Origin of the sequence: Streptomyces sp. NPDC017520 (genome assembly GCF_044329855.1) — a bacterium.
GTDB lineage: Bacteria > Actinomycetota > Actinomycetes > Streptomycetales > Streptomycetaceae > Streptomyces.
On the sequence record NZ_JBIRKB010000007.1, the window covers coordinates 56713 to 101335 of the forward strand.

Sequence of the window (44623 nt, forward strand, 5' to 3'; positions counted from 1 at the left end):
GTAGAAGCCGACATGACTCAGGTCGGTACGCATGATGATGAGGTCACCCGGTTTGAGAGCACCGAGGGAATTGATCCGCGTGCCGGCGTTCGCCTGGGCCTGCGATGTGCGAGGGATGGAGACACCCGCCTGCTGGAACGCCCAGGAGGTCAGACCGGAGCAGTCGAAGGAGTTCGGCCCGGCCGCAGCCCACACGTACGGCATGCCGACCCTGCTCTTGGCCGCAGCGAAGGCCGCAGCACCACGCTGGGACGCGCTTGCCTCATTGCCGAGGTCGACCCGCTCACTGGACCGGTTGGCCCGATCTTCTTCAGCGGTGATCTTGGCCCGCTCTTCGGCCGTCAGGGTATTGAGGAGCTCCCGGGCCTTTGCGAGCTTGCCCTGGATCTCCTTCTTCTTGCTCCCGATTTCCTTGCGGGCGCTGTCAAGCTCCTTGAGCTTGGCCGTCGCCTCACTGCGCTTCTGGTGAAGGTCCCGCTGCTTCGACTGCCACTCCTGGACCGCGCTGACCTGTTGGGCGCTCAGGCGGTCAAGACTGGACGCCTTGTCAAGATACTCATCGGGGTCGGAGGAGAGGAGCAGTTGTACCGACGGGTCGACGCCGCCGCTGCGGTACTGCGCTCTGGCCATCGATCCCAACCCTTGGCGAAGGGAGTTGAGCTCTTCCTGGCCGCTGGCGACCGTGTCCTGCAGATCCTCGACCTGCTTCTGCAGCGTCTTCCGCTTCTCGTCCGCGCCGTTGTACTTCTCCGTGGCCTGTGTGGCCTCCTCGTAGAGACGGTCGACCTGTGCCTTTACCCCCTTCTTGCGGGGGTCCGGCAGCGGATCGGCCGACGCGGTCTGCGTGGAGAGGGCCACGGCGGCGGCAGCGGTCGCCGTGAGCACGGTCACGTACGAGTGGTTCGGCTGCTTGGGACGACGGTGGGACGCCACTGGGGCGAGCTCCTTCTTCCTCAGCCGCCTGCCGGGAGTGTGTGAAAACTCCTCGGCTCCGCGTGGACGTTGCGGATTCGGCGGTACCTTCGCCGCCACCCCTGTCGGGTGATCGACCGGGCGAAGGTTCGACTGTGCATACTAACCATCTTAGTGACTTCGTTCCAAGATGGGTGCGCGGCGCCCCTTCCCGCACGGGCAGCCTTGCCGTAGCGGCCCTCTACCTAGCCCGGAGAGTTTGACGGCCGGAGATGCTGCCACATTCGGCCGCGCTCGACCGCCACCTTGTTCAGCAATCCGCTTATTGATTCGAAACGGTTTGGGTTCTGGGTCGTTGGTGGTGTGTGAGCGATCTGGTGGGGGACGCGCGGCATCTGTCGCCGTCGGCGCAGGAGGCCCTGCGGCTGCGGGCGGTGGCCGCGTTGGTAGCGGGGCGGGACCGTGAGGACGTAGCGGCCTTGTTCGGGGTGTCGCTGAAGGCCGTCGACGGGTGGTGGGCGAAGTGGCAGGCCGGCGGCCGGGAGTCGCTGGTCATGCGCCCGCGCGGTAAGCCGGTCGGGGTGCACCAGGTGCTCGGGGAGGCCGAACAGGCCGCCGTGCGGCAGGCGGTCCTCGATCGCCGGCCCTGTGACGTCGGGCTGAGTGGACAACTGTGGACGCGGCGGCTGATCGGCGACCTGATCGCGAAGCTGTACCGGGTACAGCTGACCGAGGTGGGGGTGGGCAAGTATCTGAAGCGGTGGGGCCTGTCCTTCCAGCGCCCGGACAAACGGGCCGTCGAACAGGACCCCGAGGCCGTGCGCCGCTGGCACCAGGAGACCTGGCCGGAGATCCGCGCGAAGGCGAAGGCCGAAGGCGGCGAGATCCTCTTCGCCGACCAGGTCGGCATCCGATCCGACCAGGTCACCGGCCGCACCTGGGGCGAGAAAGGGAAGACCCCCGTCGTGCGGCGGACCGGCAACCGGTTCTCGGTGAACGCGATGTCGGCGATCAGCACCAAGGGCCGGATGCACTTCATGGTCTTCACCGAGAGCTTCACGGCCGAGGTGATGTGCCGCTTCCTGGACCGGCTCGCCGGCCACTTCGACCACAAGGTCCACCTCGTCGTCGACGGTCACTCCGCCCACCGTTCCAAGAAGGTCCGCGACTGGCTCGCCGCCCACCCCGACGACGTCGAGCTGCATTTCCTGCCCCCGTACTCGCCAGAGCTGAACCCCGACGAGCTGGTCAACGCCGACCTCAAGCACAGCCTGCCCAAACAGCACCGAGCCCGGAACCGGGCCGAACTCGCCGCCGAGACCCGCCGCTTCTTCCGCAGACGCCAGCGTCAGCCGCACATCGTCCGCGGCTACTTCGGCGGCCCGCACGTCCGCTACGTCCTGGACGAGAACCCCATGAGTTTCTGATCAATATGAAGACGATCGAGACCGGAAGCGACCAAGGCGACACACGCACGCCGGCTGATCGCTGGGACGGTTGCATGCTTAGGATGAAAACGTGACCCGTTTCGAGCACGTCGTAAAACCGCGGCCCTCGCCGCGGCTGCGAGCGCTGCTCGTCCTCGGGCTGCTGGCAGGCTTGCTCGGAATGCACGCACTGACGCCTGGCGCCCTGCCGGTGCCGGAGCGCCCGGCCGCTGCCGCGATGGTCGGCGGGCATGGGAACCAGACCGCGTCCGCGCATGACGAGTGCCGTTCCGATCCGCACGGCAGATGCCACGACGGCGGCGCCGACCACTCGGAAGCCACCTGTTCGTCAGGTGCGGTGGGCGGGGGCCCCGCTCTCCCTGGACTGACTCCTTCGCCGGAGTGCCTGCTTGCAGGAGTGGAAGCGTTCCCCACCGCGCTGAACGGAGCGCCCGAGGGAGCCCGCGCTCCTCCGACCTTGGCCGAACTCCAACTCCTGCGGATATAGAGCACGCCCCTGTGGTGCCGCGTGACCTGAACCGGGTCCGGCATCGCCAGCAGGCGTACTCACTCACCGCAATTTCCAGGAGTTCAGTCATGAAGTCGAACCGTTCACTGATCCGCCGCACCGCGCTCGTCGCGGCGACCGCGAGCGCCGCTCTGGTGCTGGCCGCCTGCGGGGGCAGCGACGAAGGCCACGACATGGGATCGATGAAGTCCGAGTCCCCGTCGTCGGCAGCCGCTTCCGCTCAGGCCGGCGCCCACAACAAGGCGGACACCGCCTTCGCGCAGGAGATGATCCCGCATCACCGCCAGGCAGTCGAGATGGCCGACCTGGCTCCCACCCGTGCGTCTTCCACCGAGGTGAAGGACCTCGCCACGAAGATCAAGGGCGCACAGGACCCAGAGATCGAGACCATGTCCGGCTGGCTCACCGCGTGGGGCGAGAAGGTGCCCGAGGAGATGCCGGGCATGGACCACTCCGCGGACATGCCGGGAATGATGAGCGCACAGGACATGGAGAAGCTGGAGAAGGCATCCGGTGCCGCGTTCGACACCATGTTCCTCGAGATGATGGTCAAGCATCACGAAGGGGCAGTCGCGATGGCCACGACCGAGAAGACCGAGGGCGAGTACCCGCCGGCCAAGAAACTGGCCGACGAGATCATCAAGGGCCAGACCGCCGAGATCGAGCAGATGAACAAGCTGCTGGGCAAGGACTGAGCTGACGTAGGGCGGACGGCGCATACAGCACCGTCCGCCCCACACACTTGCGCCAGCGCCGACCGATTCCGTGGGGACCGCCGCACCAGCAGATGTTGTCAGCCCAGGGTCTGGCTCAGCCCTGCCCAACAGGTTCCGCGAGACTCCCCTGTTCGGACGCGTTCAAGCGCACATCACGCAGTCAAGTAGTGCTCTAACGAAAGGTGATGCGGCTCGGCCGTGAGGGGGGCGGGGCGGCTTCACCCCCGCCGCCCCGTCCGCAGGCCGAAAGGAGCAGGGTGCCGACTGCCATGGCCGCGGCGCCTTTTAGCGGAAGGTGTCGATTCGACTGTCGATGGTGCACCAGTGTTTCCTTCCAGATGGCCAGCCATCTGGATAGATGCTTGCCGATGTAAACGCCGCGGAGACAACGCAGCGGAGAACGTCAGCTGACGGAACACGACTGGATGGATGGCCTGCGCGTGACAAGCACGCGCCGCGAGGAAGGCCCCGCGCAGCGCCTCGACTTGGCAGGACGCGGCATGAGGTCAGCCTCGCGCGCTTCATCACCGCGCGGGAGGCTCTCCCGAAAATCGTGGTCGAACTCGTTCCGCCGGGACCCTCAGACGGCTGCCGGCGTCTTTTCGGGCTCCGCGACCGCTTCGGCGTCGGTGAGGGCCGCGAGGTAGCGCTCGGCGTCCAGGGCGGCCGCGCAGCCGGAGCCCGCGGCGGTGATCGCCTGGCGGTAGGTGTGGTCGACCACGTCTCCCGCACCGAACACGCCGGGGACGTTCGTGCGGGTCGAGGGGGCCTCGACCTTCAGATACCCCTCGTCGTCCAGGTCCAGCTGACCGGCGAAGAGCTCCGTGCGCGGGTCGTGGCCGATCGCGACGAACAGGCCGGTGGCATCGAGGTCGCGCGTCCGGCCGCTGAACGTGTCGCGCAGGACGAGGCCGGACAGCGCGCCGCCCTCCTCCTTGATCTCCGCGATCTCACTGTCGAAAGCGAAGGAGATCTTGTCGTCGGCGAACGCGCGGCTCTGCATGACCTGGGAGGCCCGCAGCGCGCTACGGCGGTGGACGACCGTGACGGAACGGGCGAACCGGGTGAGGAAGGTGGCCTCCTCCATCGCGGTGTCGCCGCCGCCGACGACCACGATGTCGCGGTCCCGGAAGAAGAACCCGTCACAGGTCGCGCAGTACGAGACCCCGCGTCCCGACAGTTCGTCCTCGCGCTCCAGGTTCAGCTTGCGGTGCTGCGATCCGGTGGTCACGATCACGGCGCGGGCCTTGTGGACTCCGCCGCCGCTGTCCGTGACCGTCTTGATGTCGCCCGTGAGGTCGACGGCGACGATGTCGTCCGGGACCAGCTCGGCGCCGAACCGTGTCGCCTGGGCCCGCATGTTGTCCATGAGGTCCGGGCCGACGATGCCCTCGGGGAAGCCGGGGAAGTTCTCGACCTCCGTGGTGTTCATGAGCGCGCCGCCCGCGGTCACGGAGCCTTCGAAGACCAGCGGCTTGAGGTCGGCACGCGCCGTGTAGAGGGCGGCGGTGTATCCGGCGGGGCCGGAGCCGATGACGATGACATTGCGGATGTCCGTGTCGGCGCTCACTTGGACGTCTCCGGCGCGATCTCCTTGATCAGGCCCTCGACCATGGCCTTGATCTCGTCGCGGATCGGGCGAACCGCTGCCACGCCCTGGCCGGCCGGGTCTTCGAGCTTCCAGTCGAGGTAACGCTTGCCGGGGAAGACGGGGCAGGTGTCGCCGCAGCCCATGGTGATGCAGACGTCCGACTCCTTGACCGCGTCGACCGTGAGGATCTTCGGGGTCTCGGCGGAAATGTCGATGCCGACCTCTGCCATCGCCTCGACAGCGGCCGGGTTCACGGCATCACCCGGGTTGGACCCGGCGGAGCGGACCTCGACGCGGTCCCCGGCGAGGTGGGTGAGCCAGGCGGCGGCCATCTGGGAGCGGCCGGCGTTGTGGACACAAACGAACAGAACAGAGGGCTTCTCGGGCATCAGGAGGTCTCTCTCGTCACACGGTCGAATCAGGCACCCATGACATCAGCACCCGGTGGCATCAGCAGCCACTGATGTGAGAGTATCAGCCCATGATGACGTCAGTCGACACTGAACTGATCCGGGTGCTGGGCGATCCGCTCCGGCTCCGGATCGTGACCCTGCTCGCCCGCGAGACGCTGTGCACCAGCCACCTGGTGGAGGAGACCGGTGCGAAGCAGACCAACCTTTCCAACCATCTGAAGGTCCTGCGCGAGGCCGGGGTCGTGGAGACCGAACCGTGCGGCCGCTTCACGTACTACAAGCTCCGCCCGGACGTCATCGCCCAGCTCGCCGGCCAGTTCGCCGACCTGGCCGAGTCCGCCCGTACCGCCGCCGAGAACAAGAGGGCCTGTCCGTGACCCCCACGCAAGCACCCGCGACGACGACCGAGGACTCCTCCGTCGTCCAGAAGCTGTCCACCCTGGACCGCTTCCTCGCCGTCTGGATCCTCCTGGCCATGGCCCTCGGCCTCGGCCTCGGCCGCATGATCCCCGGCCTGAACGACGCACTGGCGAAGGTGGAGATCGGCGGCATCTCCCTGCCCATCGCCGTCGGCCTGCTGATCATGATGTACCCGGTCCTGGCCAAGGTCCGCTACGACAAGCTCGACGCGGTCACCGGGGACCGCAAGCTGCTGGTCTCCTCGCTGGTCATCAACTGGATCATCGGCCCGGCCGTCATGTTCGCGCTGGCCTGGATCTTCCTGCCGGACCTGCCCGAGTACCGCACCGGCCTGATCATCGTCGGCCTGGCCCGCTGCATCGCCATGGTCATCATCTGGAACGACCTGGCCTGCGGCGACCGCGAGGCCGCCGCCGTCCTCGTAGCCCTGAACTCCGTGTTCCAGGTCATCGCCTTCGGCCTGCTCGGCTGGCTCTACCTCGACCTCCTGCCGGGCTGGCTCGGCCTGGGCGAAGGCGAGACGCTCGACATCTCCATGTGGAAGATCGCCCTGAACGTCGTCATCTTCCTCGGCGTGCCCCTGCTCGCCGGCTTCCTCACCCGCCGCCTGGGCGAGAAGAAGATGGGCCGCGAGTCCTACGAGGCGAAGTTCCTGCCGAAGATCGGCCCCTGGGCCCTCTACGGCCTGCTCTTCACGATCATCATTCTCTTCGCCCTCCAGGGGAAGACGATCACTTCGCAGCCGCTGGACGTTGTCCGCATCGCACTCCCGCTCCTCGTGTACTTCGCGATCATGTTCTTCGGCAGCTTCCTGATCGGCAAGGCCATCGGCCTGGCATACGACCGCACCACGACTCTCGCCTTCACCGCCGCCGGGAACAACTTCGAGCTCGCAATCGCCGTGGCCATCGCCACCTTCGGCGTCACCTCCGGGCAGGCCCTCTCCGGCGTCGTCGGCCCGCTCATCGAGGTCCCCGTCCTGATCGCCCTGGTGTACGTGGCCCTGGCCTGGCGCAAGAAGTTCGCCCCGTCCGCGATCACCACCAGCACCTTGCAGCACTGATGCACCACCTCGGTTCCCGCCCGCATGCCGCCCTCCGCGCCCCGGCTCGCCTCACCGTCCGGCCGGCGGCGGAAGCTGCGCCGCGCAGGGGTGGGGCGGGAGCCGGGACGCCCGACGTTGCTCCGGGGGTGACCTGGTGACACGCGCGGTGGATGTGGATGTGGTGGTGATCGGTGGCGGCCAAGCGGGACTCGCCACCGGCTACTACCTGCGCCGCCAGAACCTCGACTTCGTCATCCTCGACGCCCAGCCCGCGCCGGGCGGCGCGTGGCAGCACCCATGGGACTCACTCCGCCTGTTCTCCCCGGCCGCCTACTCCTCCCTGCCGGGCTGGCTGATGCCCGCCCAAGACGGGGCGGAGTACCCGGACGCGCATCACGTCGTCCAGTACCTGACCGCGTACGAGGAGCGCTACGCCCTTCCCGTCGAGCGACCGGTCCAGGCCAAGGCCGTACGCCGTGACGGTGAGCGGCTGCGGGTGGAGACGGACGCAGGTGTCTGGTCCGCCCGTGCGGTCGTCTCGGCGACCGGAACATGGTGGCGGCCCTTTCTCCCTGCCGTACCCGGCCGCGAGACCTTCACCGGCCGTCAGCTGCACACCGTGCAGTACCGCACCCCTGACGAGTTCGCGGGCCGGCGGGTCATCGTGGTCGGAGGAGGCAACTCCGGGGCCCAGATCGCCGCCGACCTCGCGCCGCACACCGACCTGACCTGGGTCACCCAACGGCCCGCACGTTTCCTGGCCGACGACATCGACGGCCGCGCCCTCTTCGACGCCGCCACCGCCCGCCGCAGAGCGTTGGACACCGGGGACACCGACACGGGAGGCGTCGCCTCGCTCGGCGACATCGTCGCCGTCGCGCCGGTCCGCGCCGCACGGGACGCCGGCCTCCTCAAAGCCCAGCCGATGTTCGCCCGCCTCAACGAGAACGGGGCGGAGTGGGCGGACGGAACCAGAGCGGAAGCCGCAGCAATCATCTGGTGCACCGGCTTCCGCCCCGCGCTGTCCCACCTCGCCCCGCTGGGCCTGCGCGGCGAACGCGGCCACATCCCCACCCACAGCACCCGGGCCGTCGACGAACCGCGCCTGCACCTCCTCGGCTACGGCGACTGGACGGGACCCGCCTCGGCCACCCTGATCGGCGTCGGCCGCCCCGCACGAGACGCCGTCCGCGAGATCGCCGCCCTGCTGCGCTGACGCCTCCCCGGTCGGGCTCAGGGTGCGTCGAGGGCTGCACTGTCCACCCAGCGTGCCAAGACGCTGAAAGCCGCGAGCTGCTCCAGGGCCTCGTGCTCCGGCAGCTCCGGCAGCCCGTCCTCGTGGCTGTTGGGGTTCCGGATGCCCGCGAAACAGCCCTCGGCGAAGGACATCGCGCCCCGGTGCACACTGCGGAAGGTGTCGCTGTTGTCGTCCGCCATCAGACGAAGGCGAGGCTGACCGGGCTTCGCCACGTCCTTGGAGAACACGCTCTGGAACAGAGCGGTCTCGCTCACATCGCGTCGGGAGACCTTGTTCTGGGTCTCGGCGTTCACCTTCCGCGCGGCAGCCGTGACCGCCTCACGGAAATGCCCACTGCCCCACAGGGACCTGGCCCCGTCCCACACCCACCGATGCATGGCCGCAGCACTGAGCTGCGGCGCATCATCCCCGAGCCGCTCACGAACCTCCGCATCCCGCAACAGGACAGCGTCAACACGCTGTACGGCTTCGCGGTGCTGGCACCATCGGTTGACTCGCTTGTTGCGATCGTCCGGGACCTCCGTACGCCACCGCGGCAGGACCCGGTCCAGAATCTGCTCCACAACCTGGGCGCTGGCCACAATTTCCCGTTCTCCGCCGCGGTTGGACAAGCGGCTGCTGGCCGAGAATAGGCCAGGGGGTGAGTACAGCTCGGTCAGCTTCAGGAAGCTGGCGAGCTCGGCGCGGGCCCAGGCGATATCGATACTCATCGGAGCATCATCCCCGCGGCCACTGACAGGGCATACCTCTCTGCCGACAGCACCGTGGCTCACCCGTGGCCACGGCCGTCGACTTGCAGTTGCCTGCTCGCGTCCACCGGATGGGATCACTCGTCCCGCGGTCGGCTCCGCGAACAGTCGCTGAACGCCGCCCCGTTGTGCCACGGAAACTGGCCTGGGCGATTGAGTGCACGGGTCTCGATGCTGGTATCAGGGCCTATATCGGTGATGGTTTGAGGATCGTGCAGATGTCGTCTGCGCCGCAGGCGGCGGGGTCGGCGGTTGCTGCGCGGGCGGCGAGGCCGCGAAGTGCTGCGCGGGTGGCGGCGAGCTCGGCCATACGTCGGTCGAGGTCGTCCAGGTGCTCGTGGATGAGGTCGGTGACGTGGGTGCACGGTGCTTGGCCGTCGTCGCGCAGGGCGAGGATCGAGCGGATCTCGGCGAGGGTGAGGCCGGCCCGCTGGGCGTCCCGGATGAACGCGAGTCGGTTCACCGCGTGATCGGGGTAGTCCCGGTAGCCGCCCGAGGTGCGGGGCGGTGCGGGCAGCAGCCCGCTGTCCTCGTAGAAGCGGAGGGTCTTGGTCGTCAGCCCCGTGTGGGCGGCGAGCTCGCCGATGCGCATGTCTCCAGGCTAGCCCTTGACCTTCCAGCACACTGGAAGGTCTACCTTCGGGCCAGACGACGGACGAGGTCCCGGAAGGACAGGCGGATGCGCATCACAGTGCTGACGGTGGCGGATTGTCCGAACGCGCGGCCCGCGCTGGAGCGGGTGACCGCCGCGCTGGACGGACGGCAGGCCCAGGTGGAGGTGGTCGAGGTTGTCGATGAGGGTGATGCCGCCCGGTTAGGCATGTCCGGGTCGCCGACGATCCTGATCGACGGCACCGACCCCTTCGCGCCACCCGGGGCTACACCAAGCATCTCGTGCCGCCTCTACAGGGACGCGGCCGGCACCGTGTCGGGTGTGCCCGACGAGTCCGCCCTTCGGCGGGCACTCGCCGGGGCGGCCCCGCAAGCCCGTGAAGCGGGGACCCCGGACTGCTGCCCCCCGCAGCCGCTGGACGTGGTGGGCCGGGGCGGCCGCGGGCGCCGTGCGCCCGCCGAGAACGGCCTGCGCGCGGTGCACCAGCAGATCCTGCGGCATTTCGCCGCCACGGGAGCCGCTCCCGATGCGCAGACGCTTCAGCCGGTGGCGGCCGTGGCCGGGAGGACCGCTGCGGAGGTGCTGACCGAGCTGGCCGACGAGGACTTCCTCACCCTGGACGAGACCGGGAACATCCGCGCCGCCTACCCGTTCTCCGCCGTACCCACCCGCCACACGGTCCGGCTCGACAGCGGAGTGGAGGTCTGGTCGATGTGCGCCATCGACGCCCTGGGCATCCCGGCCATGCTCGGACAGGACGGCGCGATCTCCTCCGCCGACCCGGTCACCGGCGACCCCATCACCGTCACCTCGACCACCGGCAAAGTGCGGTGGGACCCGCCCACAGCTGTGGTCTTCGTCGGGCAGCGCCCCGGAGGCGGGCCCGCCGCCTCAGCCTGCTGCGACGCGCTGAACTTCTTCACCGACACCGAGAACGCCCGCACGTGGACAAGCCAGCACCCCGAGGTCCCCGGACAGACAGTCGACCAGCCGACCGCCGAGCACATCAGCCAGCAGACGTTCGGCTCCCTGCTGGCCCCTTGAGAGCCCCGCGGCATACGTCGTGAGGATGCTGAACCCCGGCCACCGCACCTCCGGCCGGAGAATCGAGTCCGAGGAACAGCACTCCAGCGTCAGCGGCCTGGCGCTGACAGGCGGTCAAGGAGCCAGGCGGCGTCACGGCCCACTCCACGCAGGGTCTTCGACGAGAAGCTCCGCTGGAACTCCATGCCGACGAAGCCGAGCCCCTTCGCCGTGGTGGACAAGCCGCCGCGGTGAACCGGCGCTCCCACGGCATCGAGGGCTCCCGAGCCGGTCAGGTAGCCGAACACGGGGCGGTAGCCGGTGGCGAAGACGACCGCGTCGACGTCCTCCTTGGTCCCGTCGGCCCACAGGACGCCGCCGGTGGTGAACCTGCTGAACATGTCGCGGCGGTCGACGCCGTGCCTGTCGAGTGCGGTGCGGTAGCGGCCGTCGTCGATCACGGACACGGGAACCTTAGCGAGCAGACGGCGGATCGGTGCGATGTCGAGCCTGGTGTGCTTGAGCCACCAGTGCAGATCCCGGCCCAGCGGTCGCTGCGGTGTCCAGCCGACCGGGCGGCGGGTGGCGAGGGTGGTGTCGGCGACCGGGCCGAGTTCGGCGGCGATCTGGATCGCGGAGTTTCCTCCGCCGACCACGATCACCCGCTGCCCGGCAAACAGGTCGGGGCTGCGGTAGTCGGCGGCGTGCAGGACACGGCCGCCGAACCCCGCGCTGCCGGGGATATCGGGGAGGAACGGTGTTCCGTAGTCGCCGGTCGCGGCGATCACCGCATGGGCGGTGAACTCCCGCCCGTCCTGGGACCGCACCCTCCACACGCCGTCCTGGCGGGTCACGGAGGCGACGGACGTCGAGGTGCGGATCGAGGCGGGCAGGCGCTCGGCGTAGGCGCGCAGGTAGTCCACGACTTCGTCGCGGCGCGGGTAGCGGTCCGGGTCGCCGGAAAACCGCATGCCGGGCAGGGAGGAGTACCGGGCGGGGGAGAAGAGGGTGAGGCTGTCGTAGTAGCGCGGCCAGGCCCCGCCCGGCTCCTCGGCGCTCTCCAGGACCAGCACGCGGGCGAAGCCGTGGCGCGGGGCGAGGGCGGCTGTGGCGAGCCCGGACTGTCCGGCGCCGATGACGATGAGATCAGCGTGTTCCATGAGAACGTGGACCTTTCACAATGAGTCGTTGTTTCGGGAAGTGACGAAATGTTGGGCGTGGGGCGTTGACCGAGAACAGGGATGAGGCGGCCGTGCTCGATCCGGCGACGGCCGACTTCCTCAAGGCGCTGGCGAGCGAGACCCGCCAGCGGGTGATGTTCCAGTTCGCCGGTGGTGCCGAGCTGACAGTCGGCGAGGTCGCGGAACGGTGCGCATTGAAGCCGTCCACCGCCTCGGAGCACCTGAGCCTGCTGCGCCGAGGAGGGCTGGTCGTCGCCCGCAAGGAAGGCCGACAGGTGTTCTACCAGGCCGACGGCTCGGCTATGGCCGCGCGACTCTCCGCCCTTCAGGCGTACTTGGCGGTCTGCTGCCCGCCCGGAACCGGCTGCTGACGCCGGACGGGGGCAGGGCCGGAGTTCAACTGCGGGCGGCGACCGGGCGCAGGTCGAGCATGGCTGACATGGCGGCGACGACGGAGAGTGCGACCTGGTAGTAGACCCAGGTCCCGCGCCGCTCCGAGGTCAGGAGGCCGGCCTCGCGGAGCTTCTTGAGGTGGTGGGAGACGGTCGGCTGGGAGACGCCGACGTCCTGGATGTCGCATACGCACGCCTCTCCTCCCGGATGCGAGGCGACCTTCGAGAACAGCCGTAGCCGCACCGGGTCGGAGAGCGCCTTGAACATCGCGGCCATCCGCTCCGCGTCCGGCACGGACAGCTCCCCGGCGGTGATGGGCGGGCAGCACGGCACGACCGCTTCCGGGCCCAGGACCGACAGCTCGACAACCTCAGACTTCGACATGCGTCTATGTTGACACTCGTCGATGCGGGTGGCAAGCTCCGGACATAGACAGCAATCGAAACAGCGGCCGGACATGCCGCCTCTTCCCGGAGGACACCACCGCCATGACCACCACCACCGAGGGCCTGCCGGTCGTCGTGATCGGCGCAGGCCCGGCCGGGCTCGCCGCCGCCCACCTCACCGAGCGCGGCCTCCTCCCGCTCGTCCTGGAAGCCGGCCCCGCCGCCGCGAGCGCCGTCCGGGACTGGGCGCACGTACGCCTCTTCTCCACCTGGAGTGAGCTGGTCGACCCGGCCGCCGAGAAGCTGCTGGCTCCCACCGGCTGGACCCGCCCCGACCCGGACACGTATCCCTCTGGCGGCGACTGGGCCGAGCAGTACCTGCAGCCGCTCGCCGAAGCGCTCGGCGACCAAGTCCGCCTCGGCGCCCGGGTCACCGGCGTCTCCCGCGCCGGCCGCGACCGGATCGTGGACGCCGACCGCGACCAGCAGCCGTTCGTCGTCCACATCACCACGCCGACGGCCGCGAGGAGCGGGCCTTCGCCCGCGCCGTCATCGACGCCTCCGGCACCTGGACCACCCCGTCCCCCGCAGGCGCCTCCGGCCTGCCCGCCCTCGGCGAGAAGGCCGCCGCCGACCGCATCACCTACCGCGTCCCCGACCTCAAGGACCCGGCCGTCCGCGCCCGTTACGCGGGGCGCCGCACCGCCGTCATCGGCTCCGGGGCCTCCGCCTTCACCGCCCTCGCCTCCCTCTCCGACCTCGCCAACTCCGACGACGGCGCGGGCGCGAAGGGGGTCTGGGTCCTGCGCCGGGGCATCTCCGGCTCCACCTTCGGCGGCGGCAGCGCCGACCAGTTGCCCGCCCGCGGCGCACTGGGCCTGGCGGCGAAGGCTGCCGTCGACGACGGGCACGCCGATGCCGTCACCGGCTTCCGCACGGAAGTCATCGAACGCGGTGACAACGACCGTCTGATCCTGGTGGCTGAGGACGGACGCCGCCTCGACCCGGTGGACGAGGTCATTGTCCTGACCGGCCTGCGCCCCGACCTGTCTTTCCTGTCCGAGCTCCGCCTCGGCCTGGACGAGCGCCTTCAGGCCCCCACCCAACTGGCCCCGCTCATCGACCCGAACCAGCACTCCTGCGGCACGGTCTACCCGCACGGCCACCAAGAGCTCTCCCACCCGGAGACCGGTATCTACCTGGTGGGCATGAAGTCCTACGGCCGTGCCCCCACCTTCCTCGCCATGACCGGCTACGAGCAGGTCCGCTCCGTGGCTGCCGCTCTCGCCGGAGACCTGGAAGCTGCCGACCGCGTCGAACTCACCCTCCCCGAGACCGGAGTCTGCGGCGGCGCCGGACTCTTCGACGCCCCTGCCACGACAGAGACGGACCGCGGAGGCTGCTGCGCCCCTGAGCCCTCCGTGGTCCAGATCGGTGCTGCCGCGGCCGCCGGGGAGCCCGCGCCGGCCGGTGGCTGCTGCGCGTGACCGAGACCGACGCCCGCGGGGCCGCGACCGGAACAGGGGACCGGTCGCGGCCCCGCGCCGTACTCCCAGCCCTGTGTGCCACGCAGATCACCAGCTGGGGCATCGTCTTCTACGCTTTTCCCGTCCTCAACCCGCAGATCACCGAGGACACCGGCTGGTCGACCGGGGCGACCACGGCCGCGTTCTCCCTTGCTCTGCTCGTCTCCGCGTTCGCCGGAATCCGCGTGGGCCGGATCATCGATCACCGCGGTCCCCGCACCGTCATGACGGCCGGCTCCGTCCTCGGCGTGCTGAGTATCCTCATCGTCGCCGCCGCCCCGAACCTGCCGCTGTTCTTCGCCGGTTGGGTGCTGGCGGGCTTCGCCATGGCGGCCACCTTCTACCAGCCCGCGTTCGCCGCCATCACCCGCTGGTGGGCCCCCGACCATGTACGCGCGCTGACCATCGTGACGCTCGCGGGCGGACTTGCGTCGACCTTCTTCGCACCTCTCACCGCAGCGCTGGCCGACCACCTGTCGTGGCGGATGACCTACACGGTGCTCGCCGCCGTCCTCGCCGCCGTCACGATTCCCGCCCACGCGCTGGCACTCAGAGCCCCCTGGCCTCCAGCACCATCGCCCTCGACGGCCGACGTCGGCCAGTCCGCGAAGACGGCGGCTCGCAGCCGTCCCTTCCGCATGCTCGCGGTGGCACTCACGCTCTCCGCGTTCACCGTCTCGGCCGCGGTCGTCGCCCTTGTTCCTCTCCTGCTGGAACGCGGCTACTCCACCAGCCAGGCAGCATGGGCACTCGGTCTGGGCGGCGCCGGGCAGACCCTGGGACGCACCCTGTACGCGGCCATCGCCCGCCGCACCGAAGTCACCGCGCGCACGACCACTCTGATCGCACTCGGCGGCCTCACCACCGCGGCACTCGCGCTCGCCCCCGGCCCGTACCCGCTCCTGGTCGCTCTGTCGATCGTCGCCGGGATGGTCCGCGGCAACCTCACACTGCTCCAGGCCACCGCGATCACCGACCGATGGGGCACCACCCACTACGGCCGCCTGTCCGGCCTCCTCGCGGCACCGACCACCACCGCCGCCGCCCTCGCCCCCTTCGCAGGAGCCGCACTGGCGATACCACTGGGCGGCTACCCACAACTGTTCGGAGTGCTGGCGGCTGTTTCCGTGCTTGCTTCCGTAACCGCGCTCCGCGCAGCTACGGAAAGCCCTGTCCCCGTCCGATAACAGGGACGCCGGACCAGGGGGTCGAGAGCGGAGCCGCTTCCCGGCAGAAGACGCTGCAGGCCCGGCGGCCGGAGAACAAGCCACACGGAGGGGCAAATCCCGATGAGGTGGCGCAGGGCGGAGCATCCCGCTCGGCTGCCGTGGGACCTGATGCCACGGTGTTCGCTTTCAAAGGAGCCAGCCGAAGAATGCATTTGCTACTGACAATCATGGTGAGCGAACGAGGACAGCCTGGCGTAGGCGCGCTGCAACACGCGCGGCCGATCAAGTACGCGAGCACCTTGGGACCTGCCGGTCACTCTTCGTGATGAAAAACCAACCGAAAGCGGCCTACCCGCTCATTGCGGCAACCGCTCGACACTCCGCGAGCGAGACGGTCCATGTGCATGGAGCCAACCACTTTGCCCTAGTAGATACCGACTCAGCATCTGGTTTTGACCGCGAAATATGTCACATCAGCCACAAGATCACCTACACGACTGACGTATTGACATGCGCACTATCGGCATAAATGCGCACGTCAGAGCTTGATCAATAAGCGATGAGTGCGCTATGCCCATTTTTGCGTAGATATTTTGACGTTAAGTCAATACAGACCGCCGATCAGCTTTTGGACCGAGTGCGTCAGGCCCTTCGCGTACTGTCCAGTACTGGTTCCCGACACCTGCTCGAAGCGATCAGGTCAGCACGTTGCTCATTCGCTACAGCGACGCCGCCGTAGATGCGGCATTCCGCATATCGACTACCGGCCCTTCGCTGGCCAGGCGAATCAGAGGCGTTCCGGCCCTATCGGCCAGGTGAAGGGGACCCAAACGTCAGTGCGGGCGCGAAGTCGTCCGGCTCGGGGGGAGCCACAAGTAGGAGGGTTATCCATGTGGTCTGAACAGATCGATCACGAGCCTGCAATTCCGACTCAAGGGGGCGGAGGTCGTGGTCGGCCAGGTCGCCGCTGGCGTACGGCCGGCATGCGAACAGTGGAGAGGGATCTGCACCGCCTCATCCGCCGGGAGCTGCAAGCCCTTGGAGTCCACCCCCCGCTCGACGTCGAGCAACTGTGCACGGCACTCAGCCGACGGCGTAGGCGCATGCTGTACCTGCGTGAAGCGCCCCTTCCCAAGCCGGGCCCATCGGGCATGTGGGTGGAGTACGACACCTACGACGTGATCCTTTACCAGCAGGAGACAACCCGCCTTCACCAGGAGCACATCATCCTGCACGAGGTCGGGCACATCCTCGTGGCGGAGAACGAGGAGGCCGCCGAGAGTCCCTCGGGCAAGGCGGAGACGGGCACGCAGGTCACTGATACTGATGAAGAGGCGGCGGCCGTCGACGTGGAGGGTTGGGCCACTCTGCTGCCGGTCTTCGGCACCGAGTCGATCAAGCGTGTCGCCCAGCGCTGCTCGTACGACGACGGCGAGGAGTGCTCCGTCGAGCTCGTGGCCACGATCATCATGGAGTGGTCGGCCCTGCTTGCCGGCTCCACCCCTCCGGCTGACGACCCTGCTCTCCGACGAGTTGAGGCGGCTCTCGGTGACCGGCGAGGATGGCTGTAAACCGTGGAACTCCTGCTCCTGGGGCTCCTGGCCGCTCTGGCCTGGAAGCTCTATCAGCTGAAGCGAAGCCCTCATGATGCGCCTCTGCGCTCTGTCACCCTCTGCCTGTTCTGTGCCGCGATCTCGTACCCCGTGGCCATGCCCGGCGGCGCGTCCGGCGTAGACACAGTCGCCGGCCACGGGACGGCGAAGCTGGTCCAGAACGTACTGCTGCTCCTCGCGGTGTACTTCCTGATGTGCTTCTACCTCTACTCCGCCGCCGATGAAGAAGCAGGCCAACGCCGGGCCCGGAAGGAAGCCGTCGTTGTCGGGATCGTCGCGGTGGCGATCACCGTGGCCGCTCTGTCGGTACCGCACGAGGTCTTCGCCGGCTCCTTCAGCACGGCCGACATGACGACTCCGCAGATCGCGTTCTTCTATGGCGGCGCCGGCCTGTATCTCATGTACGCCCTCGCCATGGCGTGTCGGTGGACCCGGCGCTATGCCCGGATGTCCCGGCGTCCGCACTCCACCGGGCTCTGGATGGCCGCCGTCGGTCTGGGAGCGATGGCGGTAGCCTGCGCGGTCCGCGCCGTCATCGTTGCTGTACGCGCGGCTGGCATAGATGTTCCTGGACCGCTGATGGCCGCTGTCGCATTCCTCCTGGTGGCGTCCATCCTGCTGTTCGCCGCAGGCATTACGTACTCCGGAGCCCGTGCGCGCATCTCCTCCCTGCGGCTCTGGCTTCAACACCGACGTGATCACCGTCGCCTCTCGCCCCTGTGGGAGTTGCTGGCGGAGGCGTATCCGGACAACATCCTGAGGCCGGCGTCCCCTGCTCCCCTGGACCGCTGGCGGGCCCGTGGCGTGCACCGGCGCTACCACCGCCGCATCGTGGAGTGCCGCGACGGCCTGGTGGACATTAGCCCGTATCTGCTGGACGAGGGTGACGACAGCACAGTCCTCAACATCGACTCCGCCGAGCTCGCCGCCAGGCTTCGCCGAGCCTCTGCTCGGATCGAGAAGGGGGTTCCCGCGCCCCGCCCCACGGTCCCGCTCGCGATGGCGCTGGGGAGCGACCGTGAGTCGGATGTGAAACAACTGATTGCGGTATCCGACGAACTGCGCGCAGCCGCATGACCTCGCAAGATCAAGGAGTCACGATGCTGATTACCGGTGGACGAGTGCTCGTCGACTCGGGGACCTACCTGGAAGACGGTGCCGTTCTCATCGAGGGTGAGTCGATCTCTGCCGTCGGACCGCGCAGGGAGATCGAGGAGCGGGCCGGGGCCGACGTGCCTCGATTCGAGTTCGGCGGAACCGTGCTGCCGGGGCTCATCGACGCTCACGTTCACCTGGCCTTCGATGGCGGACCTGATCCGGTGTCCACCCTCCAGCGCTCGACGGATGAAGCCCTGTTCGAGGACATGCGGCGCCGCAGTGAGCAGCTCCTGGGCAGTGGCGTTACCACCGTCCGCGATCTCGGGGACCGCAGCGGACTGGCACTTCGTCTGGCTGCGGAAATCAGCGATCGGCGTACACCCGGCCCGAGGATCGTCTCCGCGGGCACCCCGGCGACCACCGTGGGCGGACACTGCCACTTCCTCGGCGGCGAAGTCTCCGGCGAGACCGAGATCCGCGAGCTCGTACGGCGTAACCTCGCGGCCGGGGCAGGCGTCATCAAGGCGATGGTCACCGGCGGAGGCCTCACGAAGGACGGCCCCAGGAGCCACCAGTCTCAGTTCACGGGGGAGGAACTGGCCGCCCTTGTGGAAGAAGCCCACAAAGCGGGCGTTCCTGTCGCGGCCCATGCGCACGGTGCCGACGGCATCGCCTCAGCCGTAGAGGCCGGCGTCGACACCATCGAGCACTGCACCTGGATGTCGAGCGATGGCCTGGATTTCCGGCCCGCCGTGGTTCAGCAGATTATCGCGAAGGACATCACCGTCTGCCCGGCCGTAAGCCCGCACTGGCAGATGCTCCCGCGCTTCTTCGGCGAGGAGCGCGCCAACGCGATGTTCGACCTGGTCCGACAGATGGCCGACGCGGGAGTCCGCCTGATCGCGGGAACAGATGCAGGCGTGCAGCGTGCCGGCTTCGACGGACTTGCTCAGGCCCTGTCGTTCTACTCGCAGCTGGGTCTGTCGAACGCCTCGATCATCGACATGGCGACGTCGCAAGCGGCTGCTGCCCTGGGCCTGGGCGAGATCACAGGGAAGGTCGCTCCCGGCTACCGCGCAGATCTCCTCTTGGTGGACGGTGACCCGCTCGGTGACCTCTCCGCGCTGAGCGGAGTCCAGGCCGTTTTCGCCTCGGGCCTGCGGCACGAGCCGAACGGCACAAGGCAGTAGGAACCTCGCACTGATGCCCTGTCTACCGGCCCACGCGGGTCCTGGGCAGGGCATCAGTCGTTGGTGCCTGGATCGGCCTTCTTGTCCAGCACGCTGGCTAGGTCGTTCAGGATCGAGAGGACGTCAGCCGACAGGCCCTCACCACCCATCCCGCGGGCTCGGACCCGGCCCACCTTGCCCTTCTTAGCTGCCGACATGAGGCGGAGCCCTTCGTAAACCTGTCGCGCGACGGACTCGTTCGGCTCGAAATACAGCCTGGAGACGTCGAAGAAGTTGGCCAGACCTTCGAGGACCACGGGCACTGGTGCGTCGCTTCCACCGGTCCGCAGGGCCTCAATGTGCTCGGCCGATGTGACCTGGGAGCCCGCGTAGGCATTCACCGAGTCCGCGATCTCCTGATCCCCCGGAGCGGTTCTGCCCGGGTAGGAACGCTCCAGCAGGAGGGTGATCTTCTCAGCCAGCGTCTCCGGCACCTTCTCGGCCTCGGCGGCGTCCTCGTCAGCCTCTCCGAAAGACCGGTCCTGGGCACGCTTCAGCTCGTCCTCGGTCACCCCATACGCAGCCACAAGGAGAGGGACGTACCGCTCCTTGAGCCGTCGGACGCCCTGCTCAGCTCCAGCCACCGGCCCATCGCTCTTGGTTCCGATGACCGCCCGCGTCTCGTACCGGTAAAGGCCGGCGTCGCACCGTAGGTCGGTCAGATCGGGCAAGCCGTCGCGCGGGAACAGGTCGTCCAGATCCCGGTTCAGCACCCTGGCGAGAGCAGGCAGCTTCTCTTGATCGGGTGTCGTCGCTCCCGACTCCCACCCCGCCACGGTCGAGTCCGCAGCACCGAGGGCGGACGCCACGTCGGCCTGCGAGACGTCCGCGGCTCGACGTACCGCACGCACACGTTCTCTGTCGAAACGGCGAGCTGGCATCGGACCTCGTTTTTGGGGTGATCCGAGGAATCCTCGGACTGTTGACTTTTGATGCGAACCAAGATAGCTTCATCTTAGCGAAAAACGAGGAGGTTCGCACCCCTCTCAGCCTTCGCACACCTGCGGTTCGCATCGTGGACCGACTTGGTGGAGAGGAGCTACCGCGCATCACTCGGGTGCGCTCCCTCCCCTCAAAACGCCATCGGCGTCCGAGAGTTCGCACCTCTCGGACGCCAGACAGCTCGTGATCCGCGGCCCCCGACAAGGGCACGGGTCACTCGCACGGCCACTCCGTGTCCTTTCGCACGGCACGACGGAGCGGCGTACCACATAAAGGAGTGTCGCATGTCCCCTACTACGGACTGCAACCCGAAGGTGGAGATCCCTTCGGGCCCGGCCGAACGACTGGCGGCGCAACTGGCGTCCATGCTGCCGGAAGCCGCTGTCGTACAGGTGCGTCTCCAGGGCCCCCGGACCCTGTGGCCCCACCTTGGACTCACCGCCGTGAACGACCGCGGACGCGCCCTTCGCGTTCCTCGAGCGAAGGCGCTCACCATCGCCCGGTGGATCATCCGCTCGTTCCCTCATGCCGGATGGGCGGCATCCGGTGGGCACGCCTTCGACCTGCGGACCGCTGAACTGTGCGGGCTGGAAGCGTGATGGCGGCGGTGGCACCGGCGAATGCGGGCCCGGCCGTGGACTTGCAGGGACTCGCGACCGTGGTCGGCCTCTTGGCTCAGACCGGCGGTCTGGACGCCCTGTTGGGCAGTCAGGCTACGGATTCCCGCGACAAGCGACTGCACATCGGTTACAGCGAAGCCGCTGAACGGCTGAACATTCCGGAAAAGTGGCTCCGTGAGCGCATATCAACGCTCCCGCACCGGAAGTTCGGGAAGTTCGTTCAGTTCACGGAGGACGATCTCCACGCGATTTCCGACATGCATTTCGTTAGCCCCGGCGCAAAGACCCAACGGGATGACGAGTCGGCACTGATGGCGCTTCAGCCTTCCATGCGCTCTCGTAAGCGTTCCTGATCTCCTATCGCGCCCGGTTGCAACATTTCGCGGCGCTGCGAACATCGCGAGACACAAATGAGCACTGACATATTCAGCCTCATCGAGGCTGCGCGCCAGGGAAACTGGCTGCCCCTCATGGAGGAGTCGAAGAAGGCTCCGGGTAAGCACTGGGCCGAATCTGCCCGATGCGGGAATCAGGACATCAACATTTTCGTCCCTCTCACAGACGGCCCGAGAGAAGATCCCGCATTGGTGAAGGCCAAGTTGGGAATCTCCCTGAACCGTCCTCGTAATCTCTGCGCGTCATGCCCATTGGCCGTCGCTGCCAGGTGTCTGGTGGAATCCCTCAAGGATGACGACGAGTACGGAATCCGGGGCGGCCTTCTGGCTTCGGAGCGTTCAGAGCTGCGGCTTGCATGGCAAGACCGGGACATCGAAAAAGCCGTAGAAGCTGCGCTTCGAGGGTGCACCGCTGCCTTGACCAAGCCCGCCCGGTACGCCGTAATTGCGCGCTTCGCCACTGATTCCTCACTGGACGCTGCCGCAGTCGCTCGCGGCCTCGGGGTCACGCACGACTACCTGCTGAAGCTCGCCCGTCGCTACCGAAAGTCGCAGGCCGGGCAGGGCACGCCCTCGGTCCACGTCGTCCCAGACGCGGCCTGACGCTCCCCCCGAGGAAACGATTCTTCCGCACGGCGGACCTTGCGTTCACGGGAGTTCTCCCATGCTTCAGAACAGCCCCTCCGGATTTCGGCGCACAAATATCAGCGCCGCGATCCGTGAGATTGCACCTACAGCCGCACTCGTGCGGGTCTACCCCGAGCGCCGGTCTGTTACCCACCTCTTCGAATCGGACTTCTACCGCATGCTTATCGACCGCAGGACCGAAGAAGAAGTGGCGCGCATGGTCAGGCGCGGATTCGGCAAGGTCGCAGACTGGCGTGTTGCCCACGATTTCTACCTTCCTACCGAAACGCTGTACCTCACGCCAGAGCCGCACCAGCACGGCTACGTCCCGGAGGACGACCACTCTTTCGGTCTTTCCTCCCACCGCCGCATAGCAATAGTTGGCGGTGAGCACTGATGAGCGACATAGCAACCGAACTGATCTGGTCGCACTCAAAGTCGTGCAGGGGTTCACGCCTCGTCATGCTGGCCCTGGCCCGAGAGGCGGACGACGACGGCAAAGCCACGCTGACCTTGGACGAAATATCCACGCTGACCCGTCTTACGCCTCGCTCGATAACGAAGTGCCTCGGAGAGCTGGCAAAACTCGGGGAACTCAGCCACGAGCGGGGAGGGGGAGCGTCCAACCCGAACACCTACTCAATACTGCTGTGCAGCAGTGGCGTCGGCCGTGTCGGTTCAGAGGAAGAACTTCCTACTCCCAACCCTGAAGATTCAGACGAGGGAACTAGGTTCCAGGAACTTCCCTCCCAGAACTCCGCTCCTGAAGCCGGAAGTGGGAAGTTTCAGCACACAGACTTGGAAGTTTCTTCCTCGCGCGTGCATGGTGGTAATACTCCCTACGGGAGTATTACCACCACCAAAGAGCAAGCTAGCTTGCTGGGATCACATCGAGAGAACACCACCGCCAAGCGGGACTCGGTGAAGGTTCCGGACGGAGCCAAGGACCTGGTAACAGCCATAACAAGCGCTGGAATGCTCGTCGGCTGGCGACTGACCGAATCGGAATGGGATCGGGTAACAGCTCTCGCAGCACGTTGGGGAAATGAACGGCTGGTCGAGATGGTGGCGCGGCGATGGAACGCCGACCGCCCACCAAAGTCCGCCCGCTATCTGCTGCGTATCTGGGCTGATCTGCCCTCGCACGCTCCCGCAGCAGCCTCCCCGGGGAATGTCGTGCCGTTGCGTCGGCAGTCCGGAGGCTGGATTCCCTTTCAGAACACCGCCGCCCCCAGCGCTTACCAGAACGGATTTTGATCATGGCAGAGCCGGAACGCGCGGGCAGCGCCAGGTCGATGCGCGCAATGGAACGAATACTCGCTGCGAAAGGACTTCAGGCCGTGCCGGATGTCAACCCCGCCGACGAGGCACCGGAGGAGAACCCGGGAGACCGCGAGTGGCACTGCCGGGCTCGGGCCGACTACGCCGTGAGCCGCTGGCAGCGGGCAACCCCTCCCCGCTTCCGTGATGCTGAGGCCACGCTGCCGGAGGTCATCGGCTGGGCCGACCGGGCACTCACGGACAACGCTGCCGCTGGCGCTCTGCTCCTCACCGGTCTCACGGGGACGGGCAAGACGCACCAGGCGTACGGGGCCTTGCGGAGGATCGCGGTCGGCGGACCGGACCGGTTCGAGCTGATCGCCGTGAACTCAGCGGACATGTACGGCAACCTGCGCCCGTCACATGTCGTGGGGGCAGCAGAACACGAACTGCAACGGCTCAGCCGGGTTCAGTACCTGCTCCTCGATGACCTCGGCACGGCGAAGACCTCGGAATGGACCGAAGAGGTCACGTACCGGCTGATCAACTTCAGGTACAACCACTGCTTGCCGACGATCATCACGTCCAACCTTCCGGCCCGCGATGAGAACGGCCCGGACCTGAGCGACTTCGTCGGGGCCCGCGTGGCGAGCCGTTTGGCCGAGATGGTCACGACCCTCGTGCCGATGATCGGCGCCGATCGGCGCCGTGGTGGGAGGGCGGCGTAGTGCCCGTCCGCCTCCGCGGAGCGTCCCGCGACGCCGCAGCGCTATCCATAGCCTGTGCATACGTCGGCCCTCGCAGCCGGTACGCGAACCCGTTCACAGCGGGGGTTCGGTCCCCGCTCGGGCCCCCCATGGACGCCGCGGAGTCGGTAGACCTCTTCGCAGCCACACTCCGGGGCCCGGTCGGACGACACTACGCAGCTCGCTTCTCCCGAGTCCTGCGCGGGCTCGACCTGATGTGCACATGTCCCCTCGACGCTCCATGCCACGCGGACGTTCTCCTCCGCCTCGCCAACGAGCCCGGCGACGGCACCGCACCCCGCACCATCGATCACCTGGAAGGCCCCTGATGAGTCACCCGATCATGTTCGCTGCGGCCAAGCACCTCACCACCGCAGAGGAGCGGCGCAAGACCGCTCGGGAGGCCGCCTTCCGCACCTGGGGTCCCAGGTCGATCACCGCAGCAACCAAGTACGCGCGCACGCTCCTCGGGGACGCCGCAGTCACGCTCGACTGGGAGGTGCTGGGACTTCTCAGCTTCGAGGAACACCTGCAAGCCTTCGCGTCGCTCGACACGGCCGGAGGCCAGCACCTGGAGCTGTACTACGCCGATCAGGGCGGCACAGAACGAATCTCGCTGCGGGTGTCGTGCGTGAGCTGCCCGAGTCAGCACGTGCACGAGGTCACGTCCTTGGAACAGCTCGGACAGCTCCTCTCGCAGACCCCGGCCTGGCAGGACATCAACCCGCGCGACGGGGGCAACCTCTGATGTCACACACGCACATAGACACGGCGGCGAGAACCGAACAGCAGGAGAGCTACAGCCTGCGCGGAATGACGGCCTGGGACCGCAGTGCGATCATCCTGCTCGGCGCGGCCGGCTTCGCCTTCTCGTACGACGCACTGCGTCAGATCGCCCTTGCGATCCACGCCAGCGAGACCTTGTCCTACCTCTTCCCGGTGTTCATCGACGGGTTCATTGCCTACGGCGTGCGGGCGATTGTGCTCCTTCGGCACCAGCGGTTCGCCGCACGGCTATACGCCTGGTTCTTGTTCCTCGCGGCGACCGGGGCGAGCCTCGGCGCGAACGCTCTGCACGCCATCACGTTGAACGGTTCTCCTCAGGCCGGACGGTCCGCGCTGCACCTTACGGACAGCGTCGTCGGTGTGCTGTCGATGCTCGCGCCGCTCGCACTGGCCGGATCGGTCCACCTCTACATCCTGATGGCGCGGACGGCTGAGCGGGCGGTCCCGGACCGGGCTGACGCTGGTCCCGGACCGGTCCGCGAGGAGTCTCCGACGCTCGAACGCGTCACGCTCCAGCAGGCTCCTCGTCCGCTGGAAGCACCAGCGTCGATGACTCCACGGCGCTTGACGAGCGGTCCGTCCGCGCCGCAGGATGCCGCCGCCGTAACCGTTGACCTGCGGAAAGCCGAGCCCCTGCCCGAAGTGGGACCACGTACGGAGGACGCTGCGGCTCACCCGTCCGCGGGAGCGGACGGAGAGGAGGCGGAGGGTAGGAGCGCGGACGGACCGGGCGGCGGACCTGCGGACCACGCGCCGACCACAGCACTGCCGGAGACCACGAAATCCTCCGGGCCCACGGCGGTCCAGACCCCTACGGACGGCGAAAGGCCCTCCGTCCCGGACGACTGCCCACAGGACCGGGAGGCGGACGATGACTGGTTGGCAGAGTTGCTGCCGATCGCGAGGGCCGCTACCGAGCGGGCCGGACGGACCAGTCGTGAGGTTGTAGGGGACGCCGTCCGGAAGCACCAGGCGATCAGCAACGACCGTCTTGGCGTGCTGCTGGCCCGGCTGAAGGAAGAGGACGACGAGGCGCCGAGGACACCCGCGACTGCCTCCACCGCCCTCTGGTGATCTCATCTCATGACGGGCCCGGGGCCTGCGTGGCTCGCGCCGTGCAGGCCCCGGCCGGTCAGCTTGATCAGGAAGGAACGACGATGTGGTCTCGCCGACGCGACCGGGCGGAGGACGCCGTCCGCGCCGATGCCGTACAGGCAGCGTCCGCCCTCACGGTTCACCTCCAGGGCGGCGGCAGTCTTGTGCCGGTCCAAGCGGACGGCCTTGCACTTGTGGCCGGTGAAGTCGCCTTCGCGGACGTGGCGTGCTCCGCCGCCCGCTTCTACGGGACAGAGGTCGACTACCCGACCTCGGCCAGCGGGTATTTCGAGGATCACCCAACCTTCGGCCGGCGGTGGGTGAGCAACGGTCGACTCGACGCCCGTCGGCGCCAGGAAGCGGAGGATGCCGCTCTTCCGCAGTGGCGCGATCACACCGCCGCCCGAGTGGTGCTCACCTCAACCGGGGTACGGCTCCTGCCGCTGAGGGCTCGTGAGTGGATGCCGTTCGACCACGCCCTTCTGACCGGGGTCGCTGCTGAGCCGTCCGCCGTCCTCCTCTCGTACAGCACGTGCGCACCTCTGCTCCTTTCCGGCCAGGCCGCGCCGTGGCTCGGCGTGGCGATCGAGCACCTGCGCTACGGGGCCGCATAGGGCCCGCAAAGCCTCCCCCCGAGCGAAAGCCGGAACTTAATTCCTGGAATTAAGTTCCGGCTTTTTTCGTGATTCGAGTTGTCCGCGAACCCCTGCAAGGATTCAGGCACGGCCAACGCCACAAGGCGTTTTCCGGCCGTAGAGATCTGCTCACGATCTCGCCCGAATCACGGAAGGGGCTGATGGCCTTGATATGAGTAACGCGCCCACCAGCTCAACCGTCTCGCAGATGCGAAACAAGATCGACCTCTTCCGCAGATGAGACCCCGCAGATGAGACAGGCAGATAGAGCTATACGCTCCGGCCTGCTTTGCGATTTCCCCGGCATTCGCCGGTAAAGCCCGCAGAAGGAATCCACCTCCTTCCTGCGAAGGAGCGGCGCGGCCCCCGGCCCTCGCGGGACCGCGCCGCTCGCACTTCCGAAATCTCTTGCACCAAGGTTGTGGTCCCCGCATGCCTCGATTCACCCGTTTCATACCCATATCCGCCGCAATAGGTATGGCTGGTTCCCTGGCCCTTCTGTCGACCGGCTGCTCCAGTTCGACCAACGACGCTTCTGCGGCCTCGACCGTGTCCGCGCAGCCGCACTCCGTCTCTGCGGGCATACCCGACACGGCCACGCCGCACAGCAGCGCTACCGCCTCCTCGTCAACCACCGGGCTCCCAGATGACGTTGAGCGGACGGCGCGGGCCTTCGCTACGGCCTACGCAGAACACGACGCCCGCGACGGTGCCGACAGCTCGTACGCGGATGCCGGCGCTCGGGCAGCGCGGCTCGCCTCGGGGGAACTCGCTGGCGTGCTCGCCCAGAAGCGGCAGGGTCAAGACGCCGCCTGGGCCGCCCTGCGGGCCGAGAAGGCACATCAGACGGCCAAAATCACGTCAGCAACCGTCCCCGACGGCGCACCTGCGGCAACGCCCTCCTCCGCTCTCGTCCGCGTGAGCTACACCCTCACGACCACCCCGAAGTCCGGTCACACGCGCAGCAGTAGCGAACAGCTCGCGCTCCGCCTGGAGCACACCTCCAAGGGCTGGCGCGTCACCGCCTTGCCCTGGGCGTGACGGGGCCGCGATGAACAAGGGCACGCAAGCTGGCCTGGGACTCGTCACGGCCGGGCTCATCACCGGTGTCGCCATGCTGACTACGTTCGGAGGGGCCGACAGCGCCTCCGCGCAGGAAGCCGGTCCGGGTGGCGGCATCACGACGGACGCTCCCGTGCCGGGCTGGGTCCGTGAGCTGATCAACAAGCACGCGGGCGAGTGCCCGCAGGTCACAGCCTCGCTCCTGGCGGCTCAGCTCTACACGGAAAGCCACTTCAGCTCCGGCGCGACGTCACCCGTCGGCGCTCTCGGGATCGCCCAGTTCATGCCGGGGACCTGGGCCCAGCACGGCAAGGACGGCGATGGCGACGGAGTCAAGGACGTCCGCAACCCCGCCGACGCCATCGCCGCGCAAGCCGCGTACGACTGCACCTTGGCCGACGAGGTCAAGAAGGTGCCGGGCGACTCGACGGACAACATGCTGGCCGCGTACAACGCGGGCGGCGGCGCGGTGATCAAGTACGGCGGTATCCCCCCGTACCCCGAGACCCGCAACTACGTGCGCAGCATCCGCGCTCTGGCCTCGAAATGGGCCGACGCCGTAAGCCCGGACGCACCGGCCGGCAAGGGCGCCGCCCGCGCGATCTCGGCCGCGAAGACGGCTCTGGGCACTTGGTACCGGTGGGGCGGCAGTTGCGTCATGCCGTACGAGGGTGTGGGCGGCTGTGACTGCTCCTCGCTTACCAAGATGGCCTGGTCAGCGGCGGGAGTGAACCTGCCGCGAACCACGTACGACCAGGTCCACGCCGGGACCGCCGTCAAGGCCGTCTCCCAACTCGTCCCGGGCGACCTGCTGTTCAGCGTCCCCGGCAGCGCCGGCCCTGAGCACGTCGGCATGTACATCGGCGGCGGCCAGGTCATCGACGCACCGCACACCGGGGCTCAGGTGCGGATCAAGCCGCTCAGCTACTGGAAACCGCAGATCATCGCGATGCGGCACGTCGGCTAATCACGCCAAAACATCCCAAACCATTTCTTACAGCACCAAGGGGCTGAACTGTGCACAACCTCCTTTCTGCCGCTGCCGATCCCTCCCTGCACACGACCCTCGCCGCCGGAGCCGATGTCGTGTCCGGCGTGAAGCCGGACTGGGGCCCCTTCGGGAAGCTCGGCGGCACGGCGAAGGTCATCCTGGGTGTCATCGCCGCCGTCGTCCTCGTCGTCGGCGCCGGTGCCTTCCTCGCCGGTGTCGGCAAGTCGAAGGGGTGGTTCGGCGAGGGCCACTCCACGATGGACAGCTCGCGCGGCAAGGGCATGATGGTCGGCGGCCTGACCTGCGTCTTCCTCGTAGCCAGCTTCGGCACCATCTTCGCCATCACGTACGGCATGGGTGTGTGACCCATGCCTATCCGATCCCGGAGGAACGTTTCCTCCTCGAAAGCCAGCGGAGCGCGCCGCTCGTCGGCCAAGCTCTGGGGCATCGCGGCCGGCGGCGCGGCCGTGGTCACCGCGGCCGGGGTGGTCGTCAGCATGACGACCGGCACCCCTCCGGCCACGGCCCCCTCCGCGTCGGCACCCGCCCACTCCGCTCCGCAGGCGAGCGGGGAAGGCGTGCGGGAGCTGCACGGCGTCCCCGTCGGCTACCCGCACACTCGATCCGGCGCCAAGGCGGCAGCGGCCAACTACACGACGGTCAGCGGGAGCTCGCAGTTCCTCACGGACAAGGACGCGCGGCACCGTGCGGTGGCAGTTATGGCGGCCAAGGGCTCGGCTGATGCGGCGGTGAAGAAGGCCGACCACGCTGCCGAGGACGCGGTCGGCTCCCTGCGGGGCGACACCTCCAAGGTCTCCGTCAAGAAAACCGTCGCGCGTACCGGTGTCCTCTCGGCGCATGTCCTGGGCTTCGACGCCCACGGGGCGATGGTGCGGCTGTGGACGACGACGGTTCGCGGCAGCACGGCCGGGCACGCGACACCAAAGACGGGTTTCCAGTCGGTGACGGTCACCCTCACCTGGGAGTCCGATGACTGGAAGCTGAAGGACAGTTCGGCCTCGACGGGACTGGTCGCTCCGATCGACGTGCGGCAGGCATCCAACGTACCGGGCGACTTCTCGGACTACGTTCCGGCCGCTGCAGAAGACCCCGTGCTGAGCGGCGCCGAAGACCGAAGTGGATTCCCGGCACCGTACGGACACAACGAGCGCGGCGCTCGTGCCGCTGCCGTCAGCGCCACCATGCTCTACGGCGACCCTCGGTTCTTCACCGATGAGGACTGGCGGCACCGGATGCTGTCGACCACGGCCGCGTCGAGCGTGCTGCACTCGGTCACCTCGGACACCGACGCGACGGCTCGTCTGGTCATGGAGAACCGGGGTGTCGGTGCGGACGGGACGACCGCCGACGGCAGCGAGCTGATCACGCGGACTGCGGCGCTCGCCACCCGCTCGATCTCCTACTCCGACCAGGCCGCGAGCATGGAGCTGTGGACGGCGTCGGTGGGGGGCGTCGCCGGGAAGGACGAGACGCAGCGCCCGCAGGTCGCCTTCCTGCGGATGACCGTGGATCTGGTCTGGGAGAACGGCACCTGGAAGACGACGGCCGTCACGCCGTCCGAACCGCTCGTGCCGTCTCCGCCGGCCATGCAGGAGGCGGCCCCGGCCGACAGTTTCGCGGACGTGGGGGGTGCCAGCAATGCGCCTGCGACTGCGTGACGACGCCCCCGGCCTGCTGACCATCGAGCGGGGAGCGCCGGGTCGCTGGCGCCGCCGCCTCCAGGCGGTGGCGATGGTCATCGTGAACATCGGGTTCGTGTTTGTGCCCTCGGCGGTGGCGAACCCCTTCTGCTACATCCCGATGGTGTGTGAGGCGAAGACGGCCATTGACTTCGTCAAGGACCCGCTGGGGTTCCTGCTCCAGAAGCTCACCGAGGCGAACATCTGGTTCCTGCGCAAGATGCTGGAGCTGATCCAGAACACCACGAAAATCGACCTGACGAGCCCCGGCTTCCTGAAGCAGTACGCGATCATCTTCGCGGCCTCCAGCCTGCTCACCGTGGCCCTCTGGTTGATCGCTGTGGCCAAGCGGGCGGTCCGCGGAGTCGCCCTGACCACCGCCGTCTCCGAGGCGATCGGCTTCCTGCTCCTCCAGTTCGTGGTCAACGCCATGACGCCGGGCGCAATCGCGCTGCTGATGAAGGCCATTGACGAAGTCACGGCCGTCTTCGAGCCATACGCGACGAGCAACTTCAAGCCGTTCCTGGAGAACATCCTCAAGGTCATGGCAGCCAACCCCACGGAGGGCGTGGGACAGCTGCTGGTCGTCAACCTCATCATGATGTGCGGCGCCCTGCTGATGTGGATCGAGCTGCTGATCCGCAGCGCGGCCATCTACGTGGCCGTCGCGCTCGGGCCGATCGTCAACGCCGGGCTGGTCGATCGCGACCTGTGGGGCAAGTCGAAGAAGTGGTTCGGCGCCATCTTCGCCATCGGCCTGAGTAAACCGATCTTGTTCGCCCTGCTGGGCCTGGGCGGCGCGATCCTCAGCGACACATCGGGGAGCATGTCCGACGCGGTCTCCAAGACCTTGGTCGGCGCGTTGATCCTCCTGCTCGCCGTCTTCGCGTCCGCCACGCTCTACAAGTGGGTGCCCGCCTTCGGCGACGAGATGGCCAGCCTCCACCACGACCGCAAGAGTGCACAGTCCTCCGGCCCGGCCGCCGCGATCGACGGCCCCGCCCAGCACACCAACAGGGCGATGGGTGCTCGTGTCCAGGACTCTTTGGTCGGCGGCTCCAAGACCGCTGGCGCCAAGACCGCTGGCGCGAAGATGGGCGGCGGAACTGCTGTGGCCGGACCGGTCGCGGCCGGGGCCGCCATTGCGAAGGCCGGCGTCGACATGGCGAAGAACAAGGCCACCAGCTCCCCGGGCGCGCAGGGCACCGACGCCGCAGGCGGCGGCAAGCCCGAACAGCCCGAAAGCCAGCAGGGCGGCGAGGACACCGCCGGTGCTTCCGGTGCACCGGCCGCCGCTCGTCCCCAGGGAGCGACCTCCGACCCGGTCGTCAGCTCTTCTCCGGACTGGTCCTCGGCCGGTGGCCACGCCTCGGCCGGACGCGCACCGGAAGCCAACGGGGCACCGAGCACAGCACAGCCGCCCTCCCCGCCGTCAACCGGCGCGGGAACCCCGGGCCCGACAGCGCCCGCCTCCCCCTCCTCCGCATCAGGAACCGCCTCGGGCTCCGGGCCCTCCGTCACGCCCCCGCCGCCGTCGCGGCCCTCGGGCGGCCAGGCACCCGGACGACCGAATCCCAGCAAGGATCAGTGACCTTCCATGTCGACTCGTACGTATCAGTTCGGAAAGCACCGCCCTACGGGGCTGGTGGGCCGCCGCGACCTCGGCGAACAGGTCGTCCTCGGCGTCGGAGCCGTCACCGGCATCCTCCTCGGCTACCTCTTCAACGGCGTGACGGCCATCGCCGCAACGTGCCTGGTCCTGCCGATCCTGCTCGCCCTGGTCATCGTCTATGCCCCGTACCGGCCCAAGGGCACGTCCCAGCGGCGCACCCTCTACCGCTGGTGGCGGATCAACCGCTACCACCGCAAGGCGCTCCGCCGTACCGGTGGCGTGTGGGTGTCCCCGGCTGTCGAGGCCGGCGTGCGTACCAATGGCACGCCCCCGGGCGCCGCTCTTGTGGAGCCGGAGGGCGTCACGGGCATGACGTGGGTGCCGGTCACGGTCCGCGGTCAGCAGGCCGTCGTGGTCCTCCAGCCGGAGGCCGGGTGCGTCACAGCCACTCTGGAGATCGCTTCGCCCGGCCTCGGCGGCAAGGAAGTCGGTGAGCAGATCGTGGCCCTGGAGCGCTGGGGCGAACTCCTCGACGCCTTCGGGAACGTCGAAGAACACCCGGTGAAGCGCATCCAGGTCCTGGCCCGGCAGATGAAGTCGGACCCCTACGCCCACCAGCGTTACATCGCGCAGCGCGACGAGTCGGCCGCGACGACGGACGCCCCGCAGTGGCTGAAGGACTCGTACGACGTACTGGCCAACGCCGTCTCCACCAGCGCCGAGGAACACCGCTACTACATCACCATCCACGCCCGGTTCACCCGCGACCTGGCGGCCGAGGGCGCCGCCCGCGGCACTGGGGACGAAGGGATCGCCGCGGCCATGGCCGCGTACCTGGATGAGCTGTGGTCCCGCGCGGAGGACGCCGACCTCTCCGTGATCGCACCCCTGGACGAAGGCCGGATGACCGCGTTCATCCGCAACTCCTACGACCCTGACCACGCCATCTGGGACACCGACCTCCGCCAGGCGCACGCCTTCCCCCGCAACGTCGACGTCCGCGACGGTGCCCACGTTGCCACCCGCGCGGCAGGCTCCACGGACAGCTGGTACCACGCCACGGCCGCCGTCGTCGGATGGCCCACGACCCCCGTCGGCCCCGACTTCCTCTCGCCGATGCTGATCGGGATGCCCGACGTCATCCGCACCATCTCGATCACGCAGCAGCTCGAACCCAACGACAAGGCCGTGGAGCGGATGCTCGCGGAGGACACGAACAACCAGGCCGAGATCGACCGCGACCGGAAGCGCGGCAAGAACATCGACCCGCGCGACCAGATCGCCGCCAGCGCCACCGGATCACGCGGCATGACCCTGGCCTCCTCCGGCGCGGCCGGCTCCGCCGTCGTCGGCTACATCACCATCTCCTCGCGCAGCGCCGAAGAGCTGGAGCGCACCAAGCGCACCACCGCCTCCCGCGCCCGCAACGCGCACCTGCGGATCGAATGGCTCGACCTCGAACACGCCCGTGCCTTCGCCACGACCCTGCCCCTCGCCGGAGGCATCAAGTGACCGACCTGCTCGACCTCGCCCCGCTGTCGCCGATGCACGAGACGGTGCGCCGTCCCCTCTACACCGAGACGACCACCAGCCAGGCCCTGTACCTGCCGATCGCACCGCCGACCCTCGGCACGGCGGGCGCGATCATCGGCCGGGAGCTGTACTCGGGCAAGGCGTTCATCTACTGCCCGTTCTCGGCGTTCGGTGACGGCCTGCCCGGCGGGAACATGATCGTCATGGGGGACACGGGCCGGGGTAAGTCGGCCCTGACCAAGACGTACGCGGCCCGGCAGATCCGCCTCGGGCGTCAGGTCGTCGTCCTTGACACCAAGGAGCAGAAGGAGCGCGAGGAGGGTGAGTGGGCCGCGCTCGGCCGCTCGCTGACCGGCAAGGCCCCGGTGAAGTTCGCGCCCGGTGGCGTCCGTGGTGCCTCGTGCATCAACCCGATGGACCCGGCCATCGCGGGCAAGCGGCAAGTAGAGCTGGTGCGCACGATCGTTGAACTGGGTCTCGGCAAGGCCCTGGACGAGTTCGCAGGCTCTGCCCTGCGGATCGCGATCCGCAGGGCCCACCAGCGGGCGGGAGAACTCGGCCGCACCCCGGTCCTGGCCGACGTCGCCGCCGCGCTGCGGTCCCCGGAGGAGTCCGACGCGACGGCCAAGAAGCGTACGCGGGACGAACTTCTCGGTGACGGCCTGGAGGCGTCCTACGTCCTGGACCGGCTGTGCGGCAGCGAACAGGACGCGACCGGCGACCTGACTGGCATGCTCGACGGCCCGACCAGCCTGGGCGTGGATCTCGACGCCGACATGATCGTTTTCGACCTGACCAAGGTCCCGTCCGGCGGCGTCGCCATGACCATCCTCGTCGCCGTGATCTCGGTCTTCCTCGAAGAGGTGTGGTTGCGTCCTCTGTGCGAGTGCGGGACGGAGCCTGGGCAGCACAACCGCGTCGTGGTCGACGCGAACTCCGGGGCCTGGGAGCTGGGGCCGAACCCCGGCTCCGGCTGCCGCCGCTACACGCAGCGCAAGCGCATCCTCGTCTGCGAGGAAGCCTGGCACATCCTCGGAACTCCCCAACTCGCATCGCTACTTGAGAAGTTCCTGAAATTCGCGCGGGGATACGGGCTGAGCTGCATCTTCATCGTCCATCACCTGTCCGACATTGACGACAGCGCGGAGACCCAAGCGGCGCTGAAGATGGCCGACACCATCGTGATCTACAGCCAGAAGAAGGCGGAGGCGGAAGCGACGGTGGCTCGGCTGGGTCTGCCGTCCTGGACGGCCGAGCACATCATGCGCCTGCGCCGCGGGATCGCGCTGTGGAAGGTCGGCGAGGTGATCTACCCCGGCGTCCAGCACCTCTTGGTGGAGGCAGAGCAGCACCTGTGCTTCTCCTCCGGCTCGATGACCGACCTGACCAGCACCTCCCCGGACGCTGAATGAGCGGGCACCGCCTCCTCTCGACCGCCGACCCCTTCCACAAAGATCCGGAACGAGCCCTCGCCATGACCGTCACCACCGACCACACCACGCTTCCCGCCGACGAGCGCACGGTGCGACAGGACATCGACCAGTTGCACGCCGAAACGCTCGACCTCACCCGGCGCATGAAAGAACTGGCCCTCGTGCTGGACCACGGCGACTACTCCGCCGCTGGAGGACGTGTACGTACGGCCGTCGCCCACATCTGGCGAGCCGCCGAGGACCTGCACAGCGCCTTCCACACCGCGCCCCCGCGCTGTGCAGGGCCCGACGCGTCGATGTCGCGGCTGTGCGGCCGGCGGATGCGCTACCTGGCGGCCCGCGTCGCCCGCAGGGCCGAGTAATGGACATCATGCCCGGCGGAATCTCCCTGGCCCTGTACGCCGTGACGGCCGTGTGCGCGGTCGCCCTGGTGACGCTCTGGTTCCTGCTGAACCGCGGACGGCGCAACGCCGGATTCGCGAGCAAGGCACAGCTCAAGCGCCAGATGTCGGCCAAAGCAGTCCTGAAGGCCACCGAGATCCGGCCCTCCCTCACCAGCAACGACGGCCACCCCAGCCGCGCAGCCGCGGTGAGCTTCGCGAATGGCCGCTCCGCCGCTCGCTGACCTTCTCTCTCCTCGTCGCCCACCTCTCCCGGAGTACGTCATGCACCACCCCCTCGATCCTCACGATTTCGGCTACTCGCTGGGCACCTCGCAGCGCCCGAAGGGCGTCGATCTCTGGTCCCGCGCCGACAAGGCATGCCGGGTTATCGGCCCGATGGGCAGCGGAAAGACGATGAGGTTCTTCGCCCCGCTCGTCCGCAACTGGGCAGGGCCGGTCCTGGCCACCTCGACCAAGCCCGATCTTGTCGAACTGACCCTCGACGCGCGGCAGCGGGACGGCCGCCCCGTCGCGGTCTTCGACCCGCAGAACATCGCTCCGAGCCTCCCGCGCTTCCGGTGGACGCCGATCAACGGCGCAGCCGACACGGAGGTGGCGATGATGCGCGGGAAGGCGTTCGTCGCGGGCTCGCGCACCCCCAACGGCGCGGCACAATCCAGCGAGGGCAGCGCCTTCTACAAGGGGCAGGCTTCCAAGATCCTCGCTGCCTTCTTCCACGCCGCCGCCCTCGACGGCGCCTCCCTCGACTGGGTGCTGCGGTGGGCCCGCAAGCTGACCGACCCGGCACCCCTCGGCATCCTCAACGCTCACCCGGGCGCCGGCCCCGGCTGGGCGGACATGCTCCGCACGGCCACCACCGGCGACAGCCGCACCGTCGGCAACACCGCCTCGACCCTCGACGCGGCTCTCGAACCCTTCATGCACCAATCGGTGATCAACGCCCTCCAGGGAGACCGAGAGGACCCCACGGATTTCGGCGCTTTCCTCGACGCCGGGGGCACCCTCTACCTGCTCGGCAAGGACTCGGAGGTGAACAGCGTCGCGCCGCTGACCACCGCGATAGCCGAAGACCTTCTGGATCTCGCGGAGGCGCACGCCCTCGCCTCCCCGGCCGGGCGGCTCGACCCCGCTCTCCTCGCGGCCCTGGACGAGGCGCCGAACATCGCGCCGATCCCCTCCCTGCGCCAACGCGTCGCCGATGGCCGGGGCCGTGGCATCACGGTCGTCTACGGCCTCCAGGCGTGGGCGTCTGCGCGGGCCCGCTTCGGCGAGGACACCGCCAAGGAGCTAGCGGCCTTCACCAACAACGTCATCGTCCTGCCCGGGGACAAGGACCCCGACTTCCTGAAGGACATGTCCGACCTGTGCGGTCAGGTCGAGCGAGAGCGCACGACGAAGACCACGTCCGGCGGGGACCGCGGCGGCCACTCGACGGCCACGCACATGGCGCTCGAACCCGTCCTTCGAGGAGACGAGATCAGGGGCTTGCCCGCGGGGCACGCACTGGTCCTCGCGGACAACCTCCCGCCGATCGTCACCCGGCTCGACGGCATGTGGACCTGGGATTCCTGGTCCGAGATCGAGGGTCACGTCCGTGACCTTCGAGCCGCCAACGAAGCCGAGCGGACCCGGCGGGCCACCGAGAAGAAGAACCAGGCCAAGGTCCACGCGGCGGCGTGGGCCGGCCGTGAAGGAACGGCTGCCGCATGACCGAGACCCTGACCCGCTTCGAGCCCTTTCCCGAGCCGCCCGCGCTGATTCTGGAGTACATCGCGGAGCGGAGCACGGAGGAGTCCGTGGCCGCCGACGGTCCCGTTCCGTGGGACATCGGCGCCCTGTCAGCGGAACTGACCGAGCCGATGCCTGCGTGGCTCGATTCCGTGTGCCGCTGGCTGAACAGGACGTACGCCTGGCAGCCACAGGACGTCATCCCGCCCTGCTGGGCGAAGCACGAGGGCCTGGCATACGAGATCGCGGCCCTGGCCTTCGCCAGGGGAGACGCGTACGCGGAGGCGGGCTCGTCCGTGATCTGGCACGAGCAGTACGACCGCTTCCTCACCCGAATGAACAAGTCGTTGGGCAAGGCAGGCGACGAATGCCGCGTCGGCAAGCACGACGACCGTCCGGCGCGTTTCCAGCTCGCGGCCTGGCCCACGACAAAGGGCGAGGAGACGGGATCTGCGGGACGAGTCGAGGAGATGGCCGGATGATGACGGACCCGAACATGGTCTTCTCGACAGACCCTCGTCACGGACTGGTGGCGCGAAGCGGCTGGGAGCAGGAGGAAGCCCGAACCGTGCTTCGTGATCTCGGTTGGGAGTGGGCGGAGGAACTGCACGCCCTCGTCCCACCGGACGACGTACCGGAGGTCGACGCCGGCCTTCAGGCAGTGGAGGAACTGCACCTGCACGGGCACCGAACCGGGTACGCCGTGGGGCCTTACGGCACGATGCGGTTGACCCTGGATCGCGCAGAGCAGGTGTTCACGAAGGTCACCGCGCCGGAGCGTGGTGAGGTCACCCCCGAGGCGGGCGCGAAAAGTGATCAGCCTGCAAGAGCGGAGACCAGGCGGCCTACGTACGGGGGCGTATCCGCTTCAGAAGGGCCGGGTGAACCCGACGGGCCCGAGTCCCCAGCAATCTAGAACACCCATCAGAAAGAGCCCATACCTGTCCTTCAGCGTTCGAGGAGCCCTACCGGTTCCTCGAACGCTGCTGCCGTTCGTTGGCCGGCGTGACGTCCCCGGCGAGCTGTTTCGCTCTGTTCGTTCAGGCGGGAGCGGGGTCGAGGAGAAGCGAATCGAGGATGGCAGCTGTGCCGGTGGGGTCGGTCGTGTGGTGCACGGTGCGGATGCCCAGGGTCTCGGCGGGCGGCAGGTTCTCCGCGTGGTCATCAACGAAGACGCACTCAGGGCCGGTCAGGTCCAGGGCGTTAAGCGCGCGCTGATAGATGAGCGGCGACGGCTTCCGCACGCCCTCCAGCTCCGACAAGATCACGGCATCGAAGAAGTCCGTCCACATGCCCTTGTCCTCGTACGGGTTGTAGGGCTCGATCCCGAACGAGTTGCTGAGCATGGCCACCTTGATCCCTGCCGCACGAGCGCGCTTCGCTGCGGCGACGATCTGAGGCTCCGGGTGGAGGTTGGCCAGAGCGCGCCGCATCAGGTCGGTGGAGTCGATACCGAGGATGCCGCCGATGACACGGTTCCAGTCCTCCTGGGTTGCCTCACCGACCTCCAGCGCTGCGTAGATCGCGACGCCGTCGGGATGCTCATTCAGCGCCGCGAAATACGCGCCTGGAGTCAATCCCTCCGTCCTCTCGAACGCCTGCCCGTTCAGTCGCATCCGAGTGGTGAGCACACCACCGAAGTCGAGAATCAGGCCACGGTATGGGGCTGGCAAAGCGGCCTCCTTGCCGATCTTTCCTACGTGTACGCGGTCCCCCGGCCGCAGGGCGACAGGGGGACCGTTGAGTGCCCTCCCCAGAGGGAGAGACCCCCAGTATCGCCCCTCCCCGAAGCACCTGGGCCTACGCTTGACACGAGTGCCCTGTCCACTACGGCGAACGGTCAACCCATGGTGTATGACGGAGAGTTGTTCAGTATCGGCCAGCGGATCAAGTGGTGGCGTGAGCGCCGGGGCTTGTCCCAAAGGATGCTGGGAGACCTAATCGGCAGGTCAGAGAACTGGGTCTACAAGATTGAGAATGACCGGATGCCCTTGGACCGGCTTCCAATCCTGATCGCCCTGAGTAAGCAGCTGCGATGCAGCCTGGAGGACCTGACGGGCGGCTACGTGTCCGGAATCGTTACGGCGGGCACGGAGCACGAGCACGTTCCGCTCATCCGACAGGCCCTGTCGCTGCCCGCCTCCCTCCTTCCGCAACGGATCGGGGCGGTCACCGCCGACGACTTCGAGTCCTCGGTTACGGACGCCTGGAAGGTCTACGAGACGCAGGCTGACGACCGGTACCGCGACGTCGGCGAGCGGCTGCCCACCCTGCTGCGGCAGGGACACGCCGCTCTGCGCGACGCCTCACCTGAGCAGGAGAGCACCGTCCTCCGGCAGCTCATCAGCCTCTACGGCCTGCACCAGATCTGGCTTCGCCGCGTCGGTGAACCGACCCTCGCCCGCATCGCGGCCGACCGCGGCCTCTCCCTCGCGGACAACGCCGGTGACCCGGCCCTCCTCGCAGCTGCGGCCTGGAACATGGCCTGCGTTCTCACTTCCGCTGGAGACGTGGAAGACAGCTACGAACTTGCCCGGCAGACCATCGCCCAGTGCCGGCCGCACGACGACTCCAACGCGGAACACTGGTCCGCGTACGGCGCACTACACCTGCAAGGTGCCGTCGCCGCCGTACGCGCCACAAAGGGCCCGAGGGCGTGGGACTTGTACAACGGCGCGCAGCAGGCCGTAGACCGGGTCGGCGCAGACCTCAACCACTGGCACACGTGTTTCGGGCCGACCAACTTCCGCATGCACGAGGTACACCTGAAAGCGGAGGAGGGCGACACCAGCGAAGCACTCCGCGCCGCTGATCACGTCCAAGTCAACGAAGAGGTCCCGCTCGAACGTCGGACCCGGTACCTGATCGAGGTCATGAACCTCAACCGCATCCAGCGAGACGACTACGCGACGGTGCACATTCTCGGCAAGCTGCTGAAGCAGTCTCCGGAGGAAATCGTCTTCTCCCCCCTGGTCAGGGAGGCGGTGGCCGACCTGCTGAAGCGCGAGAAGCCGATGTGGCGCGACGACCTTCGTGCAGTAGCGAAGCACATCGGGCTCGCCGCATAGGCATATGCCAACCCTGAGCGTTACTCAGCCCTGATTTTTTCTCAGGGATGGTGTCTCGAAGTGGCCCTACGTTTACGGGTCATGACGACAAGTCACGCTCAGACGGAAGCTGGCGCGGCGCCCTTACCGCCCGCCAAGCGCCACCTCCGCCTTGCTCGTGAGGCCGAGGTCGCGCACACGGAGGCCGGTCGCTTCGCGGTCCCCCTCGACCTGCACGAGGGGGCCGCGGAGCCCGCGACCATTCCGCTGGTCCTGACGGCCGATGAAGCGGTTGCTCTGCACGGCAGGCTCGGTGCCCTCTTCCCGTTCACGGAAGGGGACAACCGATGACTGCACGAACTCCCGCAGATCGCCAGCGCCGCCGCAACCTCGCGGACGCTGCGAACACACCGTTGCCCGCTTTCGCCGGACTGCTCCGGCACGTCCCGGGCCAGCAGCGCCGGACGGGCCCGCTCGCTTCCCTCGACGACCGAGCCGCCCCGGAGAACGGGGCCTCACAGATCGGGACGGAGCGGTGATCGGCCCGGCGTCGCAGCGCCCGACCGCAACTCGTACCGGCGGCCTGGTGGAGGAACGCTTTTCCATCACCAAGCACTCCCCGGGCGAGCGCCCCCCTCCCGTAGACGAGTCCCGCGTCCGCGCCATGAGGCTCGTGACCCGCGAACGTCTCACCTCCCGCGGTCTGACCTGCGTCGCCGACGACGCGACACTCGTTGTCTCCGAGCTGATCACTAACGCCATCGTGCACAGCGGTGGCAGGCAAATCCGGCTGACCCTTGATGTGCGCGATGACGTCCTGCGCATCCGTGTCCATGACGGCGTGCCCGGACCTCGCCCCACAGCTCAGTGCCCCGAGGACGACGACGAGCACGGTCGCGGCCTGGTGCTCGTGCGGGAGATTACCCGAAGCAGACAGGGCGCCTGGGGTGTCAGCGACAACGGCGCCACCACGTGGTGCGAGCTGAGTTTGGTGGCGTGCTGATGACGAACACCGCATTACGCAACGAGACGACGAGCCCGGAGACCATGCCGGTCCGCGTCAAGGACCCGACGGTCCCGACGAACCCCTGGTCGCCGCCGCTCGGCAGGCTGGGTCTCCATGACCTGTTGAGCGCTGTGCGCAATTGGGAGCCTGTGGACTGGGACGCGGTCTATGACGGCCTGGACACCGTTCTGAACGAGGAAGTCAGCCACCACGCGGCCGGTGCAAGCGGCAGTAGCCGGCCGGGGGCCGCTGGCCCCGGGTACGACGAAGCCGAAGAAATCGCCCAGCGCTTCCGCGGCGCGCTCATGCAGCTCGTGAACCGAGGTCTGCGTGACGACGCCAACAAGAAGCATCCGGACATCGCCGACCTGATCGAACAAGCACGTTCGTTGCGTTCCGAAAAACTGCCCGGCGACGAGCACGAGGCCCTGACGTTCCTGCGGAAGCTGGGCCGGGTCACCTTGGAACTCGCGGAGCACCTGGAAGAAGCCGGCATCGTGAAGGGGCTGGTCGAATGCTGACCGCCGCCACGACGCTGACGCACCCTCCCACCATCTCCCTTCGCCCGGCTGTGGAAGCGTACGACTACGAGTACTTCCGCAGCCGTCTCGCCGAGCCCGCTCTTCTCGCTGACGCCGTAGCAGTCCGTGTCTTTCGGGCGCCCCTCCTCGCCGTTCCCGTCGGTGGGCCGCGCCGCGGGGGATACATGTCCTTCGACCTGCTGACTCTGGCGACGGCGACGCGCTGCCTCCTCATGGATCAACCCGGTTTCCCGGACCTGCGGGTTCGCTGGTCGCCGTACCGCGACACCTGCCACACGGTCGAGTGGGGGGATGCCGCTCCCGAGTGGTGGGAGGACGACGCGGTCTTCGGCCGCTTCTACGGCTACAGCGAGTCCGCCATCACCTCGTTCGTACGTGAACGCCCACAGACACCCTCTTCGGCAACCTCCACTCCGTGTTCCCCCACGGCTTCGTAGTCGCCGAAGAGGGCCCGACTTCCCCAGACTGCCTTGAGAGGACGACGAGTACGATGTGCCAGCACACCCCGCCGTGTCCCACGGCCGAGGCTTCCGACCGAGAGGCCGCCCGCCCCACGGTGGCCCGCCCTGAACAGGGCTGGAGCCTGCTGTGCAACGGGGTGCTGCTCTTCGAGGACACCGGCGAGCTGTTGCCGGACGGCCAGATCGTCGCCCCGCACCGGCCGGTCGCGCTTGCCGCCGGGAGCACCGCGTGACCACCGCTCCCGAGATCGTCGTGCCCTACATCACCGCCCGGGAGGGCGAAGAGGCCGACTCATTCCTCAATCTGCGCATGGGCCGCGGGCCGGACGGCCGGCCACGTCTCCGTTACGTGGATGAGGCGCCGCCGGACCGGGACCTCAAGGGCGTGCTCTGGGCCCGCTACTCCATGTCGCTCGACACCTTCGGGCAGCCCTGCGGGACACCGCGCTGGCGGATGGTTCACCCGCACCGTCAACGCGTGACGATGGCGCTGCTGCGGTGCCAGGTATGCACCGTCCAGTTGAAGCGCACCGACGGCATCCTCTTTCTGGAAACGGCTGGTGAAGAGGGCTACGACGGTCCAGTGAAGACCGCGCAGCCGCCGGTCTGTCTGGAGCACGCCCGGATGGCGGCAGGCCGGTGCCCACGGCTCAGGGCAAGGGGCCACGTAGCGCTTCTTGCCACCCGTTTCCCGATGTACGGCGTGATCGGCCACGCGTACCAGTGGAGCGCGAACGGCCTACAGGCCCTCTCGGACATGGACTCCCCCATCCCTTACCGCCATCCCCAGATCGGCATGTTCCTGGCCTCCCAGCTCGTACGGGAACTGCGGGAGTACAAGGTCGTCAACCTGGACGATCTTGTGTCCGCCGCCTAGACGGCCGCCCGGCTCTCCTGAGTGGTACAGACAGGACCGCCGGGCGGCTCACCACCGGCGCCGGACCTTCGCGCGCCGTCCAGCACGAACCCGCCAACCTTCGGCGGTCCGACGAGAACGGAGAGCTTTCGCCGATAGCCTCCCGGCCCCCGGCACGCGTGCCGGCCCACCCGCCCCCCGAACACGAACGACCGAAGGAAGTTCATGACGAACACGACCGTCGAGCCCGACGAGGCGACCCGCCTGCGGAACAAGGTGGTGGACGAGCTCTGCGCGGACGGCAACATCTCCTCCCCGGAGATCGAAGCGGTGATGCGCAAGGTGCCCCGGCACGAGTTCACCCCCGCCGACACGCCGCTGGACAAGGCGTACGACACGTACGCCGCCGTGATCACCAAGACGGACGAGCACGGCGTGCAGCTCAGCTCCGTCTCCGCGCCGCAGATCCAGGCCATGATGCTGGAGCAGGCCCAGGTGAAGCCCGGGATGCGGGTCCTGGAGATCGGCTCGGGCGGGCTGAACGCGGCCTACCTCGCCGAACTCGTCGGCGAGGACGGTGAAGTCGTCACCGTGGACATCGACCCCGTCGTCACCGATCTCGCGCGCCAGCTCCTGAACGAGCACGGCTACGGCCGAGTCCACGTCGTCACCGCCGACGCCGCCGAGCCCATCCCGGACCTCGGTGAGGTCGACGTCGTGATGGTGACCGCCGGGGCCTGGGACATCTCCCCGGCGTGGACCGCGCAGCTCAAGCAGGGCGGCCGGCTCGTCGTCCCGCTGCGGATGCGCGGCCTGACCCGGTCGGTCGCCTTCATCCAGGTCACGGGCGAGCACGGTCCCTACCTGGAGAGCGAGTCGGCGCGGATCTGCGGCTTCGTCCCGATGCAGGGCTCGACCGCCCACCGGGAAGAACTCCTCCTGGTCAACGGCACCCCGGAGATCGGGCTCAAGTTCGATGACGGCCTGCCGGCCGACCCGCACCGGCTCGACAACGCCGTCACGTTTCCCCGCCACGAACTGTGGACCGGCGTCACTGTTCGCGTCCAGGAACTCATCGACACCCTTCAGATGGCGATGGCGATCTCTCTGCCGGGCTTCTGCACGATGGCCGTCGATGAGAACTCGGACTCGGGGCTGGTCGCCCCCGTGAACAAGCGGTTCGCCCTCGCGGCCGTCGAGGACGGCACCTTCGCCTACCTCGTCACCCGCCGCACCGAGGACAACAAGCACCTGGAGTACGGCGTGCACGCCCTTGGCCCGCACGCGGAGCAGTTCGCCGACAAGATCGCCGACGTGCTCCGCGACTGGGAGGCCAACCGGCGCGGCGGCCCCAGCCCGGTCATCCGGGTCTATCCGGCCAGCACCCCCGATGACCAGATCCCGGCCGACCGGGTCATCAACAAGGTGCACAGCCGGGTCTCGCTCTCCTGGCCCTCGGCGTAACACCGGGAGCCAGGTAATCCCGCACCACCCCAACCAGAAGAAGGGCACATCATGACGAGCGCCACTCTCGCCCCGCCCCCGGTCGCGCCCGCACCGTCGGCGGACCTGGACGACGACTTCGCGCCCCTGGACGTGAAGGTCGTCATCGCCGAGCACTCGTACGGCCACCTCATGTGCTCCACGGGCGACGGCTGCGGCACCACCTGCGCGACCGGTGCCTCCGCCTGCGGTTCCTTCACGGAGGACCCGGCCTGATCCAGGCCGACCCCTGACCTGTGGGCCGGGCGAAGCGCGTCGCCCCGCCCCCAGGCCCCACTCCCCCACCCCCCGCCGCCCCAAGGAAGGGCCGCCTGGCTTACCGAGCCGCCCCCCGGAACCACTGGCACG

General features: G+C 68.1%; 52 protein-coding genes and 1 pseudogene (1 of these 53 cut by a window edge). 44 read left to right on the plus strand and 9 right to left on the minus strand.

Going from position 1 to position 44623, the window contains the following annotated elements; all coding sequences use genetic code 11:
- On the minus strand, nucleotides 1–933 hold the 5' portion of the coding sequence (locus tag ACH4KB_RS18230) for an NlpC/P60 family protein (protein WP_359266711.1). 108 nt of this gene lie to the left of the window's left edge; 933 of the gene's 1041 nt are visible here — the first part of the coding sequence; it begins with the start codon at nucleotides 931–933; its stop codon lies off the left edge, out of view.
- A gap of 404 nt (nucleotides 934–1337) precedes the next feature.
- On the opposite strand from ACH4KB_RS18230, the gene ACH4KB_RS18235 reads away from it, so the two are divergent.
- The 3 genes from ACH4KB_RS18235 (at nucleotide 1338) to ACH4KB_RS18245 (ending at nucleotide 3563) form a co-directional block, all read left to right on the plus strand.
- Nucleotides 1338–2339, plus strand: coding sequence for an IS630 family transposase (locus tag ACH4KB_RS18235; RefSeq protein ID WP_398067213.1), 1002 nt, complete (start codon nucleotides 1338–1340; stop codon nucleotides 2337–2339).
- Between the two features lie 91 nt (nucleotides 2340–2430).
- Nucleotides 2431–2847, plus strand: a complete 417-nt coding sequence (locus tag ACH4KB_RS18240; RefSeq protein WP_351051739.1) for a DUF6153 family protein — start codon at nucleotides 2431–2433, stop codon at nucleotides 2845–2847.
- An 89-nt stretch (nucleotides 2848–2936) separates the two neighbouring features.
- Nucleotides 2937–3563, plus strand: coding sequence for a DUF305 domain-containing protein (locus ACH4KB_RS18245; RefSeq protein WP_359266713.1), 627 nt, complete (start codon nucleotides 2937–2939; stop codon nucleotides 3561–3563).
- 601 nt (nucleotides 3564–4164) lie between these two features.
- Here the strand turns inward: ACH4KB_RS18245 and trxB are convergent.
- The gene (gene trxB, locus ACH4KB_RS18250; RefSeq protein WP_339151633.1) at nucleotides 4165–5154 is read right to left on the minus strand and encodes a thioredoxin-disulfide reductase; all 990 of its coding nucleotides are present in this window, start codon (nucleotides 5152–5154) and stop codon (nucleotides 4165–4167) included.
- The gene (locus ACH4KB_RS18255; RefSeq protein WP_351051735.1) at nucleotides 5151–5564 is read right to left on the minus strand and encodes an arsenate reductase ArsC; all 414 of its coding nucleotides are present in this window, start codon (nucleotides 5562–5564) and stop codon (nucleotides 5151–5153) included. Before ACH4KB_RS18255 ends, trxB begins: the two co-directional genes overlap by 4 nt.
- Nucleotides 5565–5656: 92 nt before the next feature.
- On the opposite strand from ACH4KB_RS18255, the gene ACH4KB_RS18260 reads away from it, so the two are divergent.
- The 3 genes from ACH4KB_RS18260 to ACH4KB_RS18270 all read left to right on the plus strand — a co-directional run bounded on the left by ACH4KB_RS18260 (nucleotide 5657) and on the right by ACH4KB_RS18270 (nucleotide 8269).
- Nucleotides 5657–5965, plus strand: coding sequence for a helix-turn-helix transcriptional regulator (locus ACH4KB_RS18260; protein ID WP_103533668.1), 309 nt, complete (start codon nucleotides 5657–5659; stop codon nucleotides 5963–5965).
- On the plus strand, nucleotides 5962–7071 hold the full coding sequence (gene arsB / locus ACH4KB_RS18265; protein WP_398066936.1) for an ACR3 family arsenite efflux transporter: 1110 nt from the start codon (nucleotides 5962–5964) through the stop codon (nucleotides 7069–7071). The genes ACH4KB_RS18260 and arsB overlap by 4 nt, the downstream gene beginning before the upstream one ends.
- 136 nt (nucleotides 7072–7207) lie before the next feature.
- Nucleotides 7208–8269: an ArsO family NAD(P)H-dependent flavin-containing monooxygenase gene (locus ACH4KB_RS18270; RefSeq protein ID WP_398066937.1), complete on the plus strand. Its 1062-nt coding sequence runs from the start codon at nucleotides 7208–7210 to the stop codon at nucleotides 8267–8269.
- A 17-nt stretch (nucleotides 8270–8286) separates the two neighbouring features.
- Here the strand turns inward: ACH4KB_RS18270 and ACH4KB_RS18275 are convergent, their stop codons facing one another.
- Together ACH4KB_RS18275 and ACH4KB_RS18280 are read right to left on the minus strand one after the other, a co-directional pair.
- On the minus strand, nucleotides 8287–9021 hold the full coding sequence (locus ACH4KB_RS18275) for a TIGR02391 family protein (RefSeq protein WP_351051726.1): 735 nt from the start codon (nucleotides 9019–9021) through the stop codon (nucleotides 8287–8289).
- 226 nt (nucleotides 9022–9247) lie between these two features.
- Nucleotides 9248–9652: a heavy metal-responsive transcriptional regulator gene (locus tag ACH4KB_RS18280; RefSeq protein WP_339151638.1), complete on the minus strand. Its 405-nt coding sequence runs from the start codon at nucleotides 9650–9652 to the stop codon at nucleotides 9248–9250.
- A gap of 87 nt (nucleotides 9653–9739) precedes the next feature.
- Here ACH4KB_RS18280 and ACH4KB_RS18285 point away from each other — a divergent pair, with 87 nt between their 5' ends.
- Nucleotides 9740–10717, plus strand: coding sequence for an alkylmercury lyase family protein (locus ACH4KB_RS18285; RefSeq protein WP_398066938.1), 978 nt, complete (start codon nucleotides 9740–9742; stop codon nucleotides 10715–10717).
- 89 nt (nucleotides 10718–10806) lie between these two features.
- On the opposite strand, the gene ACH4KB_RS18290 is transcribed toward ACH4KB_RS18285, so the two are convergent.
- Nucleotides 10807–11856 (minus strand): NAD(P)-binding domain-containing protein, encoded by a 1050-nt coding sequence (locus ACH4KB_RS18290; RefSeq protein WP_339151640.1) that lies wholly within the window; start codon nucleotides 11854–11856, stop codon nucleotides 10807–10809.
- Nucleotides 11857–11921: 65 nt separating this feature from the next.
- On the opposite strand from ACH4KB_RS18290, the gene ACH4KB_RS18295 reads away from it, so the two are divergent.
- Nucleotides 11922–12248 (plus strand): metalloregulator ArsR/SmtB family transcription factor, encoded by a 327-nt coding sequence (locus tag ACH4KB_RS18295; RefSeq protein ID WP_339151641.1) that lies wholly within the window; start codon nucleotides 11922–11924, stop codon nucleotides 12246–12248.
- Nucleotides 12249–12273: 25 nt separating this feature from the next.
- On the opposite strand, the gene ACH4KB_RS18300 is transcribed toward ACH4KB_RS18295, so the two are convergent.
- Nucleotides 12274–12654 (minus strand): metalloregulator ArsR/SmtB family transcription factor, encoded by a 381-nt coding sequence (locus tag ACH4KB_RS18300; RefSeq protein ID WP_339151642.1) that lies wholly within the window; start codon nucleotides 12652–12654, stop codon nucleotides 12274–12276.
- A 104-nt stretch (nucleotides 12655–12758) separates the two neighbouring features.
- Here ACH4KB_RS18300 and ACH4KB_RS18305 point away from each other — a divergent pair.
- The 5 genes and pseudogenes from ACH4KB_RS18305 to ACH4KB_RS18325 all read left to right on the plus strand — a co-directional run bounded on the left by ACH4KB_RS18305 (nucleotide 12759) and on the right by ACH4KB_RS18325 (nucleotide 19252).
- Nucleotides 12759–14143: pseudogene (locus ACH4KB_RS18305) on the plus strand (NAD(P)-binding domain-containing protein).
- Complete coding sequence (locus tag ACH4KB_RS18310) at nucleotides 14140–15369, plus strand: MFS transporter (RefSeq protein ID WP_339151644.1); 1230 nt, start codon at nucleotides 14140–14142, stop codon at nucleotides 15367–15369. The pseudogene ACH4KB_RS18305 and the gene ACH4KB_RS18310 overlap by 4 nt, the downstream one beginning before the upstream one ends.
- 1085 nt (nucleotides 15370–16454) lie before the next feature.
- Nucleotides 16455–16922, plus strand: a complete 468-nt coding sequence (locus ACH4KB_RS18315; RefSeq protein WP_351051706.1) for a hypothetical protein — start codon at nucleotides 16455–16457, stop codon at nucleotides 16920–16922.
- A 3-nt stretch (nucleotides 16923–16925) separates the two neighbouring features.
- Nucleotides 16926–18041 carry an MAB_1171c family putative transporter gene (locus ACH4KB_RS18320; protein ID WP_398066939.1) on the plus strand — a complete coding sequence of 372 codons (1116 nt, stop codon included), beginning with the start codon at nucleotides 16926–16928 and terminating at the stop codon, nucleotides 18039–18041.
- A 23-nt stretch (nucleotides 18042–18064) separates the two neighbouring features.
- The gene (locus ACH4KB_RS18325) at nucleotides 18065–19252 is read left to right on the plus strand and encodes an amidohydrolase family protein (protein WP_339151647.1); all 1188 of its coding nucleotides are present in this window, start codon (nucleotides 18065–18067) and stop codon (nucleotides 19250–19252) included.
- A 53-nt stretch (nucleotides 19253–19305) separates the two neighbouring features.
- Here the strand turns inward: ACH4KB_RS18325 and ACH4KB_RS18330 are convergent, their stop codons facing one another.
- A complete protein-coding gene (locus ACH4KB_RS18330) occupies nucleotides 19306–20142 on the minus strand; it encodes a helix-turn-helix transcriptional regulator (RefSeq protein WP_339151648.1) in 837 nt (278 codons plus the stop codon).
- A gap of 375 nt (nucleotides 20143–20517) precedes the next feature.
- Here ACH4KB_RS18330 and ACH4KB_RS18335 point away from each other — a divergent pair, with 375 nt between their 5' ends.
- From ACH4KB_RS18335 to ACH4KB_RS18435, 21 genes are all read left to right on the plus strand, one after another.
- The gene (locus ACH4KB_RS18335) at nucleotides 20518–20832 is read left to right on the plus strand and encodes a transcriptional regulator (protein WP_351051697.1); all 315 of its coding nucleotides are present in this window, start codon (nucleotides 20518–20520) and stop codon (nucleotides 20830–20832) included.
- Nucleotides 20832–21206 (plus strand): hypothetical protein, encoded by a 375-nt coding sequence (locus ACH4KB_RS18340; RefSeq protein ID WP_351051694.1) that lies wholly within the window; start codon nucleotides 20832–20834, stop codon nucleotides 21204–21206. The genes ACH4KB_RS18335 and ACH4KB_RS18340 overlap by 1 nt, the downstream gene beginning before the upstream one ends.
- A gap of 57 nt (nucleotides 21207–21263) precedes the next feature.
- Nucleotides 21264–21851, plus strand: a complete 588-nt coding sequence (locus tag ACH4KB_RS18345) for a WhiB family transcriptional regulator (RefSeq protein ID WP_351051691.1) — start codon at nucleotides 21264–21266, stop codon at nucleotides 21849–21851.
- 420 nt (nucleotides 21852–22271) lie between these two features.
- Nucleotides 22272–23132: a hypothetical protein gene (locus ACH4KB_RS18350; protein ID WP_398066940.1), complete on the plus strand. Its 861-nt coding sequence runs from the start codon at nucleotides 22272–22274 to the stop codon at nucleotides 23130–23132.
- 83 nt (nucleotides 23133–23215) lie between these two features.
- Nucleotides 23216–23863, plus strand: a complete 648-nt coding sequence (locus tag ACH4KB_RS18355) for an ATP-binding protein (protein WP_398066941.1) — start codon at nucleotides 23216–23218, stop codon at nucleotides 23861–23863.
- Complete coding sequence (locus ACH4KB_RS18360; RefSeq protein WP_398066942.1) at nucleotides 23863–24210, plus strand: DUF4326 domain-containing protein; 348 nt, start codon at nucleotides 23863–23865, stop codon at nucleotides 24208–24210. The genes ACH4KB_RS18355 and ACH4KB_RS18360 overlap by 1 nt, the downstream gene beginning before the upstream one ends.
- Nucleotides 24210–24629 (plus strand): DUF6195 family protein, encoded by a 420-nt coding sequence (locus tag ACH4KB_RS18365; protein WP_351051679.1) that lies wholly within the window; start codon nucleotides 24210–24212, stop codon nucleotides 24627–24629. The genes ACH4KB_RS18360 and ACH4KB_RS18365 overlap by 1 nt, the downstream gene beginning before the upstream one ends.
- A complete protein-coding gene (locus ACH4KB_RS18370) occupies nucleotides 24629–25741 on the plus strand; it encodes a DUF2637 domain-containing protein (protein ID WP_398066943.1) in 1113 nt (370 codons plus the stop codon). Before ACH4KB_RS18365 ends, ACH4KB_RS18370 begins: the two co-directional genes overlap by 1 nt.
- An 83-nt stretch (nucleotides 25742–25824) precedes the next feature.
- The gene (locus ACH4KB_RS18375) at nucleotides 25825–26376 is read left to right on the plus strand and encodes a hypothetical protein (protein ID WP_398066944.1); all 552 of its coding nucleotides are present in this window, start codon (nucleotides 25825–25827) and stop codon (nucleotides 26374–26376) included.
- Nucleotides 26377–27174: 798 nt separating this feature from the next.
- Nucleotides 27175–27438, plus strand: a complete 264-nt coding sequence (locus ACH4KB_RS18380) for a hypothetical protein (RefSeq protein WP_398066945.1) — start codon at nucleotides 27175–27177, stop codon at nucleotides 27436–27438.
- A 10-nt stretch (nucleotides 27439–27448) separates the two neighbouring features.
- Complete coding sequence (locus tag ACH4KB_RS18385) at nucleotides 27449–28426, plus strand: NlpC/P60 family protein (RefSeq protein ID WP_398066946.1); 978 nt, start codon at nucleotides 27449–27451, stop codon at nucleotides 28424–28426.
- Nucleotides 28427–28476: 50 nt separating this feature from the next.
- Nucleotides 28477–28815: a hypothetical protein gene (locus ACH4KB_RS18390; protein WP_007447287.1), complete on the plus strand. Its 339-nt coding sequence runs from the start codon at nucleotides 28477–28479 to the stop codon at nucleotides 28813–28815.
- Nucleotides 28816–28818: 3 nt separating this feature from the next.
- Entirely contained in the window at nucleotides 28819–30129 is a 1311-nt protein-coding gene (locus tag ACH4KB_RS18395) for a hypothetical protein (RefSeq protein ID WP_398066947.1), read from the plus strand.
- Entirely contained in the window at nucleotides 30110–31741 is a 1632-nt protein-coding gene (locus ACH4KB_RS18400; protein WP_398066948.1) for a hypothetical protein, read from the plus strand. Before ACH4KB_RS18395 ends, ACH4KB_RS18400 begins: the two co-directional genes overlap by 20 nt.
- Before the next feature lie 6 nt (nucleotides 31742–31747).
- Nucleotides 31748–33274, plus strand: coding sequence for an SCO6880 family protein (locus tag ACH4KB_RS18405; protein ID WP_398066949.1), 1527 nt, complete (start codon nucleotides 31748–31750; stop codon nucleotides 33272–33274).
- Entirely contained in the window at nucleotides 33271–34707 is a 1437-nt protein-coding gene (locus ACH4KB_RS18410; RefSeq protein WP_398066950.1) for an ATP/GTP-binding protein, read from the plus strand. The genes ACH4KB_RS18405 and ACH4KB_RS18410 overlap by 4 nt, the downstream gene beginning before the upstream one ends.
- The gene (locus tag ACH4KB_RS18415; protein ID WP_398066951.1) at nucleotides 34704–35090 is read left to right on the plus strand and encodes a DUF6238 family protein; all 387 of its coding nucleotides are present in this window, start codon (nucleotides 34704–34706) and stop codon (nucleotides 35088–35090) included. Before ACH4KB_RS18410 ends, ACH4KB_RS18415 begins: the two co-directional genes overlap by 4 nt.
- A complete protein-coding gene (locus ACH4KB_RS18420; protein ID WP_398066952.1) occupies nucleotides 35090–35353 on the plus strand; it encodes a hypothetical protein in 264 nt (87 codons plus the stop codon). Before ACH4KB_RS18415 ends, ACH4KB_RS18420 begins: the two co-directional genes overlap by 1 nt.
- Before the next feature lie 40 nt (nucleotides 35354–35393).
- The gene (locus ACH4KB_RS18425; RefSeq protein ID WP_398066953.1) at nucleotides 35394–36842 is read left to right on the plus strand and encodes a type IV secretory system conjugative DNA transfer family protein; all 1449 of its coding nucleotides are present in this window, start codon (nucleotides 35394–35396) and stop codon (nucleotides 36840–36842) included.
- Complete coding sequence (locus tag ACH4KB_RS18430; RefSeq protein ID WP_398066954.1) at nucleotides 36839–37342, plus strand: hypothetical protein; 504 nt, start codon at nucleotides 36839–36841, stop codon at nucleotides 37340–37342. Before ACH4KB_RS18425 ends, ACH4KB_RS18430 begins: the two co-directional genes overlap by 4 nt.
- A complete protein-coding gene (locus ACH4KB_RS18435) occupies nucleotides 37339–37776 on the plus strand; it encodes a hypothetical protein (RefSeq protein ID WP_398066955.1) in 438 nt (145 codons plus the stop codon). The genes ACH4KB_RS18430 and ACH4KB_RS18435 overlap by 4 nt, the downstream gene beginning before the upstream one ends.
- A 124-nt stretch (nucleotides 37777–37900) precedes the next feature.
- Here the strand turns inward: ACH4KB_RS18435 and ACH4KB_RS18440 are convergent, their stop codons facing one another.
- Nucleotides 37901–38533: an HAD-IA family hydrolase gene (locus tag ACH4KB_RS18440; RefSeq protein ID WP_398066956.1), complete on the minus strand. Its 633-nt coding sequence runs from the start codon at nucleotides 38531–38533 to the stop codon at nucleotides 37901–37903.
- A 174-nt stretch (nucleotides 38534–38707) separates the two neighbouring features.
- Here ACH4KB_RS18440 and ACH4KB_RS18445 point away from each other — a divergent pair, with 174 nt between their 5' ends.
- From ACH4KB_RS18445 to fxlA, 10 genes are all read left to right on the plus strand, one after another.
- Complete coding sequence (locus tag ACH4KB_RS18445) at nucleotides 38708–39928, plus strand: helix-turn-helix domain-containing protein (protein WP_398066957.1); 1221 nt, start codon at nucleotides 38708–38710, stop codon at nucleotides 39926–39928.
- 81 nt (nucleotides 39929–40009) lie between these two features.
- The gene (locus ACH4KB_RS18450) at nucleotides 40010–40258 is read left to right on the plus strand and encodes a hypothetical protein (RefSeq protein ID WP_141760737.1); all 249 of its coding nucleotides are present in this window, start codon (nucleotides 40010–40012) and stop codon (nucleotides 40256–40258) included.
- Complete coding sequence (locus tag ACH4KB_RS18455; RefSeq protein WP_398066958.1) at nucleotides 40255–40446, plus strand: hypothetical protein; 192 nt, start codon at nucleotides 40255–40257, stop codon at nucleotides 40444–40446. The genes ACH4KB_RS18450 and ACH4KB_RS18455 overlap by 4 nt, the downstream gene beginning before the upstream one ends.
- A gap of 47 nt (nucleotides 40447–40493) precedes the next feature.
- The gene (locus ACH4KB_RS18460) at nucleotides 40494–40910 is read left to right on the plus strand and encodes an ATP-binding protein (protein ID WP_398067214.1); all 417 of its coding nucleotides are present in this window, start codon (nucleotides 40494–40496) and stop codon (nucleotides 40908–40910) included.
- The gene (locus tag ACH4KB_RS18465; protein WP_398067215.1) at nucleotides 40910–41434 is read left to right on the plus strand and encodes a DUF6415 family natural product biosynthesis protein; all 525 of its coding nucleotides are present in this window, start codon (nucleotides 40910–40912) and stop codon (nucleotides 41432–41434) included. Before ACH4KB_RS18460 ends, ACH4KB_RS18465 begins: the two co-directional genes overlap by 1 nt.
- On the plus strand, nucleotides 41428–41892 hold the full coding sequence (locus ACH4KB_RS18470; protein ID WP_398066959.1) for a DUF6302 family protein: 465 nt from the start codon (nucleotides 41428–41430) through the stop codon (nucleotides 41890–41892). The genes ACH4KB_RS18465 and ACH4KB_RS18470 overlap by 7 nt, the downstream gene beginning before the upstream one ends.
- A 53-nt stretch (nucleotides 41893–41945) precedes the next feature.
- The gene (locus tag ACH4KB_RS18475; protein ID WP_398066960.1) at nucleotides 41946–42149 is read left to right on the plus strand and encodes a DUF5999 family protein; all 204 of its coding nucleotides are present in this window, start codon (nucleotides 41946–41948) and stop codon (nucleotides 42147–42149) included.
- Nucleotides 42146–42793 carry a hypothetical protein gene (locus tag ACH4KB_RS18480; RefSeq protein ID WP_398066961.1) on the plus strand — a complete coding sequence of 216 codons (648 nt, stop codon included), beginning with the start codon at nucleotides 42146–42148 and terminating at the stop codon, nucleotides 42791–42793. The genes ACH4KB_RS18475 and ACH4KB_RS18480 overlap by 4 nt, the downstream gene beginning before the upstream one ends.
- 204 nt (nucleotides 42794–42997) lie before the next feature.
- On the plus strand, nucleotides 42998–44236 hold the full coding sequence (fxlM, locus tag ACH4KB_RS18485) for a methyltransferase, FxLD system (RefSeq protein ID WP_398066962.1): 1239 nt from the start codon (nucleotides 42998–43000) through the stop codon (nucleotides 44234–44236).
- 51 nt (nucleotides 44237–44287) lie between these two features.
- Nucleotides 44288–44491 carry an FxLD family lanthipeptide gene (gene fxlA, locus ACH4KB_RS18490; RefSeq protein ID WP_030881377.1) on the plus strand — a complete coding sequence of 68 codons (204 nt, stop codon included), beginning with the start codon at nucleotides 44288–44290 and terminating at the stop codon, nucleotides 44489–44491.
- The last annotated feature ends 132 nt before the right edge of the window (nucleotides 44492–44623 follow it).

Bases quoted from the DNA above. Each gene is read 5' to 3' on its own strand.
- ACH4KB_RS18395 (WP_398066947.1), top strand. From the start codon at position 28,819: ATGCCTATCCGATCCCGGAGGAACGTTTCCTCCTCGAAAGCCAGCGGA.
- ACH4KB_RS18385 (WP_398066946.1), top strand. From the start codon at position 27,449: ATGAACAAGGGCACGCAAGCTGGCCTGGGACTCGTCACGGCCGGGCTC.
- ACH4KB_RS18260 (WP_103533668.1), top strand. From the start codon at position 5,657: ATGATGACGTCAGTCGACACTGAACTGATCCGGGTGCTGGGCGATCCG.
- ACH4KB_RS18315 (WP_351051706.1), top strand. From the start codon at position 16,455: ATGCTGTACCTGCGTGAAGCGCCCCTTCCCAAGCCGGGCCCATCGGGC.
- ACH4KB_RS18245 (WP_359266713.1), top strand. From the start codon at position 2,937: ATGAAGTCGAACCGTTCACTGATCCGCCGCACCGCGCTCGTCGCGGCG.
- ACH4KB_RS18375 (WP_398066944.1), top strand. From the start codon at position 25,825: ATGTGGTCTCGCCGACGCGACCGGGCGGAGGACGCCGTCCGCGCCGAT.
- ACH4KB_RS18370 (WP_398066943.1), top strand. From the start codon at position 24,629: ATGTCACACACGCACATAGACACGGCGGCGAGAACCGAACAGCAGGAG.
- ACH4KB_RS18350 (WP_398066940.1), top strand. From the start codon at position 22,272: ATGAGCGACATAGCAACCGAACTGATCTGGTCGCACTCAAAGTCGTGC.
- ACH4KB_RS18275 (WP_351051726.1), bottom strand. From the start codon at position 9,021: ATGAGTATCGATATCGCCTGGGCCCGCGCCGAGCTCGCCAGCTTCCTG.
- ACH4KB_RS18280 (WP_339151638.1), bottom strand. From the start codon at position 9,652: ATGCGCATCGGCGAGCTCGCCGCCCACACGGGGCTGACGACCAAGACC.
- ACH4KB_RS18450 (WP_141760737.1), top strand. From the start codon at position 40,010: ATGACGACAAGTCACGCTCAGACGGAAGCTGGCGCGGCGCCCTTACCG.
- ACH4KB_RS18430 (WP_398066954.1), top strand. From the start codon at position 36,839: ATGACCGAGACCCTGACCCGCTTCGAGCCCTTTCCCGAGCCGCCCGCG.
- ACH4KB_RS18290 (WP_339151640.1), bottom strand. From the start codon at position 11,856: ATGGAACACGCTGATCTCATCGTCATCGGCGCCGGACAGTCCGGGCTC.
- ACH4KB_RS18255 (WP_351051735.1), bottom strand. From the start codon at position 5,564: ATGCCCGAGAAGCCCTCTGTTCTGTTCGTTTGTGTCCACAACGCCGGC.
- ACH4KB_RS18300 (WP_339151642.1), bottom strand. From the start codon at position 12,654: ATGTCGAAGTCTGAGGTTGTCGAGCTGTCGGTCCTGGGCCCGGAAGCG.
- ACH4KB_RS18470 (WP_398066959.1), top strand. From the start codon at position 41,428: ATGCTGACCGCCGCCACGACGCTGACGCACCCTCCCACCATCTCCCTT.
- ACH4KB_RS18400 (WP_398066948.1), top strand. From the start codon at position 30,110: ATGCGCCTGCGACTGCGTGACGACGCCCCCGGCCTGCTGACCATCGAG.
- ACH4KB_RS18345 (WP_351051691.1), top strand. From the start codon at position 21,264: ATGAGCACTGACATATTCAGCCTCATCGAGGCTGCGCGCCAGGGAAAC.
- ACH4KB_RS18285 (WP_398066938.1), top strand. From the start codon at position 9,740: ATGCGCATCACAGTGCTGACGGTGGCGGATTGTCCGAACGCGCGGCCC.
- ACH4KB_RS18415 (WP_398066951.1), top strand. From the start codon at position 34,704: ATGAGCGGGCACCGCCTCCTCTCGACCGCCGACCCCTTCCACAAAGAT.
- ACH4KB_RS18475 (WP_398066960.1), top strand. From the start codon at position 41,946: ATGTGCCAGCACACCCCGCCGTGTCCCACGGCCGAGGCTTCCGACCGA.
- ACH4KB_RS18465 (WP_398067215.1), top strand. From the start codon at position 40,910: ATGACGAACACCGCATTACGCAACGAGACGACGAGCCCGGAGACCATG.
- ACH4KB_RS18335 (WP_351051697.1), top strand. From the start codon at position 20,518: ATGTCCCCTACTACGGACTGCAACCCGAAGGTGGAGATCCCTTCGGGC.
- fxlA (WP_030881377.1), top strand. From the start codon at position 44,288: ATGACGAGCGCCACTCTCGCCCCGCCCCCGGTCGCGCCCGCACCGTCG.
- ACH4KB_RS18325 (WP_339151647.1), top strand. From the start codon at position 18,065: ATGCTGATTACCGGTGGACGAGTGCTCGTCGACTCGGGGACCTACCTG.
- fxlM (WP_398066962.1), top strand. From the start codon at position 42,998: ATGACGAACACGACCGTCGAGCCCGACGAGGCGACCCGCCTGCGGAAC.
- ACH4KB_RS18340 (WP_351051694.1), top strand. From the start codon at position 20,832: ATGGCGGCGGTGGCACCGGCGAATGCGGGCCCGGCCGTGGACTTGCAG.
- ACH4KB_RS18445 (WP_398066957.1), top strand. From the start codon at position 38,708: ATGGTGTATGACGGAGAGTTGTTCAGTATCGGCCAGCGGATCAAGTGG.
- ACH4KB_RS18365 (WP_351051679.1), top strand. From the start codon at position 24,210: ATGAGTCACCCGATCATGTTCGCTGCGGCCAAGCACCTCACCACCGCA.
- ACH4KB_RS18455 (WP_398066958.1), top strand. From the start codon at position 40,255: ATGACTGCACGAACTCCCGCAGATCGCCAGCGCCGCCGCAACCTCGCG.
- ACH4KB_RS18420 (WP_398066952.1), top strand. From the start codon at position 35,090: ATGGACATCATGCCCGGCGGAATCTCCCTGGCCCTGTACGCCGTGACG.
- ACH4KB_RS18425 (WP_398066953.1), top strand. From the start codon at position 35,394: ATGCACCACCCCCTCGATCCTCACGATTTCGGCTACTCGCTGGGCACC.
- ACH4KB_RS18405 (WP_398066949.1), top strand. From the start codon at position 31,748: ATGTCGACTCGTACGTATCAGTTCGGAAAGCACCGCCCTACGGGGCTG.
- ACH4KB_RS18435 (WP_398066955.1), top strand. From the start codon at position 37,339: ATGATGACGGACCCGAACATGGTCTTCTCGACAGACCCTCGTCACGGA.